Below are 56,251 nucleotides of genomic sequence, written 5' to 3'. Positions count from 1 at the left end.
ATCGCGCCGCCCAGCAGACGCAGTGCGGATCTCCGCGAGACAGTGTCGGTCATGGGCCGTCACTCCTTCGGTGTGCGGGCACGACGATGTGAACCGCAGGCACGCCCGGCGTCCCGGACTGCGTTCGGCATCTGAACGCAGTCTGCTTCAGGACCGACCTGACACCCCGTAGGGCATCGTGGGCGCGGCGGGAAAACTATGACCACTGGTGACTCGTGTCAATGAAGCGAACAAGAAACCCTCCGATGCCGACAAGAAACGAAGCTGGGGCCACCCCGGCGGGGCGACCCCAGATGAGTTGTACATCCCTATACGCGCGTTGATCAGTGCAGGGCGGCCTCGAGCTTTTCGGCCCTGCCCGCGACGGTGGTGACCGCGCCCACCACTTCGGCCGGGAGCGCGCGCACCCCGTCAAGGGGTGCCGGCGGCCCAACGGGCCCGGTTTCGCTGTCGACCTGGGCGAACCGCTCCTCGTACCGCCCGTCGTACGGCTCGCTTCCCGGCTTCCGCTCCGGAGTCCGGGAGTTGGGCGGCTTCGGTGCGCCGCTGGGAGAGTCCTGGCCTGCGGGACGACCGGTGTCCTGCGATCCGCCCTGCTCGTCCGTGCGGCCGGTGTCGTCGAGGCCGACTTCAAGCGTCCACCGCTGCCCGCCGGAACCGTCCCGTGCGGTGACGACGACGTCCGCGCGCCCGCCCGGTGCGACGAGCAGTCCCTTGCCGCCGCGCAGCAGAAGCTCCCCGCGGACCGTGAGGTCGTAGCGCACCTCGCCCGCGTGTGCCACGCAGTCGGCGAGGGTCACCGACTTCTTGCCGGCGTCGGAGTCGAGGCACAGGGTGGGGTCGGCGTCGCTGCGCAGCAGACCGTCGTCCTGGTACGACCACTGCTGCGACCCGGCGGCGGAGCAGGCCGCCAGTACGGCCGCGGCACCGGCCCTGGGCCTGCCGCCCTGGACGTCGAGGCAGCGTCCGGCCTTCGGGTTGCGGAGCCTGCCGCGTCCGACCTCGACGGGCCGGCCCACGGAGGCGGGCGAGGGGGAGCGGGCCGACGAGGTGTCACCCGCCGGGGGCGAGGGGCGCAGAGTGCTGCTGCTGGGGGCTCCCCAGGTGGCGCCGGAGTCGCGGACAGCGTTGTCGTCGGACCAGCCCTTGCTGACGAGAACCGTGGCGAGCAGGGCGAGCGTCGTCAGACCGACACCCACGACGACGGCCTTGGTGTGCTTTCGCGGCGTGTCGGGCCGGTGGCGCCCGCCGCCGGGTCGTGCGCTGCCGCGCCCGGGTGTGAACGCCTGGTCTCCGCCGCGGCGGGGGCGGGAGTCGAGATAGCGCCGGGCGCCCCAGCCGAGCACGGTCTCCGCGAGCAGCACCTCCAGGCCGCCCTCGAAATGACTGAGCTGTTCGGCGGCGTGCCGGCAGTACCGGCACTCCGTCAGATGCTGCTGGACATCCGGGAGCAGGGCACCGCCGCGGCGTATCGGGACGTCGAGGAGGCGGTTGTAGAAGCGGCATTCCTTGCCGGGTGCGAGTTCCCGGTGGGCGCGCACACAGCCCACCCGGAATTGCTCGCGTGCCTGCTCCAGTGCGGCCGACGCGGTGGACGCGTCCACCCCCAACAGACCGGCCGGTACGGTTATGGGTTCGGCTTCGACCTCCGAGTGCCACAGCAGGCATTGCGAGGCTCCCGGAAGGGCCTGGAATGCCCGCTCGGCGATGTGCCGCCTTTCGGGCGTCGCGGACCGTGCGGCACGCAGTCCGCGCCCGCCGGTCGGTTTGCGGAGTTCCGGCAGGAGAACGGAAATACCGTCGTCCGCGGCCCACTCCTTGATGGTGTCCCGTACGGCCATGAGAAGTTGCGGTCGCAGGGCGCCGCCGCCCGGTCGGCCCAGCACCCGGTGGAACGCGGCGGCCGCGGCCATGGATGCCGGACTCTCCCCGGAAGCAAGGCAGATGACTGCGTAGTCGTACGTCGCGCGCCAGTGCCGGGCCAGCAACAACGCGCCCGCGCGGGCACCCGAGGCGTCCGGACCAAGCTGCGCGACGAGGTTGCGGTCGGATTCGGCGGGCCCCGATCCGGGACGCGGTGGGTACGGCGGTCGTGGGGGGTAGGGGGATTGCACTGAACCATTTCCTTCCAAGCCGCAGGACGGTAGGCGGATTTCGCGTCCATCGGAAAGCAGGCGCCTCTTTGGTGCATACCTATGTCGGGTCAGGTTCTGGGACCGCTACAGGGCCGCTCACTTTCGCACAATTGACGCACAGGAAACAAGGAGTTCGAGTGACGAAAGTTCAAAACGCGGCAACTTCAAATAAGTTACCGGCGGTATCCGCACCCGCATTCGAAACAACCGTAGGGCGGCCGCCGAGTTGTGTGCACCCCCGGGCGCTTGGTACACGAAACCTCCACTGCCGGGCGGACCCACAGCGGGATCCCACGTTTCTCTCTGCGGACTCTCATCCGCGTGCGCCAGCATGAGCCGCATGATCGTCCCCCACGCCACTTCCCCCCGTGCGGTCACCAAGGCCGTGATCCCCGCCGCCGGCCTCGGCACCCGTTTCCTGCCCGCAACCAAGGCGACCCCGAAGGAGATGCTGCCGGTCGTCGACAAGCCGGCCATCCAGTACGTCGTCGAGGAGGCCGCCGCGGCCGGGCTCGACGACGTCCTCATGGTCACCGGACGCCACAAGCGCGCCATCGAGGACCACTTCGACAACGCCTTCGAACTGGAACAGGCGCTCGCCGCCAAGGGCGACGCGATACGTCTGGACGCCGTGCGCGATCCCGCCCGCCTGGCCAACATCCACCACATCCGCCAGGGCGAGCCTCTCGGCCTCGGCCACGCCGTCCTGTGCGCCCGCCGCCACGTCGGCGACCGGCCCTTCGCCGTCCTGCTGGGCGACGACCTGATCGACCCCCGCGAAACCCTCCTGAGCCGCATGCTCGACGTGCGAGACCGGCACACGGGCAGCGTCATCGCCCTGATGAAGGTCCCGCCGGAGCAGATCCACCTCTACGGCTGCGCCGCCGTCGAGGCGACGGGCGAGGACGGCGTGGTCCGCGTCACCGGCCTGGTCGAGAAGCCGTCCCGCCAGGACGCACCCAGCAGCTACGCGGTCATCGGCCGCTACGTCCTCGACCCGGCCGTCTTCGACACCCTGGAGCGCACTCCGCCCGGCCGCGGTGGCGAGATCCAGCTCACCGACGCCCTGCAGGAACTGGCCGCGGGCGGCACGGTGCACGGCGTCGTCTTCGACGGCCTGCGCTACGACACCGGCGACAAGGGCGACTACCTGCGCACCGTGGTCCGCCTGGCCTGCGACCGCGACGACCTCGGCCCCGAATTCACGGCCTGGCTCAAGGAGTTCGTCGCCGGGATGGAGGAAGGCAACGACACCGGACGCCGCCGACTGGTGGCCTGATCCTGCACTCTCCCGGGGCTGTGACCTCAGCGGCTCGGCCGCGGAGCCCCGGACCGAACGCAGGCTGGGCCCGGGGGCGACACACCCCCGGGCCCAGCCTGCAAGAGCTGCTCAGCCGTTGGGACGCAGCGTCCACACAACGGTCATCTCACCGGTGACAGCGCCGTCGGCGCGCCGGATCTCGATCGACACCGGGAACTCGGGCCGCCCCCCGGCGTCCAGCTCCGCGACGACGTCGGCCACCGGGCGGCCGAGGGTCGCGGTGGCGGTGACGGCTCCCATCGCCAGCTTCTTGTAGGCGATCTCGGCGCGCACGGCGAGCGGCACGGCCCGCGCCAGCTGCTCCCCGAAGGCGGCCAGCACGATCGACCCGCTGGCGGTCTCGCCGAGGGTGAACATCGCGCCGGCGTGCGGCCCGCCGACGTGGTTGTGGTACTCGCCCTGGTCCGGCAGGGACACCACGGCCTTCTCCGGCGTGGTCTCCAGGAACTGGAGGTTCATGGTCCGGGCCATCGGCACCGTCGCGGCGAGCATCTCGCCGATCGACATCTGGTCTGCGCTCATGACGAGCATGTTACCCACGAGTAGCCTTCGCTGGCCAGAGGGCCGTTTCGGCAGCGGTCGTATGCGTGCCGGACGTGCGCAACCCGCGGCGGAGCACCAGGCCCGTGGTGACGGGTCCGCCGAGTGCCCGTGGAGGGTTCAGCCGATGCCGAACGTCCCGTCGGGGGGCTCGGGTGAGGGCACGGCGTCCGCGTCCCGCACCGGGCGCGCGCCCGCGATGAAGTCGCGGACTCCGGTCCCGTACTCGACCCGTGCCGGAAAGGCGTCGGCTGCCATGAGCCGGGCCAGGGCGACTGTGTCGACGGGGTGGTGCGCGGCGACGAGCACGGCGTTGCCGAAGCGTCGCCCGCGCAGGACGGCCGGTTCGGCGATCAGCACCAGCTCCTCGAACTCCGTGGCGAAGGTGGCGAGTTGCGAGCGGAGGAAGGCGAAGGGCGCGGCGTCGGCGAGGTTGGCCAGGTAGACGCCCCGGTCGCGCAGCACCCGGGCGGCCTCGCGGGCGTAGGCGACGGAGGTGAGGTGGGCCGGGACGCGCGATCCACCGAAGACATCGGCGATGAGCACGTCCGCCGAGTCCGAGGGGGCCGCCTCCAGCCAGGTCCGGGCGTCGGCGGTGTGCAGGGCGACGGCCGAGCCCTCCGGGAGCGGCAGGTGCTCCAGGACCAGTTCCAGCAGGGCGCGGTCCGCCTCGACGACGTCCTGTCGCGAGCCGGGCCGGGTCGCTGCCAGGTACCGGGGCAGAGTGAGCGCGCCCCCGCCGAGGTGCAGCACGTCCAGCGGACTGCCAGGTTCCGCGAGGGTGTCCAGGACGTGCCCGAGCCGTCGTGCGTACTCGAACTCCAGGTGGGCCGGCTCGTCCAGGTCCACGTACGACTGCGGCGCCCCGTCGACCGTCAGCAGCCAGGCCCGCTTCCGGTCGACGTCGGGCATCAGCTTGGCGGTGCCGTGATCGACGTCTCGGGTCACGGGTATCGGCTCGTCCACGGGTTCATTGTGCCGGGAGCGGGAGGCGCGGGCGCGCGGCCCGGGGCCGTTGCTTCAGCCGCCCCGGACCCGCGCCACCTGTCTCGCGTGCTCCTTCGCCTGTTCACGTCCCGCCCGGGCCGACGGCGCCCGGACGGCAGGGTCCGGTGCGTCGCGGCCGATCGCGTCCTTCGCGGCCGCCGAGGGTGTCACGACCGCGCCCCCGGACGCCCTGTTCGGCAAGCCGTCTGCCCGCTGTGGTGTGCGCAGCGCCTGGAGTTGGGCCGCCACCGCCGACCCTGCCGACGTACCGAACACCGCGTCGGCGTCCCCGAGATCGACGCCCGCCTCGGACAGCCTGTACACCGTCCCGACCAGCCGTCCGATCCCGTCGGCACTCCCGCCGCCGAGCACCAAAGCCCTGCCCGTCATGGTCTCCCCCGTCTCTCCACGACCCACGACTGCGTGTGCGATCAAGTCTTGCGCACGGCACTGACAATCGGGTCCGGACAGCCGGATGCGCGGCGCCCGCCCCCGAGGGGGCGGGCGCCGTGCAGGCTCAGCCGACCGACGTCACCGTGCCCGCGCCGACCGTGCGGCCGCCCTCGCGGATCGCGAAGCCGAGCCCTGGCTCCAGCGGCACGTCACGGCCGAGCTCGACCGTCATGCTCACGGTGTCGCCGGGCCGGGCGAGGGCCGTCTCGCCGAGGTCGACGTCGCCGACCACGTCCGCGGTGCGGATGTAGAACTGCGGCCGGTAGCCGGTCGACACCGCAGTCGTCCGTCCGCCCTCGCGCGTCGACAGGACGTACACCCGCGCGGAGAAGCGGCGGCTCGGCGCCACGCTGCCGGGCGCCGCCACGACGTGTCCGCGCCGGACGGCGTCCCGCGGGACCCCGCGCAGCAACAGCGCCACGTTGTCGCCGGCCTGTGCCTCCTCCATGGGCTTGCCGAAGGTCTCCAGGCCGGTGACGACGGTCTCGACACCGGCGCCGAGGACTTCGACGCGGTCGCCCACCCGGACGACGCCCCGCTCGACCGCGCCCGTCACCACCGTCCCACGGCCGGTGATGGTGAGCACGTTCTCCACGGGCATCAGGAACGGCGCGTCCAAGTACCGCTCGGGCATCGGCACATACGTGTCCACGGCGTCGAGCAGCGCCTCGATGGACGCCGTCCACCGCGGGTCGCCCTCCAGGGCCTTCAGCCCCGAGACCCGCACGACGGGCACGGCGTCGCCGCCGTAGCCCTGCGCGGTGAGCAGCTCGCGGACCTCCAGCTCCACGAGGTCGGTGAGCTCCTCGTCGCCCGCGTCGGCCTTGTTGATGGCCACGACGATGTGGTTCACGCCCACCTGGCGGGCGAGCAGGACGTGTTCGGCGGTCTGCGGCATGATCCCGTCGAGCGCGGAGACGACGAGGATCGCCCCGTCGAGCTGCGCGGCGCCGGTGACCATGTTCTTGACGTAGTCGGCGTGGCCCGGCATGTCCACGTGCGCGTAGTGGCGGGTGTCGGTCTCGTACTCGACGTGCGCGATGTTGATGGTGATGCCGCGGGCAGCCTCCTCCGGGGCGCGGTCGATGCGGTCGAACGGCACGAAGGTGCCGGTCCCGCGCTCGGCCAGCACCTTGGTGATGGCGGCGGTCAGGGTGGTCTTGCCGTGGTCGACGTGGCCCATGGTGCCGATGTTCAGATGCGGTTTGGTGCGCACGTATGCCGTCTTGGGCATGGCGATACCTCGAAGCCTCTTCGTAGGAAGGATCAAGAGAGATGGGGACCCCGAGGACTCGCCGACCCTCCCCCTGCGGGGTCCGCCGGACGATCCGGAGAGGGTCAGCTTCGGGCGCCGTCGACTGCGGCGACGAGAGTGGGAACGGCAGCCTTCGGGGCATCCGCGACTGCGGATGCTGCGAGGTGGAAGGCGTACCGGAACATGACGTCGATCATTGCCGACGCTTTGCCCCGCGTCGAATGGTTTTTCAGGTCAGGGGAGTTCGGGCGCCTCTCCGGCTCAGGCCCCGATGTTCTTCAGTGCCTCCCGGACCGACAGCGGCGCGAACCGCCCGCGCTCCCGCGCCAGGAAGGCCCGTACGGCCTCCGGGTCGGTCTTGGCGTACTCGCGCAGGCACCAGCCGATGGCCTTGCGGATGAAGAAGTCGGGGTGTCCGGACTGGCGCAGGCAGTAGGCGAAGAGCCGCTCGGCGTCGGTGCGTTCCTTGTAGCGCAGCTGGTGGAGCAGGGCGGTACGGGCGACCCACAGGTCGTCGTCGGCGATCCAGGCGTCCATGTCCGCGGTGAGCCGGGGGTCGGCCGCGACCAGCCCGCCCACCACGTGGGCGGCGAGCGCGTCGACGGTGTCCCACCAGGGGACGGTGGCGACGAGGTGCCGGGCAACCGGCAGGAAGCCGGAGGTGCACACGCGCGCGTGGCGGCGCAGATAGTCGACGGCGAAGTAGTGGTACTCCCGCTCGGGCAACTGCCAGCAGCGCAGGGCGATCGCCGTGCAGTCACCCTCGTCGGGACGCGGCAGAGCTGCGACGACGGTGCGGGACAGGGCCCGGCGGACGGGCGTGGTGAGACCCAGGAAGGGGGCCACGTCCTTCATGTACGCGCGCATGGACTCGGCGCGCTCCGGGTCGGCCGCGGCCGCGTACGTGGCGGTGAGCCGCTCCAGCACGGTGTCGGCGAGTGTGCTGAACGGCACATGCGTGGTGACCTCACCTGTGACGCTCATGGGACGAACCATACGGCGATCACACACATTTGTCGGTTAGTGTCACCGGATGCTCGATGCCACCACCCGCTCTGGGGGCACCGCCACGGCCTCTCCCCCGGCCGCCGCCACGGAGCTCGCCGTCGCCGTACCCGCACCGTCGCAGAGCCTCGGCGCGCGCTGCACGCGCGTGCTGCTCTCGCCGTGGTCGCGGCTGTCCCTGCTCGTCGTCATGCTCGCGGCCGCCGCCGGTGCCGTGCTGCTCTTCCAGCCACAGCGGATGCTGGCGCACGGCTGGCCGCCGCAGCTCGGCGGGGCCGCGGCTGCCGTCGTGTTCGCGGTTGCGTACGGACTGTGCAGTGTGGCGTTCGTACCACGGCCGCTGCTGAACCTCGCAGCGGGCGCGCTCTTCGGCTCCCAGCTCGGCACCGGGACGGCCCTGGTGGGCACGGTGCTCGGCGCCGGGATCTCCTTCGGTCTGGGCCGGGTGCTCGGGCAGGACGCGCTGCGCCCGCTGCTGCGGGGCCGGCTGCTGAAGACGGTGGACGGGCAGTTCAGCAGGCACGGGTTCCGTTCGATGATGGCGGTCCGGCTGTTCCCGGGCGTGCCGTTCTGGGCTGCGAACTACTGTGCCGCCGTCTCCCGCATGGGCTGGGCGCCCTTCCTGCTCGCAACGGCGCTCGGCTCGATTCCGAACACCGCCGCGTACGTCGTCGCCGGAGCCCGAGCCTCGGCGCCGACGTCCCCCGCCTTCCTGATCGCCATGGCCTGTATCGCCGTACCGGCTCTGGTGGCCGCGGTGGTGGCCTGGCGCAAGCGGCACCAGCTGCGCGGACGCTGAGGGCCGGCTACACACCTTCCAGGATCATCGCGTTGGCCAGTCCGCCCGCCTCGCACATGGTCTGCAGGGCGTAGCGTGCGCCACGCGCGCGCATGGCGTGCACGAGGGTGGTCGTCAGACGGGTGCCGCTGGCCCCGAGCGGGTGGCCGATCGCGATCGCGCCGCCGTGCACGTTGACCTTGGCGAGGTCGGCGCCGGTCTCCTGCTGCCAGGCCAGGACGACGCTGGAGAACGCCTCGTTGACCTCGAACAGGTCGATGTCGTCGAGGGTCAGTCCGGCCCTGCGCAGCACCTTCTCGGTCGCCGGTATGACGCCCGTGAGCATCAGCAGCGGGTCGGAGCCGGTGACGGCGAAGCTGTGCAGCCGGGCGAGCGGGCGCAGGCCGAGGCGGGCCGCGGTCTCGCTGGAGGTGATCAGCACGGCGGAGGCGCCGTCGTTGACGGGGCTGGCGTTGCCCGCGGTGACGTTCCACTCGATCTGCGGGAAGCGCTCGGCGAAGGCCGGGTCGTGGTAGGCGGGCCGGAGACCGGCGAGGATCTCCGGGGTGCTGCCCGGCCGTACGCACTCGTCTCGCGTGACGCCCTCCAGGGGTGCGACCTCGGCGTCGAAGAGCCCCTGGCTCCAGGTCTCGGCGGCCTTGTGGTGCGAGGAGACCGCGAAGGCGTCCATCTGGTCGCGCGTGATCGACCACTTGGCGGCGATCAGTTCGGCGCTGATGCCCTGGGGGACCAGACCCTCCGCGTAGCGCTCGGCGACGCCGGGGCCGAAGGGGTCCTTGCCGGGCGGCACGTTCGACCACATCGGCACCCGGCTCATCGACTCGACGCCACAGGCGACCACTAGGTCGTAGGCGCCCGAGATGACGCCCTGCGCGGCGAAGTGCACGGCCTGCTGGGAGGAGCCGCACTGGCGGTCCACGGTGGTCGCCGGGACGGTCTCCGGGAAGCCCGCCGACAGGACGGCGTAGCGGGTGGTGTTCATGGCCTGCTCGCCGACCTGGTCGACGGTTCCGCCGATGACGTCGTCGATCAGTGCCGGGTCGACGCCGGAGCGGTCGACGAGGGTGCGCAGGGTGTGGGCGAGGAGCTCGACGGGGTGGACGTGCGCGAGGGAGCCGCCCGGCTTGCCCTTGCCGATCGGCGTGCGTACGGCTTCGACGATGACTGCGTCACGCATGTGCGTGCCTCCACGGCGAATTGACGGGAACTACTCGTGAGTAGGAAATCCAAACTCACCATAACTCTGAAGGTTGGAAAAACAAACCCTCCCCTAGACTGGGCGTCATGGCCGCGACCAAGGACCCACGCCCCTGCTCCATCGCCGACGCCCTGGCGCTGGTGGGCGAGAAGTACTCCCTGCTCGTCCTGCGGGAGGTGTGTCTGGGCAACGGGCGCTTCGACCAGCTGGTGCGCAACATCGGCGCCCCGCGCGACGTCCTGGCCACCCGGCTGCGCCGCCTCGTGGACGCCGGGATCCTGACGAAGCGCGTCTACAGCGAGCGGCCGCAGCGCTTCGAGTACCGGCCCACCCAGGCGGGGCTCGAACTGGAGCCCGTCCTGATGACCCTCAAGGAGTGGGGCGACCGCCACGTCCGCAACGGGGTCGACCTCCCCATGGCGGTCGAGCACATCTGCGGCAACGAACTGGTCCCGGTCGTCACCTGCCGCGCCTGCGGCAAGCCGGTGCACCACGAGGACCTGACCGCCCACCCGCAGGCCGAGGGCTGGACGGTGACGGGACCGACTGCGGCCTGACCGGAGAAACCAAGATCAGCAAGCGCCCTCGCCCCGCGTCTGTCGATGTCGCGGCAAATCCGGCCCGCTCGGGCGCGGGGCGATCTATGATCCGAGGCGCCCGATCCCTTTGCTGCGCCGCCACAGTGCGTGCCGCGCTGCTGGAAATAGGTATCCCACTGTGAACAGTCCGGTCGGCACAGCGAACAGCCCTGTCATGAACGCACCATGGCTCCTTGCCCGCTTCTCGCAGGCCGCGATAGCCGCGGCAGCCGCCGCGGACGTCTTCCGGGCACTGGCCCTCAGAGCTCATGATCTGCACCCCACGAACGCGTCGCTGAACAAGTCGGGCTTCAGATCGATGGTGTTCGTGTACCTCACGACCGCCGCGGCCGCTTTCTTCCTGGTGTGGTTCAGCCGCTGCCGGCGAAACGCACGGGTCCTTTCTCCGGGTGTCGCCTCGGAACCAGGCGTGTGGGCCGTCGTGGCCTGGCTGATACCGGTGGTCAACCTGTGGGTTCCGCGCGGACTCGTACTCGATGTACTCCGTGCGAGCAGCCTCGGGACGACGGAGAAAGGCCGCGACGAGGTCCTGGTGAACGTCTGGTGGGTGGCGTGGGCAGGGCACACCGTGATCGCCATGGCATCCCGGCTCGGGGACGGGACCTCGATGCCGCTCCTGCTGGTGACGGAGGCACTCAACCTGGCCGCGGCCGTCCTCGTGATGTTCGTGATCCAGCGCATCACGGGACTGCAGGGCACAGCGCTCCGCGCTGCATCAGCCACACCTGTTGCAACGCCGTGAGGCGCAACAGCCGCACGGGAGCGCGGCCTACTCGCCCCGGTACACGTCCAACCGCCCGCACATCCCGAACTTCCCATACGCCGAAGGCAGTTCGGCCCTGACGACGGCCTCCGCCAGATGGCCGGCGTCGCCCTTTTCCAGGCGGTCGAGCTGCTCCCCGGTGGCTGCAGCGGCCGCCTCCGCGCCCCGTCGCCAACGCTCGCGCCACTCGGCGAGCCGGGGGCGTACCAGTGCCGCGGCGGCGCGGTGGAAGGCGGCCAGCGCCTCGGGGCCGTCCGCCTCGCGCAGGGCCCGGTAGCCCTCCAGGGCCAGGTCCCGGCGGGTGCGGGCGAACCGCTCCTGCTCCACCTCCGGCACATCCGTCGGAATCCTGGTCGCGGCGGCGTACGTCTCCGCGTCGGTGAGGTACTGCGGCGGCAGCGTCAGGACCGCGTCGCCCGCCTCCGGCAGGCCGCTGTTCTGCATCAGCACCGTGATGCGCAGGTCGTCCTCGTTGACCAGGCGGTGGATGGTGCCCGGCGTGAACCAGGCGACCGTGCCGGGTACGAGGGGCGTGACCTCGTACCCGGACGTCGTGAGTGTCTGCACGGCCCCCCGGCCGCCGGTGACGACATACGCCTCCGAACAGGTCAGGTGCATATGGGGAGTTCCGCCGCAGACACCGTCGACGGCCGGCCAGTCGTAGACGGACAGGTGCGAGACGGCGACCGAGCCCGGCAGTCCCGTGAACTCCCCTGTGCTCACCACGAATGCGCCTCCAGGTACTTGGTGATTTCCTCCCGCTCCCACGAACCGTCGGCCACGACGATCCGGTAGCGGCGGGTGAGGGTGTCGCCGGGGGCGAGTTCCAGTTCGTCGTAGAAGGCCCAGGAGGGGGCGACGGCGGCGAACGGCTCGTTGCGTACGAACCAGTGGGCGGGGTGGGTGCCCCGCTCGCCCAGGTGGTCGTTCTCGGAGGCGTGGGCGAAGACGAGGGTCGCGTGGCCGTCGCTGCCGTCGTGTTCGCCACAGAAGGCGAGCCAGGGCGACTGCTCGCCCATCAGGCCGGGGCCCTCGGCGTCGGGGCCGATGATCCGGCCGTCGCGGAAGGCGCGCGGGCCGCGCCAGAACAGGCCGGTGTAACCGGCCAGTTCACGCCCTGCGGTGGTCGGGCTGCCGAAGCGGAGCGGCTCGTCGCGGCGGTTGGTGACGGCGCTGGTCCAGGTCAGCGCCCAGGAGCCGGACTCCGCGTCGACGTCGTGGATCTCGATACGACGCTCCTCGTCGGCCCACAGTTCCCCGCTGTACGGGTGCCAGGTCAGCCGTTCCGCGATCACTGCGCGGTCGTCGTGAACCGCCACCTCGTCGAAGGCGACGTGCGCCATCGAGCCGACGCGTTCGGGCAGTTCGAGGTAGCCCTCGCCGTGGACGTAGGAGTTGCCACCCCAGAGGTTGGCGCCCGACAGGTGCGAGGCCGTCAGCTGCAGACCCTTGTGCCAGCGGTGGTCGCTCGGCCGGTAGTCGGTGACGACCTCGCCCGCCAGGGTGCGCAGTGGGTGGATGTACGGCTTCGGGGACTCCCAGGCCGCTTCCGGAGCGTACACGTAGCTCAACAGCTCGACGCCGCCTGCCCGTTCGGCGATCGTGATGCGCTCACCGTGGGCGTGCACGACACGCAGACCGGTCACGCGGACACCTCCTCGGCCGCCACGGGAGCAACCGGTGCCCAGCCGGGCGCTCCACCGTGCATCGCCGTGTGGAAGGGGTCCCCGGGACCGATCTCGCCGGCCTTGACGGTGGTGTCCGTGAACGCCGCCTTGTAGATCGCGGCGATCAGCTCCAGGCTCGTGCGCCCGTCGGCCCCGCTGCTGCGCGGGCGCTCCCCCGCGCGCATGCTCGCCACCAGTTCCCGCAGCTGCTCCAGGTGCGAGCTGGGCACGTCCGCGCCGAAGTCCTGCCAGGCGGCGGCCTCGTCCCCGGGCACGCCGGGGGCCGGGGTGATGCGCCAGTTCGCGTTGGAGTGGCCGTAGAGGTGGGTGAGCTCGACCGTGGCGCGTTCGCAGTCGATACGGATGCGGCTGACCTCGTCGGGGCTCAGGACGCTGTTGACGACTGTTGCCATCGCGCCGCTCTCGAAGCGGATCAGGGCGGTCGAGACGTCCTCGGTCTCCACGTCGTGCACCAGGCGCCCGGCCATGGCGCGCACCTCGCGCCACGGGCCGAGCAGGTCCAGCAGGAGGTCCATCTGGTGGATGCCGTGGCCCATGGCGGGGCCGCCGCCTTCGGTCGCCCAGCGGCCGCGCCAGGGCACGGCGTAGTAGGCGGTGTCGCGGTACCAGGTGGTCTGGCAGTGCGCGACGAGCGGCCGGCCCATGGCCTGCTCGGCGAGCAACCGCCGTATGTGCCGCGAGCCCGAGCCGAAGCGGTGCTGGAAGACGATCGACGCGTAGGGGCCGCCGTCCTTGCCCTCCTCGGCCTCCACCGCGTCGTAGTCCGCGAGGGTCGGCACCGGCGGCTTCTCGCACCACACCCACGCCCCGGCGCGCAGAGCGGCGATCGTCTGCTCGCGGTGCAGGGTCGGCGGGGTGCAGATGCTCACCAGGTCGGGGCGCTGCTCGCGGAGCATCTGCTCCAGGTCGGTGTAGGCGTGCGGGATCCCGTTCGCCCGGCAGAACTCCTCGACGGCAGTGGCATCGATGTCGACTGCGGCGACGACCTCCGTCTCGCCCTCCTCGGCGAGCCTGGCCAGCGCGGGCAGGTGCGAACCCCGCCCGATGGCGCCGGTGCCGATGACGGCGGCCCGGATGCGCCGGCCGGCCGGCGGGGCGGAGAGCGCCTGGGACGTCCCGGGGTGGGTCTCGGACGTGGACATGGACCTGATCAGCACTCCTCCGGGAACGACGAGCTACGAGGAGGAGCAGCGTCAGCAAGCGCTTTCTCCTCCCAGAAACGTAAGCTCCGCCCCCGCACCTGGTCAACCACCCGAAACCCAAGGCCGCCGGTTGCCGCCGAAACCCCTGTGCCGGGCCTGTCGGCCCCGGAGGTTAGGCTGCCCTGCACACCCGTGATCACGACGCCCGCCGGCGTGACGTCCCGTCGCGCCTGCCACGATCAGCACTTGGACGCCGTACATCCATGTCTTGGTTTGAATCCCTCATCCTCGGACTCGTCCAGGGGCTGACCGAGTTCCTCCCCGTCTCCTCCAGCGCGCATCTGCGGCTGACCGCCGCCTTCTCGGGCTGGAAGGACCCCGGCGCGGCCTTCACGGCGATCACGCAGATCGGCACGGAGGCCGCTGTACTGATCTACTTCCGCAGGGACATCGGGCGGATCATCTCGGCCTGGGCGCGCTCGCTGGTGGACAAGGAGATGCGCCGCAACCACGATGCGCAGATGGGCTGGCTGGTGATCGTCGGCTCGATCCCGATCGGCGTGCTCGGGCTGCTGTTCAAGGACCAGATCGAGGGGCCGTTCCGCGATCTGCGGATCACCGCGACGATGCTGATCGTCATCGGTGTGGTCATCGGCATCGCCGACCGGCTCGCGGCGCGCGACGAGACGGGCGGCCGGCACCGGGCACCCAAGCAGCGCAAGACGCTCGAGAACCTGGGCGTGAAGGACGGTCTGGTCTACGGCCTGTGCCAGGCGGCAGCCCTCGTCCCGGGCGTCTCCCGCTCCGGTGCCACCATCAGCGGCGGCCTGTTCATGGGCTACAAGCGCGAGGCCGCGGCCCGCTACTCCTTCCTCCTCGCGATCCCTGCGGTGCTGGCGTCGGGCCTGTTCGAGACGAAGGACGCGCTGGAGAGCGATCATGTCTCCTGGGGCCCGACGCTGTTCGCGACGGTGATCGCCTTCGCGACCGGGTACGCCGTCATCGCCTGGTTCATGAGGTTCATCTCGACGAAGAGCTTCATGCCCTTCGTCTGGTACCGCATCGCGCTGGGCATCGTCATCATCGCCCTGGTCACGGCGGGCGCGCTGAGCCCGCACGCGGCAGAGTCGGCGGGCTGACCAGGGTCCGGCGCTCCGGCGGAACTGCGGACCTCAACGCTCCGCCACGATACGGAAGTTGCTGCTCCGGGCGACCCCGCGAAAATCCGTGACCAATGACATACGGCATGGGTAGCCGTCCGGTAGCGCACTGTCAGTGCTTGCCCCTAGGCTTGTGCGCATGTCCCCCCATTCCTCAACCCCTGGTTCCGTGCGTTCTGCCGCCGAGGTCAACGAGCAGATCCGTGCGCTGTGGATGCGCGCGGGCGGTTCTCTGTCGGCCCAGGAGCGCGCGGAGTACGAGCTGTTGGTGATCGAGTGGGCGGCGGCGATCCAGAGCGACGTCATCGAGGCGGCCTGACGGGGAGACCCCGCGGTGCCCCCCGCCTCACACGGCCGGGGCGACGTGCTGTCTGACGAGTTCGTACGACCGCAGGCGTGCGGCCAACGCGTAGACGGGCGTCACCAGCATGAGTTCGTCCGCGCGGGTCACCTCCACCAGGTCCGCCAACTGCTTCGCGACGATGTCGGGTGAGCCGTGGGCCTGTTGGGCGCGGAAGCCCGACAGTGCCCGCTCTTCCTCCGCGGTGAACGAGTGGGCGGCCGCCTCTTCGGGGGTGGGGAAGGGGATGTCGCCCCGTCCCTTGAGGAGGCCGGCCTTGACGACATCCATCGGGCCCGCCAGCCGGGCCGCCTCCTGCTGCGTCTCGGCGCACACCGTTTCCACGCAGATCAGCACCCGGGGATGCGCGCACCAGCGGGACGGGGAGAAATGGGCCCGGTAGTGATCGAGTGCGGCGAGGGTGTTGTCCGGGCGGATGTGATGGGCGAAGGCGATCGGCAGTCCGAGTTCCGCGGCCAGCGCCGCACCGGCCGTACTCGACGCAAGCAGCCACGGCTCCGGGAGCGGGCCGAGCGCGACCTCGTCCACCAGGAAACGCAGGGTCGCCGAAACGTCGTCCCGGTACTCGTCGTCCGTTGCCGGCCCGGCCCCGCGCCGCAGGGCCCGCGCGGTCGGCTCGTCGAACGTGCCCGGGCCGCGGCCGATGCCCAGGTCGATTCGGCCGGAGTGCAGCGCGGCCAGCGTGCCAAACTGCTCCGCCAGCATGATCGGCGCGTGGTTCGGGGCGAGCACGCCCCCGGAACCGAGGCGTAGGGACGACGTCAGCGCGGCCGCGTGCGCGGTCAGGACAACGGGCGGGAACGCTCCGATGGCCGGGGAGTGGTGGTGCTCGGCGTACCAGAGCCGCAGGTACCCGAGGTCTTCGATGCGCCGGGCGAACTCGGCGGTGTCCCGTAGCGTGTCCGCGGCCCTGGTCCCGGACTGGACCATGGCCACTTCGAGCGCGCCGATCGGAATGGTGATCATCCGGTCAGTATAGGAATCGCCGTTCGGCACCCGGACGCGACGGACGTCGAACGGCGGGCGCGGACAAGGAAGTTGGACGGCGCTGACAACGAAGTTGTGTCGTCGTCGCACGCCCCCTTGGCCCGGCACGTCCCATGCCCAACACTGAGCCGATGACGCAGCGCGTGGAGCTCGCGACCGTGATGGACCGGCTGGCCGTCGACGAAGTGGTCACCGACTACGCGGCGGCCGTGGACGACGGTGACTGGAAGGCGTACCGGGGGCTGTTCACCCCCGACGGACGCGCGGACTACCGCTCGGCCGGAGGCATCGAGGGAGGTGCCGGGCAGGTCGCCGCGTGGCTTGCCGAGAGCATGCTGCTGTTTCCGATGCGGCAGCATCTGATCGTCAACCGGCGGGTGCGGTTCGGGATGCTGGAGCAGGACATCGGCGACACCGCGCGCGTGCGCGCCGACTACGTGAACCCGATGCGGTTCACGGCGGACGGAGGAGGAACGGCCGCGCCCGACTTCGTGTGCGGCGGCCGGTACGCCTTCGGGCTGCTGCGAACGTACGACGGCTGGCGGCTGCGCGAGGTCGTCGTGGAGGAGAAGTGGCGGCGCCTTCCCGAGCCGCGTGTGGCCCCCGCGGCCGAGTGATCCGGGGCCCTCTGTCCACGATCAACGAAAGCACGCACACTGGAGCCACCGCCGGGTAGGGAGGAGGTGCCGTATGAAGACCATTGGTCCATGGCTCGCCTCCCCGTGGCGGCGCTCGGCGATCGCCGCGCTGGCGGGCGCCCTGCCCGTGTTCGCGTTCCCCGCCCCGTCGCTGTGGTGGTTCGCCTACGTCGCGCTGGTCCCCTGGATCGTGCTGGTCCGCTCCGCGCCCACCGGGAAGCGCGCGGCCTACGACGGCTGGTGCGGCGGGTTCGGCTACATGGTGGCCGTGCACCACTGGCTGCTGCCGAGCCTGCATGTGTTCATCTTCCTCATCGCCGCGCTGCTTGGGGCGCTGTGGGCGCCGTGGGGCTGGCTGGTGCGGCGTTTCCTGGGCGGGGTGCCCGGGCCGGGGCGCGGCCTGGCCGCGCTGGTCGTGCTGCCGTCGGCCTGGCTGATGGTGGAGTTCGTGCGTTCCTGGCAGGGGCTGGGCGGCCCGTGGGGCATGCTCGGCTCCAGTCAGTGGCAGGTGGAACCCGCGCTGCGGCTCGCGTCGGTCGGCGGGGTGTGGCTGCTCAGCTTCCTGGTGGTGGCCGTCAATGTGGCTGTCGCCGGGGTGGTGGTGCTGCGGGTCAGTGGGATGTCACATACCACTGCGGTCTGGGTTCCGGCCATGGCGGGCCTGGTCGCGACCGCCGCGGCGACCTCGGCGGCCTGGGCGTGGGCACCGCGTCCGGACGTCGACGGCCGGGTGCGGATCGCCGTCGTACAGCCGGGCGTCATCGACGGCGCCGACAAGCGCTTCGACCGCGAGGAACAGCTCACCCGACAGCTCGCCGGGCAGCACCCGAACCTGATCGTGTGGGGCGAGAGCAGCGTCGGTTTCGACCTCGGCCAACGCCCCGACCTCGCGAAACGCATCGCGGCCCTCTCCCGCGAGACGGGGTCCGACATCCTGGTCAACGTGGATGCACGGCGCTCCGACAAACCCGGCATCTACAAGAGTTCGGTGCTCGTCGGCCCGGACGGGCTGACCGGCGACCGCTACGACAAGATGCGGCTCGTGCCCTTCGGCGAGTACGTCCCCTTCCGTTCGGTGCTGGGCTGGGCGACCTCCGTCGGCAAGGCGGCCGGCGAGGACCGCAGGCGCGGTTCGGAGCAGGTCGTGATGAACGTGGGACACGGGCTGCGCATCGGCCCGATGGTCTGCTTCGAGTCGGCGTTCCCCGACATGAGCCGCCATCTCGCCCAGGACGGCGCCGAGGTGCTGATAGCGCAGTCGGCGACATCGACGTTCCAGCAGAGCTGGGCGCCCGAGCAGCACGCCTCGCTGGCCGCGCTGCGTGCCGCGGAGACCGGGCGGCCGATGGTGCACGCGACGCTGACGGGGGTGTCCGCCGTGTACGGGGCGAGCGGGCAGCGACTGGGGTCCTGGATGGGGACGGGCTCCAGCGCGGGAGTGATGTATGACATACCACTGGCCCGCGGCACCACCCCATACGTCCGCTACGGCGACTGGCCAGTGCACGCCGCGCTGCTGATCCTCGCCGTGTGGTGCGCGGCCGAGGGCGCCCGGGCGGTCCGGCTCAGGCGGCCCGGTCCTCAACCGCACGTACCACCCGCTCGCACAGTTCGTGAGTCGCCAGTGCGTCCCGGGCGCTGAGCACCTTCCCCGCCCGTACGGCGTCGAGGAAGGCAAGCATCGCCTGTTCGATGCCGCGCTGCCGGGCCACCGGCACCCAGTCCCCGCGCCGCCGCACGGTCGGCTGGCCCTTGTGGTCGATGACCTCGGCAAGGTTGAGGACCTGCCGCTTGGTGTCCTGTCCGGACACCTCGAGGATCTCCTCCGCCGAACCGCTGAGCCGGTTCATCACCCCCAGCGCGGTGAACCCGTCCCCGGCCAGCTGCAGCACGACATGGTGCAGCAGTCCGCCCTCCACGCGCGCGCGTACCGTCACGTCGTCGACGGGCCCCGGCACCAGGAAGCGCAGCGTGTCCACGACGTGGATGAAGTCGTCGAGGATCATCGAGCGCGGCTCCTCCGGCAGCCCGATGCGGTTCTTCTGCATGAGGATCAGCTCACGGGGGTGCTCGGCGCACTGCGTGTATCCGGGTGCGAAGCGCCGGTTGAAGCCGACCGCGAGCGACACGTCGCGCTCCTCTGCGAGCGCGACCAGCCTCTCGGAGTCGGCGAGTTCGTAGGCGAGGGGCTTGTCGACGTAGGTCGGCACGCCCGCTTCCAGCAGCCGGGTCACGATCTCCGGGTGCGTGATGGTGGGGGCGTGCACGAAGGCGGCGTCGAGGTCCTGGGCGAGCAGCGCGTCCAGGGTGGTGTGGCGGTGGTCCGCCGGCAGGTGGAGGCTGTCGCCGACCCGGTCGAGCGTCGCGGGCGTACGCGTGTGCAGGTGCAGCTCGATCCCGGGGAGTCCTGCGAGCACCGGAAGGTAGGCCTTCTGCGCGATGTCGCCGAGTCCGATGCAGCCGACCTTCACGGGGTGGTCTCCTCTAGCGGTTGCCTGCCGGGGTCCTGCCGGAAGCATACGGCGGCTGCGGCGGCCGCCGGCCGGCGAGGGAAACGAAGCTGCGCAGGAGCGCCGGTCGCGCCTTGGACAGTGCGGCGGCCGCGGTGTTGCGTACGGCCGACGCGGACCACGCGGATCGACCGCACCGCAGTACCACGGAGTGAATCCCGTCCGCGGCACGACCGGGCCGCTGAAAACTCGTGGCCGGTCCGGATCCGTTGGGAAAGGATGCGGTCATGACGACCGAGCGCCGTGAACCCGCAACCACCGCCGACGAACGCACCATGCTGGACGGCTGGCTGGACTATCACCGCCAGACCCTCGCCTGGAAGTGCGAGGGCCTGACCGACGAACAGCTCAGGACCGCCTCCGTGGAACCGTCCACACTGTCCCTGATGGGGCTGGTGCGGCACATGGCCGAGGTGGAGCGGTCCTGGTACCGCCGGGTCCTCGCGGACGAGGACGCGGGCCCGATCTACTACAGCGACGAGAACCCGGACGGCGAGTTCCGTCTCACCGACGCCGACACCTGGGCGGAGGCATACGCCACCTGGCAGGCCGAGATCGAGGCCGCACGGAGCAACGCGGCACGCTTCGCCCTGGACGACACCTCCAAGGGCAGGCACCGGCGCACCGGCGAGCGCTTCAACCTGCGCTGGATCCACACCCACATGATCGAGGAGTACGCCCGCCACAACGGCCACGCCGACCTGCTCCGCGAACGCATCGACGGTGCCACGGGCGACTGACGTCACCCCGAGCGCGCGCCCGGCCCCCGTACGGGGCGGGAGATCACCCGCGCGGGGCATCCTTCGCTCATACGCTGCCCCCGGGACCGCCCGACCCGACATCGTTGCGCGGGTGCATCGAACGACGACCACCGCAACGCTCCTGGTCACCGTGGCCGTCTCGGCCCTCGCCGGCTGTGTGACGATCCAGCGCCCGCCCGTGTCCGGCCCGCTGCCGGCACCGTCCCCGCCGTCGGCGCCGTCGGCGCCGTACCCGGACGACCAGGGGACCCCGCAGATCGTGCAGGCGCCGGTCCATGAGGCGCTGGAGGGGGTCGCCCCGACCGGGCGGCCGGAGCGCAAGCCACCCGAGCGGCAGGGTCCGTCGGCCGGGCACCCGGCGGCGCCTCACTCGTATTCGCGGCCCCGTCCCCGGCCGCCGCATCCGGAGCCCGGGCACCATGGGCAGCCGCACGTCGAGGTCCCGGACGTGTACGAGCCGGTCCCGAAGAACGCGAAGAACTCGGACGTGTGTGCCCTCGGCCGGAGATACGGGGGCTGGCGGGCGGACAGCCCAGAGGCGGTCATCTGCAAGCAGGCGTACGGGAGGTGAGGTGGCCGTAGCCGCTCAGGACAGGTTCTACGGCCGCTGTCGTGGCGGCCCCCACCGTCCGTCGCCGTCCGGGCTCCCCTCCCCCAGCCGCAGTTCCAGCCGCCCGATCGCCGCCCGCACCCCGTCCCCGTAGCTGTCGTCCGCCAGTGCCCCGGCCGCGCGACGGGCATGGCGCAGATGGGTACGGGCGGCGCCGCTGCGGCCGAGCTTCACATAGTCGGCCGCCAGGTTCAGGTGCAGCGAGGGGTAGAGGGCGCGGACCGCGAGGGTGCCCTGGTGTTCGCCGAGGCGGTCATCCGTGAGTTCCTCGGCTGCGGTCAACGCCCGCAGGTCCCACGCCAGTTCGTCCGCGGGGTCGTCCTGGGTGTCGGCCATGTAGTGGGCCAGGGTGCAGCGGTGCAGCGGGTCGCCGTCCCCGCCGATCTCCGCCCACAGCTGGAGGAAGCGGTGCCGGGCCTCCTCGCGGTCGCCCGCGTGATGCAGCATGACGACCTGCCCGATCCGCGTCATCACGGCGTCCGGCGCCGCCTGCTCCTGCCCGTTGGCCACCGCGTCCTCCGCACACACTCGCCGGCTGGTCGGCTGTCCCGACCGACGCTAACCGCCGTCCGCGGCAATCCCGGTCAGGCGGCACCGGGCCGATTCGGTGCGGAACCGGCCCGGCGGTGTGGTCAGCCCAGGTTCGGGATGGTCCAGTCGATCGGCTGGTGGCCCTGGAGGGCCACGGCCTGGTTGATCTGTGTGAACGGGCGGGAGCCGAAGAACTTCTTCGCGGACAGCGGGGAGGGGTGGGCGCCCTTGACCACCACGTGCCGGGTCTCGTCGATCAGCGGCAGCTTCTTCTGCGCGTAGTTGCCCCACAGCACGAAGACCGCCGGGTCGGGCCGGTCGGCCACCGCGCGGATCACCGCGTCGGTGAACTTCTCCCAGCCGCGGCCCTTGTGCGAGTTGGCCTCGCCGCCGCGCACCGTGAGCACGGCGTTGAGCAGCAGTACGCCCTGCTGGGCCCACGGCATCAGATAGCCGTTGTCCGGGACGGGCAGGCCGAGCTCCTCCTTCATCTCCTTGTAGATGTTGCGCAGCGACGGCGGGGTCCTGACGCCCGGACGGACCGAGAAGCACAGGCCGTGTCCCTGTCCCTCGCCGTGGTACGGGTCCTGGCCGAGGACCAGGACCTTCACCTGGTCGTACGGTGTGGCCTCCAGCGCGGCGAAGACCTCCTCGCGCGGCGGGTACACGGGACCCTTCGCCCGCTCCTCCTCGACGAACTCCGTGAGCTCCTTGAAGTAGGGCTGCTGCAGCTCGTCGCCCAGGACCCCGCGCCAGGACTCGGGCAGCATGGCGATGTCGGTCACGTCAACTTCCTTACGATGTGCGGTAAACCGGGTGCGGTCGCTTCCAGGTTCAGAACCTACAGGCGACCACTGACAACGGCACCGCACTGCCCGGAGCGCACCGTCTACCAGCTGGTCTTGCGGGACAGCTCCCCCATCAGCATGATCGTCGACGGGTCCAGCGCCTGCTCCGCGCCGGAGATGTCCTCGCTCGCGGCCACGTACTGCTTGCCCTGCCACAGCGGCAGCAGCCGTGCGTCGTTCACCAGGATCTGCTGGGCCTGCTCGAAGTCCGAGACCACGTTGGCGCGGTCGCTCTCGCTGCGGGAGCGGGGCAGCAGCTTCCCGGTGATCTCGGGCGCCGGATAGGGCGTACCGAGCGCGTTCTGGTTGCCGACGAACGGCGCGATGAAGTTGTCCGGGTCCGGGAAGTCGGGGAACCAGCCGCGCCCGAACACCGGGTACTCGCCGTTCTGGTAACCCTTCACGTACGTCTTCCAGGGGCGGCTCTTCAGGGTGATCGTGAACAGGCCGGAGTCCTCCAGCTGGCGCTTGATCTCCGCGAACTCCAGCTTGGTGGAGGAGCCGTAGCGGTCGGTGGTGTACCAGAGGGTGAGCGGGACGCGCTGGGTGATGCCGGCGTCCGCGAGGATCTTGTGGGCCTTGGAGGTGCTGGGGCTTCCGAAGTCGTCGAAGAAGTCGGTGGTGTGCCCGGTCAGGCCCTTGGGGACCATGGAGTACAGGGGCTCGACGGTGTCCTTGTAGACCTTGTGTGCGATCGCGCCGCGGTCGACGAGCTGGGCGATCGCCTTGCGGACGGCGGTCTTGCCGGCCCAGGAGTCCTTCGGGTTGAACACCAGGTAGTTGATCTCGATGCCGGAGCCCTCGATGAGCTGGAGGTTCCCGCTCGCGTCATGGCGCTGGAGGTCGACGATGTCGTTCGCGTTGAGGCCGCGGAAGGCGACGTCGACCTGCTTGTCCTTGAGCGCGGTGACCATCGTGGACGAGTCCTGGAAGTAGCGGATGGTCACCGCGTCGTTCTTGCGCTGGGCGTAGCCCTTGTAGCTGTCGTTCTTGACGAGCTCGGCCTTCTTGCCGTCCTCGTACGACTGGAGTGTGTACGGCCCGGACCCGTCGATGCTGTCGTCCTTGCGCAGGGATCTCGCGGGGTACTCCGCGGGGTCGACGATCGACATGGCGGGGGTGGCGAGCACGAAGGGGAAGGTGGCGTCGGGCTTGTTGAGGTGGAAGACGACCTCCCGGTCGCCCAGCGCCTGCACCCGGGCGAGGCTGCCGAGCAGGCCGGCGGGCCCTCCGTTGACGCCGATCTTCAGGATCCGGTCGATGGAGTACTTGACGGCCTTGGCGTCGAGCGGGTGCCCGTTGGAGAACTTCAGGCCCTCGCGCAGCTCACATCTGTACGTCGTGTTCGAGCTGTCGGAGAAGCGGCAGCTGTCCGCCGCGTCCGGCTGCGGTGTGGTCGCTCCGGAGGGGTAGCCGAGCAGCGTCTGGTAAATGTTGCGGAACAGTTCCCAGGACTGGTCCCAGGAGGCGGCGGGATCCAGTGTGCTGGGCGCGCTGGTCGTGCCGACGACGATGGGGCCCTTGCCGTCGGAGGAGTCCGACGAGAGGACGCCGCACCCCGCCATCAGCGACGATATGGACGCGATGGCCGCCGCTTGCCGCAGGCCTCGGTTCCGGTTGAACACGCGCTCGCTCCTCGATCTGCCGTACCAAGGGTCGGCAGACCATACCGCAGTGCAACGAGGGTTGAACCCGGTCGGTACAGGGGCCTTGATCAGCTTCTTTATGACGACGTTGTCATTGAGCTGTGCCCCTCCTGTACGACGACAAGGGCGCCGTTTCCGTCAAGGAAACGGCGCCCTTGTGCACCCGATCGTTACGGTCGCAACCGCTTGCGTCAGGCGACGCCGGCGTTGAGGAAGATGCCGCCGTCGACGACGAGCGTCTGGCCGGTGACCCAGGCGGACTGCTCGGAGGTGAGGAACGCGGCGGCGCCGCCGATGTCGGAGGGCACGCCGAGCCGGGCCAGCGGGTAGGCGGCGGCCGCCTCCGCCTCCCGGCCCTCGTACAGGGCCTGCGCGAACTTGGTCTTGACGACGGCCGGGGCGATCGCGTTGACCCGCACCTTGGGCGCGAACTCGTGCGCCAGCTGCTGGGTCAGGTTGATCAGCGCGGCCTTGCTGACGCCGTACGCGGCGATGAAGGGCGAGGGCGCGAGGCCCGCGACGGAGGCGATGTTGACGATCGCGCCGCCGTTGTCCTTCTGCCAGGCGTGCCAGGTCTTCTGCGCGAAGCCGAGCGCGGAGATCACGTTGGTCTCGAAGACCTTGCGGGCCACGTTCAGGTCGAGGTCGGCGATCGGGCCGAACACCGGGTTGGTACCGGCGTTGTTGACCAGGTAGTCGACGCGGCCGAAGGCCTCCATGGTGCGCTCGACGGCCTCGGCCTGGTGCTCCAGGTCGTGCGCCTTGCCGGCGATGCCGATGACGCGCTCGGCGCCGAGCTTGTCGACGGCCTCCTTGAGGGCGTCCTCGTTGCGTCCGGTGATGGCGACACGGTCGCCGCGGGCGACGAGCGCCTCGGCGACGCCGTAGCCGATGCCTCGGCTGGCGCCCGTGACGAGGGCGGCCTTGCCGGAGAGGGCGGGCAGTTCAGTCATGGTCCGTGTTCTCCTAGTCGAGCGGTCCGCCGGCGACGTACAGCACCTGGCCGGAGACGAACCCGGCCGCCTCGCCCGTGAAAAAGGCGATGGCGTTGGCGATGTCGTCCGGCTCGCCGACCCGTGCCACGGGGATCTGGGTGGCGGCCGCGGCCTTGAAGTCCTCGAAGCCCATGCCCACGCGCGCGGCGGTGGCGGCGGTCATGTCGGTGGCGATGAAGCCGGGGGCGACGGCGTTGGCGGTGATACCGAACTTGCCGAGCTCCTTGGCGAGGGTCTTGGTGAAGCCCTGCAGGCCGGCCTTGGCGGCCGAGTAGTTGACCTGGCCGCGGTTGCCGAGCGCCGAGGAGGAGGACAGGTTGACGATCCGGCCGAAGCCCGCGTCGACCATGTGCTTCTGGCAGGCCTTCGACATCAGGAAGGCGCCGCGCAGATGGACGTTCATGACGGTGTCCCAGTCGGAGACGCTCATCTTGAACAGCAGGTTGTCGCGCAGCACGCCCGCGTTGTTGACGAGGATCGTCGGGGCGCCCAGCTCCGCGGCGACGCGTGCGATCGCAGCCTCGACCTGCGCCTCGTCGGAGACGTCGGCACCGACCGCGAGGGCCTTGCCGCCCGCCGCGGTGATCTTCTCCACGGTGCCCTTGCAGGCGGCCTCGTCGAGGTCGATCACGGCGACCGCGCGGCCCTCGGCGGCCAGTCGTACGGCGGTGGCGGCGCCGATGCCGCGCGCTCCGCCGGTGACCACAGCGACCCGCTGCTCAGTGGTGGACATTGCTGCTTCTCCTCGCCCTCGAGAAAGTACGCCCGCTTGAAAGTACGTCCGTCGTCAGTACGCCCGCTCGGTGAGCGACCGCTTAGTACCTTCGGCAGACGTGACGCTAGAAGGCCTGGCACTCGGTGTCAACGGCACGCGGCGCGGGTGTGATCCATTACCTCACCAGCAGGTCGAGCAGGCGCTCCGTCTCGGCCGCCGGATCGGCGGTGAGCCCAGTGTGCACCGGACCGGGCTGGACGACCGTGGAACGCGGCGCAATCAGCCACCGGAAGCGCCGTCCGGCGTCGTCGCCCGCGGCCTGCCCCGCCGCGTCCCCGCCGCCGCACACGCGCTCGACGGCCCCGAGGGCGGCCCGGATGCCGGCCACGTCCGCGTCCGGGTCGAGGGCCAGCAGCCTCGCCTCGTCGAGGTGGGTGCGGGCGCCGACGTAGGCCTTCGCGCGGCAGTAGACGAGCACACCGGCGTTGATGCACTCGCCGCGCTCGACGCGGGGCACGACGCGCAGGAGCGCGTACTCGTAGACGTCCCGCTCGTTCGCCTCGCTGCCCCTGATGATGTGGCGTTCGACGACACTGCCCGCCATGTGGATGTGGCGCTCGCTCACTTGCCCTCCTCGATTCCGGTCACGCGCGCGTGGACGTCGGCGGCGCGGGCGAGCAGCACGCGCGCGTAGGCGTGCCGAAGGTCGTCGGGTGTGTCGAAGCCGGGTTCGCCGGCCAGCCAGGCGTCCGGGATCTCGGCGGTGACCTCGGCGAGGAGTTCCTCGGTGACGCGGGGCGCCAACTCGGCGGCGGCGCCCGCGAGATCGGGGGCGAAGCGGGCCAGGGCGTGATCCGAGGCGTCGTAGGAACGGCCCGCGGAGGCGTCGGCGCCGGGCCAGTTGTGGTGCCAGATCATGGTGGCGCCGTGGTCGATGAGCCACAGGTCGCCGTGCCACATCAGCAGGTTGGGGTTGCGCCAGGAGCGGTCGACGTTGTTGACCAGGGCGTCGAACCAGACGATCCGGCCGGCCTCCTCGGCGCTCACCGCGAAGGCGAGCGGGTCGAAGCCGAGGGCGCCGGAGAGGAAGTCCATGCCGAGGTTGGTGCCGCCACTGGAGCGCAGCAGATCCTGCACCTGCTGCTCCGGCTCGCCGAGCCCCAGCACCGGGTCGAGGCCGACCGTCACGAGCCGCGGCACCCGCAGGCCGAGCCGGCGGGCGAGTTCGCCGCAGACGACCTCGGCGACCAGTGTCTTGCGGCCCTGTCCCGCGCCGGTGAACTTCAGGACGTAGGTCCCGAAGTCGTCGGCCTCGACGAGTGCGGGCAGCGATCCACCCTCCCGCAGGGGCGTGATGTAGCGGGTCGCGATGACCTCTCTCAACACTTTCCCAGGTCACCCATCTATTCAGCCTTGCAATCCACGACCGGCTCTTGAGGAATGAAGCAGCGGGAATCTGCCCTCAACGGGCCTGGGGAGAATCTGGGGAGTTTCGACCGGCATGCCGATCTCCCCGTTCCCCAAGCAGTCCGTCGATGGCGCTGCGCCCCTTACTTCCGGCCTCCGGCATGAAGTGAGCATAGTAACCGAGGGTGATTGCGGGCGAGGAGTGCCCGAGCCACCGCGCCAAGGTCACGACAGACTCTCCGGCTTCCAGCATGGTCGAGGCATAGGTGTGCCGCAGCACGTGGAAGCCGTCCTTCGGGGCCGCCGCCCACTGCCAGGGTTTCGCTCCCTCGGCGCGCGGCGGGATGATGCCGACCTCAGCCAACGCGGGCTTCCAGGTGTAGGTGTTCCACGTGTTCACCGCGACGGCGTTGCCGAGTCGTGTGCTGAGCAGTAGGGAGAACCTTCTCTCCTGCCCCTCCGGCTTCCCCCACGGGAGCTCCACTTCCACCGGCGGAAACGCTTCGATGTGCTGCTTCAGCTCATCGGCTACCGAAGAGGGCATGTCGACGGTGCGCGTCTTCTTCCCCTTCGGCAGGGCGAAGTACAGCCTTCCACGGATCGCCTGGATTTGGCGCCGGACATGCAGGACGCCTCGCGCGTAGTCGATGTCCTCCGGGCTCAGCCCGAACACCTCGCCCTGACGGAGCCCGCATCCCAGGCCGACTACGACGGCTATACGGTTTCGTGGGCTGATGACGTCACGGACTCGCAGCGCCGTCTCCAACGGCCAGGCGTCGCGTCGCTCTTGCGGCGCCTTGGGCCATCGCACGGACTTCGCCTGCATGGGGTTCCTGGCGAGCCTCTTGTCGTCGACAGCCGCCTCCAGAATGGAGGACAGCTCGGAGAGGATGCCACGCTGGTAGTCAACCGAGGAGACGGTTGACTCCAACTTGGCTATATACACGCGCAGATCCGCCGCCGCGATGTTCCTGAGGGGGAGATCACCCAAGTGCGGAACGATGTGAAGGCGCACTCTCCGCTCTCGATTGTCCTGGGTCTTCGGAACTCCACCTCTGCCCGGCGCCCAGTGCATCGCAATGTAGTCGGCCAACGTGATGGATCCATCGCGCGGGTCCACGAACTCGCCCCGCTCCTCGTCCGTGGCGGCACGACGAAGCCACGCCTTGGCGTCCTCCAGAGTGTCGAAGGAACGGTCCCGGACCCCGGGTATGCCAGCAACCCGGTATCGCTTCCCCGTGCCATAGCGAGCAGTTTTTTCCCGCTTCCCGGTTACGGGATCCTTCTTCTTCTTGAGCCAGCGGTCTTCTATGTAGCCGGGCAGGTAAGCCTCCTTGTCACAGGGGGAACTGGGGCAGCGTTGCACCTGGCATGTCAGGTACCGGGCATGCGAACGGAGCGACGCTGTGGAACGACACTCAGTGGGCTCAGGGCTGTGTTGGAGCGGGAGTCGGCCTGCTCTTGTTCACGGATCCAGGCATCGAGGGCTTCCCGCCGGTACATGACGCGACCGCGAGGACCCATGCGGAAACTCGGCGGCCCCTGCCGGCGGTGCCGCCAGACGTACAGCGTGTGCGGTGAGAGACCGAGGTACTGAGCGGCGTCCTTCACAATAAGGAATGCGGCGCGGGCACCACCCTCGGGAACGAGAGCGGCTGAAGGAGCAAGCGACGGTTGTATAGGCATAGGGAGTCTCTGTGAGTTAAGGAAAGGAGCGGGCCGGGGTGGGCGGAACGATCGCCTGCCGACGATCCGTGCTGCCCACGGCAGGACTGCCGTGGCAGAACTACTCCGTGCCTCCTCTCAACTGCACGAAGCTGCCTGCGTTCGCCACAGCTCCACCGCCAAGCGCAGCCGAATGCGAACACCTCAATGGTCTTGACGATCGCCGGTTTGGCTAACCGGCGATCGTCGGCTATGTTGCGCGTTGCCTCAGATGACGCCCCGGGCCGACTGCCTTCAGGAAGCCAACTGATACGAGCGCAAATCTGGGGTCTCGTCGTCCGAGGCGACCGCCAGTAGGCCGTCATCCGTGAGCCAGTTGAGACTTCGCGCAGCGAGACCCTCGGGAATCCTGATGGCCTGTGCCACTTGCGGTGTTGTGGCACCGGGATGCGCCGCGACATACGCGAGGACAGCACGGTCGCCGCGATAGCCCCGTTGCAAGAGGTCCTCGCCGAACAGGCCGGCCGCGCAGACACAGACGCTGAGCCCGGTGGATACGGCAAGGTAGTCACCCGCCGCTTGGCCGACCCAGGTGTTCAATCCGCCGAGGGCAAAGAGTGCGGGTGAAGTGAAGCGGGCGGATCGGATAGCGGATTCAGGCAGATATGCCTCCCAAGTTCGGACCATGCCAGCGCGGGAACCTCACGCGGTTGGGTTGCAGAGTTTTCCGTCACCCTGCCGAGTAGCCCCGCCGTCTGACCTGGTGTTTTTCCGGGACGTTGTACGTTGACATAGTCCCGGCGGAGGTATCCAGTCCTGTCGTCCTATTTCTCGTCTGCCGTGAGCGAATGCGCCTCTGGCAATGAACCGGGCCGCCGCTTCGGCGTCCAATCAGTCCAAGCCCTATCAGGCCCACCTGATCGCCCGGGCCGGCTTCCAGGTCCCGGAGACGCTCGTCACCAACGACCCGGACCTCGTCCACGACTTCCGGGCCCGACACGGCCGGCTGATCTACAAGTCGATCAGCTCCGCGCGGTCCATCGTCCGTCTCCTCGACGACGCGGCGATCGACCGGCTGCCCCTTATCGCCGGTTGCCCTGTGCAGTTCCAACGCTACGTTCCCGGCGTCAACGTCCGTGTGCACGCCGTGGCCGGAGAGGTGTTCGCCGGCCGCATCGAAACCGACCGGGTGGACTACCGCTACGCCCACACCGATGGCGGGCGGGCGGAACTCACCGCATGGCAGCTGCCCGACGAACTCGCCGAACGCTGCCTGTCCCTGGTCTCCCGGCTGGGTCTGAACCTCGCTGGCATCGACCTGCTGCTGGCGGACGACGGCGGGACCTACTGCCTCGAGGTCAACACGAGCCCCGCGTTCAGCTACTTCGAATCCCACACCGGCCAGCCCATCGCCCGCGCCATCGCACAGGGCCTGGCCCGCGGTGCGGAATCCGACGCGTCCCCTGGAGGGGGTAGGAGGAGGCAGAGGGATGGTGCGGGTGCAGGGGCGCCTCCGTGGGCTCGGGGGTGGGGTCACTGCCCGCCGCTGGGGCGGGTGCCGCGCCGTCGGCGCGGCGGGGCCTCGGTCGGTTAGTGCCAGGTCAACGCGACCGCGACATGGGGCAGGAGGGGGCCGAACTGCTCGGCCTCGTCCGGCTCGGTGAGGAACAGCACGGGACGACCCTTTTCGTCGCGGGCAGCGACAACAGTGCCCGCACGGTGGGCCATCGGGAAGTCGGGGTTGATTGCGAGCTGCACGACGGCAGCGCGGTCACAGGCCGACAGCTCGTCGAGCAAGTCGCCGACGGTCGGCTCGGGCAGCGCTCCGAGCGTCTCGACGTCCTTGGCTTCGGCGATGAACACCACCGGCCGGTCGGCGTCGTCACGGGTGGGGACCACGCCGCCCAGGCGGCGCGCCGTGCGGGCGAAGGGATTGATCCACAGACGGACCACCACATCGCGGTCACTGGCGGACAGACGGTCCAGCAGCTCGCCGACGGTCAGCTCCGGGGCCAAGACGTTCTCCTTGCAGTAACGGGCGCCCCACCAGGGGCCGAGGGCAGGGTACGTGCCGCATGTGAGCAGCGACTCCGAGCCGCGCAGGGTCTGCGGTCGGTTCACACAGGCCGGGATGCGGCCAGCACGCACCGGACCGTGGCCGCGACGATCTCGGCCGGCGTCTCAGTGTCGAAGCGGATCCGGTAGCCGGGGACCTTGGCGGTGCCGGTGACGGCGAGCACCCAGCCGTCGCCATCGGTGCCGGGGCGCCCCAGGGGGAACCATCCAACGTAGAACCGGCCATCCTTGCTGCTGACGTGGACGTCGGCCCGGTCGTCCACGACAAGGTTGAAGAACTCCGCCTCGAACAGGTCGGTGACCATCGTCGGCTGACCGGGCCCCAGCTGCCACGAACGCAAGCGCAAGGCCTCGGTGGTGGTGGAGAATCCGGGTGCGGACGCGTCCACAGTCATAGGCATCACCTCTCTGACCTGGTGTTTCAGGGAAGGTCGTCTACGTTGACATGCCCCTGGCGGCTTCCATCAGTCATTTCGCGATCTTTCCCGTCTGCCCCCGGCGAACTGTCCTTTGTCATCCATTCGAGGCGTTTGACAGCGAACCCAGCCGTTTCGGCTTCTCTGACAGTGAATCTAGTCGTGGGAGGTGAGCACGCTGGGGGTGTCGTATGTCGGTACAGGCGGGAGTGGACAGCGCCGTTCCGTACGTTGAGTTGTCGTGTGTGGAAGGCGTACGCGAGCCTCGGCGGCGGCGTCCGTTGCTGAACTGTGCGACGGCCAGGTTCGAGGACGCGGTTCCGGTGCGGCCGTTTCGGTGGTCGTGGGGTGGGCGCCATTTCCCGGGGGGGGGTACTGGGCGACGACTGGGCAGCACGTCGGATTCGAGTCGTGGCTGGAGCGGGACCGCCTCGTGCTCATGGACTTCGATCCCGCCGTAATACGGATGGCCTCCCAGCCGTTCTGGCTGCCCTGGCACGACGAACAAAGGACTCCGCCGTGCAACCTGGCCTGCCTTCGGTCAGAGCGCGTGGCGCGAGCTCACCGGACGTGTGAGAGGAACCCTGTGTCCAAGGAGAAGTTCGAGCGCACCAAGCCGCACGTGAACGTCGGCACGGTCGGCCACGTCGACCACGGCAAGACGACCCTGACCGCTGCCATCACCACGGTGCTCGCGAAGACGTACGGCGGATCGGCGCGCGCCTTCGACCAGATCGACAACGCCCCGGAGGAGAAGACGCGCGGGATCACCATCAACACCAGCCACGTCGAGTACGACACCCCGCCCCGGCACTACGCGCACGTTGACTGCCCCGGCCACGCCGACTACGTCAAGAACATGATCACGGGCGCGGCGCAGATGGACGGAGCCATCCTCGTCGTCGCCGCAACCGATGGCCCAATGCCCCAGACCCGCGAGCACATCCTGCTCGCCCGCCAGGTCGGCGTGCCGTACATCGTCGTCTTCCTCAACAAGTGCGACATGGTCGACGACGAGGAGCTGCTCGAACTGGTTGAGATGGAGGTCCGTGAGCTGCTCACCCAGTACGACTTCCCCGGCGACAACACCCCCATCGTGCGCGGCTCCGCCCTCAAAGCGCTGGAGGGCGACGCCGAGTGGGAGACAAAGATCATCGAACTGGCGGACTACCTGGACACCTACATCCCCGAGCCCGAGCGCGCCATCGACAAACCGTTCCTACTGCCCATCGAGGGCGTCCTCAGCATCCCCGGGCGCGGCACCGTCGTCACCGGCCGAGTCGAGCGCGGCGTCATCAAGGTCGGCGAAGAGGTCGAGATCGTCGGCATCACGGAAACTGCGAAGAGCACCTGCACCGGCGTCGAGATGTTCCGCAAACTGCTCGACGAGGGTCGAGCTGGCGAGAACGTCGGCGTGCTCCTGCGTGGCATCAAACGTGAAGAGATCGAACGAGGACAGGTCCTCGCGAAGCCCGGCTCAATCAAGCCGCACACCCAGTTCGAGTCGGAGGTCTACATCCTGAGCAAGGACGAAGGAGGGCGGCACACCCCCTTCTTCAAGGGATACTGCCCCCAGTTCTACTTCCGTACCACCGACGTCACCGGGACCATCGAACTACCCGAAGGCGTCGAAATGGTCGCGCCCGGGGACAACATCAAAATGAAAGTGACACTGATCCACCCCATCGCCATGGAGGAGGGCCTGCGCTTCGCCGTCCGTGAGGGCGGCAGGACCGTCGGCGCCGGAGTCGTGGCCAAACTCATCGCCTGAGGCACGCAGAGCACGGGGCGGCAGGGCCTGCTGTACCAGGGCGGGTGCTCCGAGCACCCGCCCTTTCCGGTTCAGCGGGTCGCGAAAAGGCTGATCAGTGGGCACGATCGCGCGGCCGAGTGGGAGAAGCCGGATCGGGATCATCTTGAAGTTGGCGATGCCGAACGGCGTCAGCACGAGCAGACTCGTTGACATCCAACCCAGTCGGCTCAGGTCAGCGGGCTGCACACGACTAACTTCGCTGTCGAAGGACACGAACATCTACGACTCGCGCCGATGTGGGATCTCAGATTTCGTGTCGGAATCTCACGATCGTTGTCGGATCATTTTCGGATCCGACACGGAGCTGAGACTTGCGGGTCGCGGCCATCAACAAGGGCTGCCGGTGTTCTAAATCCCGTTGACACCTCCGCAGGACAGCGAACTGCGACCTGCCAACTCCGCCTCGACAGGACACACGGGTCGTCGGGTCACCTGGTCGCGTTGCGGGATTGGGCTAGCAGGGCTTGACCCTGGCGGTGTTATCGATCCGGGACAGACGGGCGGGCGAACAGGTCCTGCGTGTAGAGCGGGATGCCATTGTGGATCGCTTCCGGCGCCGTGTAGCGGCCGACTTCAAAGTGCCAGTCGTGGTTGCCGCGGGTCAGCGCTTTGTAGGCCGCCACACAGGCCCCGACCTGCTCCTGGGTCGGGTCATCGGCGCCGGCAGCGACGAGTTGGTCGGCCAACACCGCTTCGTGGTCAGCAATGTCGTTGATCTTCTGCGTCAATAGAGCGTTGAGATGGTCAAGGGCCGTGGCCTGGTCACAGTCTCGCTCGGCCATGACGATGTCGACCGCGTTGCTGTTGTTCAAGGCACGGTCCTTGGCTACGGAGAAGATGTCATTGAGCAGGCCGATGTGCTCACAGACCAGACGCCGGATCGCTCCCAGAGCAGGCAGGTGTCGGACAAAGTCAGGCAGGTCGATACCCAAGGCGGCCTCGGCGTGATCGGCGCCGTAGAAGAGAATCGCAACCGACTGACACCGGAACGGAATGTACTCCGCCAGGCTGGTGAACTGCGTCCCGGTCACTCTTCCGATGGTTTCGGTGTGGTAGGTCCACAGAACCGTGCAGAAATCATGGAGATGGATACGGTTCCATTCCCTAGACCGATCCCGCACCGTTGCCTGCCACAGGTCCACCAGTGCACGCGCGTAAGGTTCCCGCGCAGGTCCACCAGCGACCGCGTCGGACAGCTCCCTGATCACTGCCTGGCACTGCTGCGGGTCGCGGCCAGCGGAGCCGTCGTCGAATTCGTCGTCGACTACGAACCCCCATGCCAACCACCGCATATGGCGTACAAGAGCCTCACAATCAGCTTTTGGGTAGTACCGGGCAGCCATCAGATCGGGGCGGGTCCGTTCCACCTGAGCCCACGCTTCGTGCGTCGTCACCAGCTGGTGGTGGCGCAGCCATTCCTGCAGTGACTGCCTTGCTTCTTCCAGAAAGGGGTTCGGCGGCTCTGGCGGGTAAGGCATGTAAAAAACCGGGACATGGGGAACCGGCACGGGAGCCCCCTTTCCGAGAGGGATGAAGCCTGGGAAAGTGATCATTGAAATTCACCAGAAACGGACGGATTCCATCCGCACTTGGTCCGCAGGCGGGGCGCCAAGCGCCCCTGAAAGACTTACCCGCTCTGGCAGTGAGAAGAAACAAGAAGAGGCGCCCGGCGCCGTCGGTACGTGAGGGGCCGTTAGGCGGATCCGCCGGTGTGCAGGAGGTAGACGGGACCGAGCGAAGGCCGAGCACAGACCGCGACGCCGATCACGAAGGACGCCACTCAGCGCGTACGAACAGAGGACTGGGATGACGACCAGGATCGGGAGGATGCCCGACCGAGGCACAGCGCCCGGAGCGCGGACGGCCGCCCCCGTGTGGCCACTGAACATGGAAGCCCTGTTCGACGCCGGACATGCCAGGGGGTGGCCAGAGGATTCGGCCACGCCCGTGAGACCAAGACGTAGGACACGGCGTGAGACACCGATAGAACACGCAGGCCAAAGCGTCGGCGTACGACACGAAGATTGAGAACCTACAAATGGCGCCATATTCTCAGAGCTGACTGCATATCAGGGCCACTTATGGCGCCGCGCTGAGAATTGCAGCTCAGGACACTCACTCATTCGGGTGCTAGCCTCGAAGTTTCGTGACGGTCCGCCGGCGGAGTTGGTGGACCGTTTTCGTGCCGTGGGCTGAGGTTGTGCAGGCTGAGAGCCCGAGTGTCGCCTCGGGGTGGCGGCGGATTCCACTGCTCCGGGTGTTGGGGTGCTGTCGAAGGGACGGGGAATCCGCTGATCAGCCAGGGTTGGGCAGTTGGATGAGCCGCTCGAGGGCTGCGGTGATGTGACCGGTCCAGTGCCAGTGCCGGGCCAGGCGGAGGATTCGCCGACGGCCGGTGGTCACGAGCTGTCCGGCCGTGGTGAACAGGCGGAGCCGCAGACGGCGGGGCTCCCAGAGCCTGGCCTTGCCGGTCAGGGCAAGCATCGGCATCCAGGCCAGCAGGTCGAGAGCGATCTGCACGATCTCCAGCCAGATCCGGTTCTGGGCCGTGCGGTGCAGGGGCAAGTTGCGCAGACCGGTGGCCCGGGCGGCGCGGATGCGGTCCTCGGCCCGGGCCCGCAGCCGGTGACGGAGCTCGAGTTCGGCGATCGGCCGGCCCAAGGTGTTGGTGGCGAAGCAGGTCAGCCGCATGCCGTCCGCATCCGTGAGCCGCAACTGGGCCCCGGGGTGCGGCCGTTCCTTCCTGACGATCAGCCGCAGACCCTTGGGCCAGCCGGTCAGGACGTCACCGGTGAGTTCGGCGACCCAGGCACCGTCGCGGATCTCACCGTCCGCCTCGACGGCCGCCGTCCAGGCCGATGCCGGAACCTTCAGCACATGTTGATGGATCGCCTCGGTGATCACCATGCCGACCGAGTAGGACAGCCACCGCCCCCGCCGGGCGAGCCAGGCGACGAAATCGTGGGTGCCGCCCGCGGAGTCGGTGCGGATCAAGGTCCGGCGCCCGCGTCGGTATTTCTTCGGCAGTTGGGCCAAGGCCAGTAGGGTGGCGGTGATGTGGTCGGCCGCCGTGTTCGATCCCGCGTTGCCTGGTCTGAGCAGGGCCGCGACCGGTTCACCCGTGCCGCCCGGGCCGTGGTCGACGAATCCCATCAGCGGGTGGTGGCCGTAGGTTCGCTTCCACGTGGGTGCGGCGTCCTCCTTGTCCGAGTGCGCGGTCACCAGCACCCCATCAAGGTCCACGGTCACCGTTCCGACCGCATCAGGCGCTTCCAGGCCGGCCAATCGCCAGAGATGTTGGCGGGCTTCAGCCCGCGCGGCCCGGATCCTTCGGGCCGGCCGCGGCGAGGGTGTCGATGAGGCGGGAGACCGTCGGGTCGGAGGCCACCGGCCCGAACACGGCCGACTCGGCCCCCAGCATGGCGACATCGGCGAGGCAGTCCCCGCCCAGCGCGACTGCCAGAGCCACGTCCAGCAGGATCTTGCCCGGATCGTGCACCGCCCGAGCCTTCCGCCACGGCGTCAGCGCCGCTGATATCGCGGTGTCCAAGCCGGCCTTGCGGACGGTCTCGACCAGCAGCACACCCCCGGCCTGCGAGACCACCGCCCGGCCGCCACCCTCGATGCGGACACGCGGGTACGACCCGATACGCTTCTTCACCTGGAGAGTGCTTCTTTCCGTGCAGCCAACAGGACCCTCGACAAGTCCCATCGTTGCAGGTCAGAAGCACTCTCCGCTTATTTGATCAAGCATCGGACACCCCACCGTGTGAAAGCGCGAGGTTAATCGGCGCCACCGGACCCAGGATGCAAGTGAACACCTCTCGGCAGGTCGAAGACGACGACCGTGGCGCAGCCAGTCGGCCAGCGCAGCGCCGACGTCGGACGGCAGCGGCATGTGAGCGCTCCAGGATCGCCTTCTCCCAGTCGGCAGACCGGTGCGCGCTATCTGCGCCGCCAAGGGAGCTCAGCCTGATAGTCGTCCTCGTGGGTGAGACCCTTGATGATGGCCTCGCCGATCTCTGTGAACTGGCGGACCTGGTCAGGCGTGAGGTGGTCGAACATCGCCCGGCGCGCCGCCGCGACGTGACCGGGTGCTGCGGCGGCGAGGACGGCGAAGCCTTCGTCGGTGAGCACTGCGAGTTGGCCGCGCTGGTCCGTCGGGTCGTCGGTGCGTCTCGCCCAGCCGCGTTTTTCCAGCGCCGACAGCGCGTGCGAGAGCCGGCTGCGGGTGACCTTCAGGTGCTCGGCGAGCTCGCTCATCCGCAGCGACCGGTCGGGGGCCACGGACAACCGGCTGAGCAGGTTGTACGTCGCGTGTGACAGGCCGGCGGCCCGTTGCAGCTGCCGCTCCAGGTAGTCGCCCAGCAGCGTTGAGAGGTCGATGTATGCCAGCCAGGCGCGCATCTCCTCTTCGGAGAGCCAGGGGGTGTCGCTCATCACACCAGCATATCCGAAGGTTTGTACTCTCAAACAGATTGGGCTATCGTCGACCCGGACGTTTGAGAGCTCAAACTCTTGGGAGATGTCATGAGGTTCACCAGGAAGGCCGGGACCGCGCTGGCGGCGGCCGTCGTGGCGATGGGGGCAGGCGCGAGCTACGCCGCCGCCGATGCGAGCACGAAGGCAACGGCCGGCGCGTCGGGCGAGCAGGCAAAGTTGCAGGCGCTCTACCGCCAGGCTGAGGCCGATGGCGGCGAAGTGACCGTCTACATGGGCGGCGACAAGCCGGGACAGTGGGATTTCATCGCCAAGGCGTTCGCCGCGCAGTTCCCCGGCGTCAAAATCCATCTGGTCACCGATCTGAGCAAGGTCCACGACGCTCGGATCGACAACCAGATCGCCACCCACGACCAAGTGGCTGACGTGGCCGTGCTGCAGACCGTGCAGGACTTCGACCGCTGGAAGAGCGCCGGCCAGTTGCTGAAGTACCGGCCCATCGGCTCCGACGAGGTCTTCGACAACGCCAAGGACTCGCAGGGCTACTGGACCGGCGTGTTCTACGGCGCTTTCGCCGACATGGTGAACACCAAGGCGGCCGGGTCGGATCCGTCGGCGTTCACCGCGGCCGATCTACTGAAGCCGGAGTTCAAGAAGAAGCTGATCTTCACGTACCCGAACGATGACGACGCCGTCCTTTACGACTTCAAGCTGACCGTCGACAAGTACGGTTGGACCTGGCTGCGTTCCCTGGTCGCACAGAAGCCCGCGTTCGTGCGCGGCACGCCGTTCTCGGCCGCACCCGTGGCGGCCGGGGACTACCTGGCGACGCTCGGCACGGCGGGCGATCCGACGCCGAACGCGACCATGATCTTCCCGGCGAACGACCCGTTCAACAGCTGGGTGCAGCACGGTGCGATCTTCAAGAACGCTCCGCACAAGGCCGCCGCGAAGCTGTTCCTGAGCTGGCTGACGTCGCGGACGGCCCAGCAACAGCTGATCGCTCCGTGGACCTGGTCGGTGCGCAAGGACGTCGCCCCACCGGCCGGGCTGCGGCCGCTGGCCACGTATCACCAGACCCATGTGGCCGGGTTTCAGGCGTTCATGAGCGACCGGAACGCGGTGGAGCGGTTCCGCTCGCAGGTGCAGCTCTACGTCGGCCAGGTCGTCGGTCCGGACCCGGCCGACCCGACCAACACCCTCGGATTGACTCCCGGCAAGTTCTGACCGGACCCGGTTCCGGGTGGGCGCCGACCACAGGGCTGGCGCCCATCGCCGTAGCGGGCCCACGCAGAGTGAACTCTTCAGCCGCCGGGGTAGCAGGTCGGCGCCGATCTCGCTCGGGACGGGTGAGTTCACCATGGACTATGCCGAGCCGCCGCACGATCGCGAGCCTGTGACTACGATCGCGTGGCGGCTTGCGCACCTGATCGATGTGTTCGGGATCCCGAGGAGTCCGACGCCATCGTCGTCCCCTGAATGCGGTTGGCGCATCCACGCTGCCACCGCAAGAGGAAGACCGCTGTCAAAACTCGCGAACACAGTCACCCCGATGCAGCGGGGGCTGCCGATCCTGATCGACAAACGCTGCCAGAACTCACCTACAAAGCCAACCGCCGCCTCTTATGAAGCGGCGGTCACCCTCGCGTAGTTCCCGCTCTGGGCAAGATCCGCTTGAAGCTCTAGTCCGCCGGCAACGGCTCTCGCGTCAGACCCTCACCGCTGGTCCCGATCTGCAGGGGCTGAGACGGCTGTGACTGCACGGCTTCTTCCTTGCGATCGAGCCCCAGCAGGGAGTCGAGCGACAGGGCGCCCGGTCCAAGCACCAGTACCGCAAGAAGCGCGGCGAGCATGAGGATGTCCACCTCCGCTCCGCCCGAGCCCTTCGGACCGAGAACACCCAGGTGGAGGGCGTCGAGCTTGACCAGGACCGCGGTGCCCAGCATTTCCAGGCTGAGGAGCGCCGCGGCGACACGGGTCAGCAGTCCGAGCACGAGCAGGCCACCGCAGGCGAGTTCCATGGACGGCACCAGCCAGCGCAGCACCGAGGTGAAGGGCAGACCGGTCGGTCGCAGGAGGAAGTTCTCGAAGTTGTCGAGACCGAGAACGTTGATCTTGAAGAGGCTGTGCAGGATCATCAGCCAGCCGATCGTCGTCCGCACGACGACCATCAGCGGATCGTTGAGCCTGCTGAGCCGGTTCGCGGCTGAGGTGTAGAGACGCATCATTGAGTCCTTCGAACAGGTGGGTGTGGAGAGGAGGGTCTGCGTCGGGCAAGTGGTGTGAGGAGGTCCTGCGCTTGCCTCGATCACGGGGTGCCGCGTGACCGGCACACATACGTCTGGCGGCCGGAGACATGACGTGCCATCTCCGGCTAGGCCGGTGCGATCATCCCTGCCGACAGGTCGATGTCGGCTCCGCACAGCCCCGGCATGGCCAGCATGGCTATCAGGGCCTGGGCGACCTCGTCCTCCTCGACCAGCCGGCCCAGCGCTGCCCGTGAGGCGAAGTCCCGCTCGGCTTCCTCGACGGTGCCGCCCGTCAATTCGGCCGTCAGCCGGAAGTTGCGGTCCATTCGGGGGCCCCGGACCGGCCCGGGCGAGAGGGAGTTGACGGCGACGCCCTGCGGCCCGACCTCTCCCGCCAGCGTCCGGGTCAGACCCAGCAGCGCCATCTTGGAGGCTGTGTACGGGGTGCGGTTCAGCAGAGGGCGTTTGCCGCTCACGGAGGCCACGTTGACGATGTCACCGCGACCCGCTGCCAGCATGGGCGGCAGGAAGGCCCGGCACATCAGATAGACGCCGCGGACGTTGGCGGCGAACACGTCGTCCCACTCGTCCGGTTCGATGTCGACGAGGGGACGCACCGGGCCGGCCACACCCGCGTTGTTGACGAGCAACGACACGTCCTCGTCGGCGAGCTCGGCCGCGAGCGCACGCACCGAATCAGGGTCGGAGATGTCGCACACGGCCGTACGAGCCTGACCGCCTTCCTTCTCCGCCCGAGCCGCTGCCTCCGCGAGTGCCTGCTCGGTGCGGCCGACGAGGACCACCCGGGCCCCGGCCGCCGCCAGGGCGAGTGCGAAGGCCCGCCCCAGCGGCCCTCCGCCACCTGTGACCAGCGCCGTACGGCCGTCGAGACTCATGCCGTGTTCCAGGCAAGCTCGTCGCCCGCCGCCTTCGCGGCCCGGACGTCACCGGAGCGCGCGTGCCCCTCGAACAGCTCCACCCGCGCGGCCCGCCCGCACAGCCGGCCGAGCAGGGTCTGCGCGTCGGTGTTGGTGACCTCCTGGTACGTGACGGTCTTCAGGTACTTACCGACCCACAGTCCGCCGGTGTAGCGGGCCGCGCCACGCGTCGGCAGGACGTGGTTGGTACCGATCACCTTGTCGCCGAAAGACACGCATGTGCCCTCGCCGAGGAACAGAGCACCGTACTGCGTCATGCGCTCCAGCGCGAGCCTCGGCTCGGCGGTGAGTACCTCCACGTGCTCGAACGCGAACTCGTCGGCGAGCGCGTACAGTTCGTCGACCGAGTCGACGACGTGCACCTGGCCGTGATCCCGCCAGGCGGGCTCGGCGAAGTCCCGGGTGGGCATGGTCGGCAGCAGCCGCTCCACCTCGGCGATGGTCCGTTCGGCGACCTCGCGGGATGTCGTGATGAGCACGGCGGGCGAGTCCGGGCCGTGTTCGGCCTGGGAGAGCAGGTCAACGGCGCATACGAAGGGGTCGGCGTGCTCGTCTGCCAGCACCAGGATCTCGGTGGGACCGGCGAACAGGTCGATGCCGATCTCGCCGAACAGCTGCCGCTTGGCTTCGGCGACATACGCGTTGCCGGGGCCGGCGATCAGGTTGACCGGCTCCATGGTGTCCGTGCCGACGGCCATCGCGGCCACCGCTTGGACGCCGCCCAGCAGCCAGATCTCGTCCGCGCCGGCCAGGTGCATGGCGGCGACGGTGGCGGCCGGGATCTCGCCGCGGATCGGGGGCGTACAGGCGACGACCCGGGGCACGCCGGCCACCTTGGCGGTGACGATGGTCATGTGGGCGGAGGCGGTGAGCGGGTAGCGGCCACCGGGGACGTAGGCGCCCGCGGCCTGCACGGGGATGTGCTTCTGGCCGAGCCAGACGCCGGGCAGGGTCTCCACCTCGAACTCCCGCAGCGAGTCCAGCTGGTGGCGGGCGAAGGTGCGAACCTGCTCCTGGACGAAGCTGATGTCGTCGATGACCTGCTGCGGCACCGACGCGACGATCTTCTCGACCTCCTCCTCGCTCAGCCGGAAGGAGCCGGGGCTCCACTTGTCGAACTTCTCGGAGTACTCACGCACGGCCTTGTCGCCGCGCTCGCGGATGTCCGCGATGACGCCGGCAACGGTCTCGCGGACCTGCCCGAGGGAGGCGGTCACCTCGGCCTTGGGGACGGCGTGCTTCAGGATCTCTGCCACAACTGCGGCCTTTCTGAGAAGAGTCGGATCACACGGGCGGTGCTTCGAAGAGCACGTCGGGGTCGTTGAACTGCTCCTTGGCGACCGACTCGCTCATCGGGTCGGCGGTGCCCCACTGGTCCTGGGTGACCGGGTCGTCGACGTCGTGCCGGCCCGGGTGCCACAGGTCCTCTTCGAGGACGGCGAGCTCGGTGGTGTACTCCACGGTGTTGCCGTGCGGGTCGTGGAAGTAGGAGAAGGTGTTGTCGCCCGCGAGGTGCCGGCCCGGCCCCCAGGTCAGGCGCGTCCCGGCGCGCAGGGCCCGCCCGGTGCCGCGCATGTACTCCTCCACCCCTCGCATCTCGAACGACGCGTGGTGCAGGGAGACATGAGGCCCACGGGCGATGGCGAAGGAGTGGTGCAGGGGGCTGCACCGCAGGAAGTACATGAGGTCGCCCATGTGCGTGGAGTACAGGGTGTCGGTGAGCCGGAAACCGAGGTGCTCGATGTAGAAGTCCCGCAGCCCCTCGGGATCCTGGGAGTTGACGACGCAGTGCGAGAGGCGGACCGGAATCGCTTCACGTTCCTCGATCTTCCGGTGATCGCGGACGGCGACATCCGCGGAGACCTCGACGACGCGGCCGTCCGGGTCGAAGAAGCGGATGCCGTAGCCGCCGCCCGGTGTGTCCAAGGCTCGCGGCTCATGCACGAGCTGGACGCCCGCACGCCCGAGCCGTACCGCCAGTTCGTCCACGGCCTCCGGCGAGACAGCCCCGAAGGCCACCAGATCCATCCGCTTCCGCTCGTCCTTGCGGATGCGGACGACGTACTGCTCGGGGCTGCCCTCGGCGGCGAAGAACGCGAGACCGCTGTCGCCGGCGACCTCGGTCAGGCCCCAGGTGGTGCCGTAGAAGGCGCGCTGGGTCTCGAAGTCCGGTACGGCCAGGTCGACATGGCGCAGATGGGTGATGGGTTGGAAGGTCACTGTCCGCTCCTGACGGTGTTGCGCTGCACGCCCAGGCCCGTGATCTCGGACTCCACGACGTCGCCGGGCTTGAGGAAGACGCCCCAGTGCGCGCCGTTGCCGGCCGGTGAGCCGGTGAGCAGGAGGTCACCGGGGCGCAGGGTGGTGGTCGTGGAGACGTACGCGATGAGCTGCGGGATGTCGAAGATCATGTCCTTGGTGGACTCGTCCTGACGGACGACGCCGTTGTGCCGCAGGGTGATCCGCAGGTCGTTCGGGTCACCGACGAAGGCGGCCGGGACGAGGAAGGGCCCGGTCGGCAGGAAGGTGTCGGCGTTCTTGGCGGTGAACCAGTCGGTGCCGATGGCCTTCAGGTCGGGCCGGTAGAGGCGGTCACGGGTGGTGAGGTCGTTGCAGATGGTGTAGGCGGCGACGTACGACATCGCGTCCTCGACGGCGATGTTCCTGCCCGGCCTGCCGATGACCAGGGCGAGCTCCAGCTCCCAGTCGTGCTGCTCGCCGTGCGCCGGCAGCACGATGTCGTCGTACGGCCCGCACATGGCACGCGGCGAACCGAGGAAGACGTAGGGCACACCGCTGCGGATCCGCTCGTCCATCATGCTTTCGGCATCCGCGCGGGCCTCCTTGGGCGTGGCGCCGTGCACGCTCTCCTTCTCCGCGGCGACCAGGTCCACCACGTGCTTGCGGTAGTTGGCGCCGCTCTGCAGGATCTGGCCCGGCTCGATCGGGGGCAGCACGTGCAGGGCGGTCAGGGGGTGCCAGGGACCGTCGGCGGACCGGGCGAGTTCGTCCAGGCGGGGCAGCCAGTTGTCCCAGTCCTCGACGAGGGCGCGTACGGACGGCACCAGGTCGGACAGGTCGCGAACGCGCGCCCCGCTGACAAGGCCGGGGAAGGCGCCCGCACTGTTGCGGAACGTGCCGAGCGCGAAGGGTCCGGTGTGGGTGAGTGGATCGGGCACAGGCGGCTCTCCTCGTACGGGTGGGGTCGCCTTCGACGCTAGGCACCACGCAGGGACGGCGGAAATGGCCGTTCGCGATGCCTGCCATCATCGGGCCGCCCCCGCTGCCTGCAACGATGTGCGGCCCCACCGCGCGGCGGCTCCATCGGCGTACGGGATGGATGACGTCCTCCCTGCCGATGCCTCGATCCGTTGACCCCCGTACCCACCGCCGATCAGGCTCGGAGCTCCCCAACCACCCCGAGGAGCACACGTGGTAGTCGAGCATGCCGAGCTGACCGTGGAGGCCGGCCGGGAAGAGGAGTTCCAGGAGGTCTTCGGCAAGGCCCGCGAGCTGCTCGCCGAGGCAGCCGGGTTCCGCTGGGCCGAGCTGCTGCACTGCGAGGAGCGGCCGCGGACGTTTCTCCTGCTGGTCGGCTGGGAGTCGGTCGAGGCGCACACGGCCGGCTTCCGGGAGTCGGAGCGCTTCGCGCGCTGGCGCGCCCTTGTCGGGCCGTTCTTCACCGAGCCGCCGGCCGTCGAGCACTACCACCAACTCGGCCCGCGCTTCAGCGGCTGACCGCTGCCCCCTTCTTCTACGTTCGCAAGGATCGCTCATGCCCGTACACAAGGTGCTCGTCGTCGGCGGCGGCATCACTGGAAGCGTGCTCGCCCTCGCGCTCGCCCAGCGCGGTGCCGACGTCGAGCTCGTCGAGATCTCCCCCCAATGGTTCGGTGTGGGCCACGGCATCACCCTCCAGGGCAACGCTCTCAAGGCGCTGCGCTCGGTGGGCGTGCTGGACCGGGTGCTGGCGCGGGCGGTGCCGTTCGACGTCCTTCGGCTCCTGCGTGCGGACGGCGAGCTCATCACGGAGCTGTCCACCCCCCACACCGGTGGGCCGGACCTGCCCGCGACGGCGGGGGCCCTGCGCCGCGACCTGCAGGACGCGTTGTGTGACGCCGTGTACGCCCACGGCGTCACCGTCCGTCTCGGTCTGAGCGTCGAGCGCCTCGACCAGTCGCCCCGACACGTCGAAGTGGCCTTCACGGACGGCTCCACCGGCCGCTACGACCTGGTGGTGGGCGCCGACGGCATCAACTCGGCCATGCGCTCTCTGATCGGGATCGTGGAGAAACCGCGCCCGGTCGGCATGTCGATCTTCCGTGTCGTCGCCGACCGCCCCGCCGAGATGGACTGCCACGAGGTGTACTACGGCGGCCCCCGCTACAAGGCCGGCTACAGCCCGATCTCCCCCGGTCAGTGCTACGCCTACCTGCTCGACGAGAACCTGGACGCATCCCTGGTCGGGCCGCGCGCCTCCCTCTCCCTCCTGCGCGAGCGCGGCGCCGGCTACGGCGGCACCTGGGGCAAGATCATCGCGTCCCTGCCCGACGACACCGCCGTCGACTACCGCTGGATCGAGGCGATTCTGGTCGACGGGCCGTGGCACCGGGGCCGCACGCTCGTCGTCGGCGACGCCGCGCACGCCTGCCCGCCGCTGATCGCGCAGGGCGCGGCCATGTGCATGGAGGACGCCGTGCTCCTGGCCGAGCTGGTCACCGGGGAGGAGCCGTTGGAGAAGGCCCTCGACCACTTCATGTCCCGTCGGCTGCCACGTGTGCGGACGGTGCTGGAGAACTCGCTGCAGCTGGCCGAGTGGGAGATCAACCCCGACACGCCGGGTGCCGATCCCGCGCGGATCATGTCGGAGACGCTCGACTCGCTGACGGCGGCGGCATGACCACGGCGAGCACTCCTGTCGTCGACGTCCACGGCCACCTGGCCGTGCCCGCCGCCGACGCCCTGTGCGCGGGGCAGTCCGGCCTGGCCGCCGAACTGGCTGCCGAGCAACGCGCCCACAGCCCTCAGTCGCTGGCCGCCAACAGGGCTCAGCTCCAGTCGCTCGGGCCAAGGCTCACGGACGTGGGCTTGCGCCTCGCCGATCTCGACGCGATGGGCGTCGACATCCAGGTGGTCGGCCCGATGCCGATGCACCACTACTGGGCGGACGCGGACCTCGCCGTCCGGCTGGCCCGCACGGTCAACCAGACGGTCGCGGAGCACTGCGCCGAGGCGCCCGAGCGGCTGTACGGCCTTGGTACGGTGCCGCTCCAGCATCCGGACCTGGCGGTGGCGCTGCTGGACGAGGCGGTCACCGAGTACGGGTTGTACGGCATCAGCGTCTCCACGACGGTGAACGGCCGGGAGCTGGCCGACCCGGCCCACGACGAGGTGTGGCGGAAGGCCGAGGAAGTCGGCGCGGTGGTCTTCGTGCACCCATGGGGGTGCTCACTCGGCGAGCGGCTCGCCACGCAGTACCTCGGGAACACGGTCGGACAGCCGGTCGAGACCACCGTGGCCCTCTCCCGTCTGATCTTCACAGGCGTCCTGGACCGCTTCCCTGGGCTGAAGCTCGTCGCCGCGCACGGCGGCGGCTATCTGCCGACGTACATCGGGCGCTCCGACCACGCCTGGCACGTACGGCCGGACGCCCGCGGGTGCGCCGAGCCGCCGAGCGCCTATCTGCGGCGGATGTGGTTCGACGCGCTCGTCTACACCCCGCGCGCTCTGCGCCACCTGGTCGAGGAGGTGGGCGCCGACCGGGTCGTCCTCGGCACGGACCACCCTTTCGACATGGGCGTCGACGATCCGGTGGCCCGGCTGGACGCCGCCGGGCTGCCGGAGGCCGAACGTGCCGCGATCGCCGGGGGCAACGCTCTCGATCTGCTGCTGAAAGGACGCACCCGATGAGCCTCGGTCCCATAGAGGAAGAGCTCGCCAAGGCCCGTTCCGCCTACCGCAACTGGGGCCGCTGGGGCGAGGACGACGTACTGGGCACCCTCAACTTCATCGACGACGCGATCCGCGCCCACGCGGCGGGACTGGTCCGCCGGGGCCGGTCGCTCTCACTCGCCCTGGAGTTCAACGAGAACGGCCCGCAGCGTGGATTCCGCGGCCGGATCAACCCGGTCCACTACATGAAGGACACCGGCTCCGACGCGGCCGCCGGCACGCAGGGCTTCCCGCACGGGTTCGGCGGAGCCGACGACCACGTGGTCATGCCTCTCCAGGCCTCCACCCAGTGGGACGGGCTCGGCCACATCTACGACAACAAGCAGGCCTGGAACGGCCGTCCGTGCACCATCGTGAGCGGCGACGGCGACTCGGTCACCGGCATCGAGCACATGAGGGAAGCCTTCACAGGGCGCGGTGTCCTGCTGGACGTGGGCCGCGCGGTCGGCGACGAGCACGGGGAACTCCCCGACGGATTCCCCATCCTGGAGGAGCATCTGCGCGCCACCATCGAGGCGCAGGGCGCGACCTCCACCGTCCGCCGCGGCGACCTCGTCCTCGTGCGCACGGGCCAGCTGGGCCGCGTGAGGCGGCTGGGCGAGTGGGGCGGCTACGCGGCCGGTGACGCCCCTGGCCTCTCCTTCACCACCCTCGGCTGGCTGCACCGCACCGAGATAGCGGCGATCGCCTCCGACACCTGGGGGCTGGAGGTGCGTCCCTACGAATTCGCCGAGCCCGCCATGTCCCCGCTGCACCAGATCGCGATCCCGAACATGGGCCTTCCGCTGGGCGAGATGTGGGACCTGGAGGCACTGGCCGAGGACTGCGCGGCCGACGGCGTCTACGAGTTCCTGCTGGTCGCCGCTCCGCTGCCGGTCACCGGCGCGGTCGGCGCGCCCGTCAACCCGATCGCGATCAAGTGAGCAGCCCAGTGAACACCAACGGATTCTCCGGAACTCTCCACCTCCCCGGCGACGAGGACTTCGATGAGGCGTGCTTCGGCAGGGTCTTCAACGCCCGCCGCCCGTACGACCGGACGCCCGCCGCCGTACTGAAGGCCGCCACCGAACAGGACGTCGTCGAGGGCGTACGAATGGCCCTGCGGCGTGGCTGGCAGGTCGCCGTCCGCTCCGGCGGACACAGCTGGGCGGCCTGGTCGGTACGGCAGGACGCGCTGCTGATCGATCTCGGGAACTTCCGCGAGATGGCCTACGACCCGCAGACCGGCATCGTGACAGCGACGCCCAGCGTGAAGGGCGGCGACGAACTCAACCCGTACCTCGCCGAGGCCGGGCGCTTCTTCAACGGCGGGCACTGCCCCTCCGTCGGCATCGGCGGCTTCCTGCTCCAGGGCGGTCAGGGCTGGAACGCGCGCGGCTGGGGCTGGGCGGCGGAGAACATCGTGGCGATCGACGTCGTCACGGCCGAGGGCGAACTCGTGCGTGCCGACGAGACGCAGAACAGTGACCTGCTCTGGGCGGCGCGCGGCGCCGGGCCCGGGTTCTTCGGTGTCGTCACGCGCTTCCATCTGCGCACCCGCCCCCTGCCGAGGCACCTGGCGCACACCGTCCACGCCTACCCGCTGGACCTCTTCGACGAGGTCATGACCTGGCTGCAGGGCATGCACCACACGGTGTCGGACCTGGTGGAGATCGTCGCCGTCACGCAGACGCCACCGGGCGCGGAGGAACCGGTGCTCCTGGTCACGGGGGTGTCGATGACCGACACCCCCGAGCAGGCCGCCGATGCCCTGGCCCCGCTGCACGCCAACCCGTACGCCGACCGGGCCCTGCTGCGCGTCGAAGCGCAGCCCACCACACTGGCCGAGCAACTCGCGGGACAGCGCACCGCCAACCCCGAGGGCCACCGCTACCTCGTCGACAACGCCTGGTTGACCGGGCCCGCCGAGGAGGTCGTCCCGGCGATGCGCAGGGCGTTCACCGAGCAACCCACCCGGCAGACCTTCACCATCTGGTTCTCCATGGCGCCGATGCGTGAACTGCCCGACATGGCTTTCTCGTTGCAGTCGGAGATCTACTGCGCGACGTACGTGATCCACGACGAGCCGGAGCGGGACGCGGAGCTGCAGGCCTGGCTGGACGAGGCGATGAGGGCACTGCAGCCGGTGACCGTGGGCCAGTACCTCGGGGACTCCGACCTGACCGTCCGGCAGTTGAAGTTCATGGGTGACGAGCAGTGGCGCAGGCTCCAGGAGATCCGCGACGTACGCGATCCCAAGGGTCTGTTCGTGGGCTACCTGAGCGCAGGGTCTGTCACCAACACCAACCACTGGGAGCAGTGAGGCATGCGTTTCGCGACATACGAGTACGGGGGCGTGGAGCGCGCCGGTGTGGTCCGGGACGGGGTGGTGCACCCGCTTCCCGAGCACGTCACCGTCCTGGCGCTGGTCGAGCAGGGGGTCTTGTACGCCGCGGGGGCCGAAGCGCTCAGCGCCGCCAGCGAGCTGACGGTGGATCAGGTGCGGCTTCTGCCGCCGCTGAAGCCGCCGTCCATCCGGGACTTCGTCGGTTTCGAGGCACACATCGAGGGGGTGTCCAAATCGCTGGACGGCCTGGAGCACGTTCCGCAGGAGTGGTACCGGGCGCCGAACTTCTACTTCACCAACCCTCACGCGGCATACGGCGCGCACGACGACGTGCCCGTTCCCGCGGGCTGTTCGGTTCTCGACTTCGAGCTGGAGGTCGGGGCGGTCATCGGTCGCAGCGGACGCGACCTCACGCCCGAGCAGGCGCGCGAGCACATCGTCGGCTACCTCGTCTTCAACGACTGGTCGGCGCGCGACCTGCAGAAACCGGAGAAGAACCTGGGCCTCGGCTTCTCCAAGGGCAAGGACTTCGCGAACACGCTCGGCCCGTACCTGGTCACCGCCGACGAGGTGGAGGACAGGCGCGACCCGGACGGCTTCCTGGACCTGGAGATGACCGTCACCCTCAACGGCGAGCTGATCGGCCGGGACACCCTCGCCAACGTCTCCTGGACTTTCGAGGAGATGACCGCCTACGCCAGCCGGGACGCCTGGGTGCGCCCCGGGGACGTCCTCGGCTCGGGCACGTGCGGCTGGGGCGCGCTCGCGGAGCACTGGGGACGCCTGGGGGAGCGCACCCCGCCGCCGCTCACGCCCGGCGATGAGGTGGAGCTGACCGTGGAGCGGCTGGGGACGCTGCGCAACCAGGTCGTTCCGGGGCGCGCGGACGTCTACCTCCCGCGGGCGAGGAAGCGGGGGCGGACGCCCCGGCCCTAGGACGTCGAGCTGTGTGGGGCCAGTGCCCAGCTGTTTCGGGCACTGGCCCCTTGACGTGCGGGTATGGCTTCGCCGAATGGCTCTCATCGCATCTTGGTGAAGGTTCGACCCCACTCTTTTCCGGACCGCAATATGGTGGTTACGCTCCCGATTCACCGATGCTTCAAAGACGTGGCCGGAAGGGGACATCCGTGAGCCTGGGAGCGATCGATCTCAATCTTCTGCTTGCGCTGGAAGCGCTCCTGGAGGAGAAGAACGTCACCCACGCCGGTGTGCGCCTGTGCACCAGCCAGTCGGGGATGAGCGGCTCGCTGGCCCGGCTGCGCCGGCACTTCAACGACGAGCTGCTGGTGCGGGTAGGCCGCGAGTACGAGCTGACGCCGCTCGCCGAACGGCTGCTGCCGCTCGTCCAGGCGTCCCTGCACAAGGCGGAGGAGGCGCTGTCACTGACCCGGCACTTCGATCCGGAGCACAGTCGGCAGCGCTTCTCGGTGGTGATGTCGGACTACGTGATGACGGTGTTCGTGGAGCCGCTGCTGCGGGTGATCGCGCAGGAGGCGCCAGGCGTCCGCATCGACTTCCATCCCATCGTGGACGGGCAGCTGGAGACGGAGACGCACCTGCGGTGCCACGACCTGATGATCGTGCCGCTCGGTTACCAGATCCCAGGGGTGAGCGAGGCCGTGATGCACGACCGGTTCGTCTGTCTGGTCGACCCGGACAACCCGCGACTCGTGGAGGGGCGGCTCGGCCTGCGGGACCTTGCGGAGATGCCGCACGCCGCGTGCTCGATCGGCAGGGGCAACACGCCCGTCGGCCGTCAGCTGGAGACCCTCGGCATCACCCCGAAGGTGCAGGTCAGCACACCTGGCTTCAGCGTCCTGCCGTTCCTGGTCAGCGGCACCGATCTGGTCGCTCTGGTGCCGGAACGGCTCGCCCGCCGCTATGAAGGCTTCGCGCGCTGTGTCGCCGTCCCCACGCCGTTCCCCGACGTACCGCTGGTCGAGGCGATGCACTGGCACAACAACCGGCACGCGGACCCCGCGCACCGCTGGCTGCGCGAGACCGTACGCAAGGTCGGCGCCTCGCTGGACGAGCCGCCGGCCCAGGAGATCACCGCCGTTGATACCACCCATGCCGAACATCCGTTTCCGGAGCTCAGCTCGGCTTTCTAGCGTGGTACGGGAGACATCCCGCATCCGCTGGAGGAGCCGTGAGCCCCATGCGCCTGGCAGGCCGTACCGTCGTCATCACCGGAGCCGCACAGGGGCAGGGAGCCGCCGAGGTGACGGCCGCGGCCCAGGAGGGCGCGCGTGTGGTGGCCACCGATGTGCTGGACGAGGCGGGCGAGAAGCTGGCCGCGTCCCTACGCGCCGACGATCTCGACGTGCGCTTCCGGCACCTGGACGTGACGTCGCCCGAGGACTGGTCGACGCTGGCGTCGTCGTTGGAGACCGTGCACGGGCTGGTGAACAACGCGGGCATCCCCATGCGAGCCCGCCTGGGCGAGGTCGACCTCACCGACTGGAACCGGGCCTTCACGGTGAACACCACCGGCGCGCTGCTGGGCATCCAGGCACTCGCCCCGCTCATGCCCGTCGGCGCGTCGATCGTCAACGTGGGCTCGGTCGCCGGCCTGACCGCCCACCACGCGGTCGCCTACACGACCAGCAAGTGGGCCCTGCGGGGCCTGTCGAAGGTGGCCGCGCTGGAACTCGGCCCGCGGGGGATCCGTACGAACGTGATCCACCCCGGCTACATCGAGACCCCGCTGATGGCGACGGCGAACCCGGTGTTCGTCGAGGCGCATCTGTCGATGACACCGCTGGGCCGCGCCGGCCACACGGACGAGGTGGCCCCCTTGGTGGTGTACCTGCTGTCCGACGAGTCGGCGTACGTCAACGGCGCGGAGATCACCGTCGACGGCGGGTATGCGGCCCACGGCGGAGTGAAGGCGATCACGAACGCGCTGGACATCCGCTGAACTCTGACGAGTTGGCAGGACCACGCTGCCGTTCCCTCGGCTCGATCAGCCGGTCATGGCGCAGCCGGACGACGACACTGGTCTTCCCCGGCTCCGCGTACGCCTCGCCGCACGCCCCGCCGACCGTGAGCGTCTGATCGGCCTGCCCGCACGCCGACGGCGGGCTTGCCGCTGTCGGGCCGTGGACGGACGGCAGCGGGGCCGTGCTTGCCTTCCGACAATGACCGTCCCACTGACGCGATCACCCCTCCGTGCCGTAGCACGGAGGGGTGATCGCGTGTGGAGTGAACGAAAACGGACGCCAGACGTGGGTCGGGCGCGCACGAGTGAGCGTGCGCGCCGCGGACATGGCGTCACCGCACAAGTGAGGAGGCCAGGGCTTCGGCCCTGGCCTCCCCTTCGCTACGTTGCCCGCTACACGGACGCGGTCATCTGGATCGCCGGCTCGCCCGCGCCGACCGTGGAGCGGGCGGTGCTCTTGCGGACCAGCAGCAGGGTGACCAGCACGCCGAGCAGGGAGGCGCAGCCGCAGACGATCACACCGAGGGCCATGCCGTGGGCGAGGGCGGTCTGGGCGGCGGCCTTGGCGCTGTCGCTGCCGACGTTGACCACGGCGAGCGGTCCCGCCGCCTGCTGTATGCCGGCGTCCTTGCCGCTGAGGTTGCCCACCAGCGCCGACGAGGCGGCGCCCATCGCGATCGTGCTGATCACGGCGGGGCCGAGTCCCTGTCCGAACTCGCGCACCAGGCTGGTGGCGCCGCTGGCCATGCCGGTCATGTGGATGGGCACAGCGTTCACGGCGGCGGACGTCAATGAGGACACGACGCAGATGAAGCCGACGCCGAGCAGCAGCACCGGGCCGAGGAAGGCCGTGAGGGAGGTCGTGGTGATGGGCAGCGCGGCGATCCAGAACTGTCCCGCGGCCATCGGCAGGAGACCGCCCATCAGCAGCCAGCGCGGCTCGACGCGGGTGAGCATCTTGCTGAGCACCGGCGCCAGCAGCAGCGGGATCAGCTGGAGGATCATCAGCGGCAAGCCGGCGCGCAGCGCGCTCAGGTGCATCACGACGCCGAGCCGGATGGAGACGACGTACGCGGTGCCGACGAAGCCGAACATCCCGGCCAGCGCGACGACGGCCGCCGCCGAGAACGACGGGATGCGCAGCAGGTCCAGGTTGAACATGGGCGAGGCGGCACGCTTCTCGGCAGCGATGAAGGCGACGAGCGTCGCCGTGGCCACGGCGAGCGCGCCGACGATCGCCGGGCTGCTCCAGCCTCGCTCGCCGCCCTCGATGATGCCCCAGAGCAGGGCGGTGAGGCCGACCGCGATGCTGATCTGGCCCGGCCAGTCGAGCGTGCGACCCTCGGGAGCCTTGGAGTCGGTGACGAGGAACCAACACGTGACGGCCACGGCCAGTCCGAGAACGACCGGCGGCACGAACGCCCAGCGGAAGTCGGCGATCGTGGCGAGCACACCGGAGGACAGCGGGCCCGCGGCGGAGGCGATGGAGATGCTCAGCGCCCAGGTGGAGACGGCCTTGGCCCGGTCTTTCTGATCAGGCGTGGCAGCCGCGATCACCGCCAGGGAGCTGGGGAAGAGCGCGGCAGCGCCGATGCCGGCCAGCGCCTGCCCGACCCACAGCATGGTGATGTTCTGGGCGGTGGCGTTGAGGAGTTCCCCGAGTGCCAGGACGATTCCGCCGAGCACCAGAAGGCGCTTACGGCCGAACAGGTCGCCGACCACACCGAAGTTCAGTTCCAGAATGGCGGTGGGGAGAATGAAGGCCGAGGTCACCCATGCCACCTGGGACCCCGACGCCCCGAAAGCGGCCTGAATATTTCCGTTGATCGGCGCGGGCACGGTAATGCACAACTGTGCCACCGCCACGGCGAGACAACACGCGACAAGTGTTCCGCGGTCCAGTCTTCTCAGGGAGATCGAATCTTTCATTTTCCGTGCCCTCGCTCTGCGTTCTTGAGGTGGGTTCCGACTTGCTTTTCCATGAGTTCGATGAGATTTGCCTCGGGGTCGCTGACCCAGGCCATGCGCACGCCGGGCTCGGGGGACGGCCCGGGTTTCACGATCTCGCCCGCCCCGTGGGCCAGGAGGGCCGTGTAAACGGGGTCCAGTTCGGGAGTGGTGAGCGCGACGTGGCCGTATCCCTCGGTGAGGGCGGCGGTCATCGGGTCCGGTGCCCGCAGGCCCGGCGCCGAGCCGGGGCGGGCGAGGAGTTCGACACGCCAGCCATGGGGATGTTCCAGTACGACACCGCGCAGCCCCGGGATTTCAAGGTGGAAGTCGAAGACGCGTTTCAGCCCGAAGGCGTCCTGGTTCCAGGCGGTCTGGGCTGCGAGATCGCGCACGTTGACGCCCACGTGGTCGAGTCGGGTGGTCACGGCCGCTCAGCCCGCCATCGCGCTGTCGCCGCCGTCGGCCATGAGGTTGGCGCCGTTGACGAAGGCCGCCTCGTCGGAGCAGAGGAAGGCGGCCGCGCGGGCGATGTCCTCCGGTTCGCCGACCCGGCCGACCGGGATGCGCGCCTCCAGCCGGGCCCGGGGCCCGTCGGGGTCGTCGAGGAAGGGCGCGGTGGCGGAGGTGCGGATCATGCCGGGGGCGATGGTGTTGACGCGGATGCGGTGCGGGGCGCCGGCCGCGCACAGGTGCTTACTCATCGCCAGCACCCCGCCCTTGGCGGCGCCGTGCGGCACCATCGGCAGGAATGGCGCGCCGCGCACGGCGGCCACGGAGGCGACGTTGAGGACGGCCCCGCCACCGCGCGCGATCAGGTGCGGCCAGGCCGCCCGCGTGCAGAAGTAGGGAATGTCCAACTCGTTGCGGAGGGTGAAGTACCAGTCCTCGACGGGCTGGGTGTCGAACGGACCGTTCCGCAGCGCGGAGGCGTTGTTGTAGAGGATGTCGATCCCGCCGAAGGCCGCGATGCCGGCCTCGATCCACTCCCGGGAGCCCTCCTCGGTGGAGAGATCGACGGGTGCCAGGGACCGCATGACTCCCCCGGCCTTCTCCACGATGTCGACGGTCTCGGCCGCACTCTCCTTGTCGATGTCACAGCCGAATACAGTGGCGCCTTCGGAGGCGAATATCCGGGCCGCGGCACGGCCTATTCCGGCTCCTGTTCCACTGATGAAGGCGATTTTCCCAACCAGTCGACCCATGTGACTTCCTGTGTCCCTTGTCCCATTCCGCCCAGGCGCGGTGGTGGCAGCGTAGGGAGGGGACTGGGCTGTAACAAGAAGAAGGTCAGCGATAGGGCATCGGACGTTCGTATGGCAGGTATGGGCGGTGGCTCACAGCCGCACGGAAAGCGTCCGTACGCCGTTTTGCCCACGAGGCCGGTTGACGGAGCAAGTCGCCTCGGAGCAAGGCGAGTTGCCACCTGGGAAGCGCGCGAACAGCCGCTCTGGCGCCGTGACCGCACAGATGCCTGACCTGGGGGGACAGAGCTGAGGGCGGTACGCGGTTCGGCGACGACAGTCGTCGTTGGCGAGCGCGTCGAGGTCGCAGGTTGTCTGCGTAGGGTTGGACCGCACGCCGGATCCGCCGCCGGCCGAGGGCGGGGAGCGGGTGTGGGGTTGACGCGCCCCCCGCCGTGCCCAGCACAGCACCCACGTCGATTGAGGAGCGGCGCACAGGGTGGCCGTGTCGGACGTGGTCCGGCCAACGGACATCACACTCAGGCGGAGGGCAGCCGGGTCGGTGAGGCGACCAGGACCTGGTCTCCGGAACGCTTGATGAAGACCCGGATGTACCTCCGGGCAAGGTCGGCGGCGTCAAGCACCGCCGCTGACCTTGGTGTCGGAGGCGTCGTTGCCGGCGCCGACTTGGTGCCGGACAGCGGTCTGCCGCCAGGGCCGGTGTGATCGGGCAGCGCCGGGTGCGTCGTCGGTGGTGGGCGGGTGGACCGCTCCGCGTCCGACGGACCACGCGTCCTCACCGGCCGTGTCGGTACCGTGAGCGCCACATCCAGGGGGGCCTTGCCCGGATCATGCACCGCCCGCGGCTTGCGCCACGATGCCGGCGCCGCCGATATCGCCTGATCCAGACCCGTCTTGCGGATCGTCTCCACAAGCAGCACAGCGCCGGCCTGGGACCACTCCGCGCCCACCGCTTTCGGTACAGGCACGCGGGTAGGACCCGATACGCTTCTTCACCTGGAGAGTGCTTCTTCCATGCGACGACCTGGACCCTAGACAAGTCCTATCGTTGCAGGTCAGGAGCACTCTCCGCGTTTTTGATCACCCACCGGACGCCCTGCCACGTGAAAGCGCGAGGCTAGCCCCGATCGCTGTGCCACTGACGATCTTCGATTACGCCTGGGTCGTGGTCTTCTGTTTGAGGCGTTCGTAGGGGGTCTGGCCGCCAAGGCCGCCATGGGGGCGATGGT

Annotated in this window: 56 protein-coding genes and 2 pseudogenes (1 of these 58 cut by a window edge); 21 read left to right on the top strand and 37 right to left on the bottom strand. The window is 69.4% G+C overall.

The genetic code is table 11. The features are described from left to right. Both IH68_RS0102830 and IH68_RS49505 read right to left on the bottom strand, forming a co-directional pair. Window positions 1-53: the 5' end (the start) of a beta-glucosidase family protein gene (locus tag IH68_RS0102830; protein WP_030927758.1), read on the bottom strand. Its footprint begins 2,413 nt before the window's first position; the window shows 53 of its 2,466 coding nt (coding positions 1-53); the start codon lies at window positions 51-53; its stop codon lies off the left edge, out of view. Between the two features lie 270 nt (window positions 54-323). Next, complete coding sequence (locus IH68_RS49505) at window positions 324-2,114, bottom strand: ricin-type beta-trefoil lectin domain protein (protein WP_051833112.1); 1,791 nt, start codon at window positions 2,112-2,114, stop codon at window positions 324-326. Between the two features lie 352 nt (window positions 2,115-2,466). Here IH68_RS49505 and galU point away from each other — a divergent pair, with 352 nt between their 5' ends. Continuing rightward, window positions 2,467-3,414: a UTP--glucose-1-phosphate uridylyltransferase GalU gene (gene galU / locus IH68_RS0102820; RefSeq protein WP_107057393.1), complete on the top strand. Its 948-nt coding sequence runs from the start codon at window positions 2,467-2,469 to the stop codon at window positions 3,412-3,414. A 111-nt stretch (window positions 3,415-3,525) separates the two neighbouring features. Here the strand turns inward: galU and IH68_RS0102815 are convergent, their stop codons facing one another. The 5 genes from IH68_RS0102815 to IH68_RS0102790 all read right to left on the bottom strand — a co-directional run bounded on the left by IH68_RS0102815 (window position 3,526) and on the right by IH68_RS0102790 (window position 7,675). Next, window positions 3,526-3,978 carry a DUF4442 domain-containing protein gene (locus tag IH68_RS0102815; RefSeq protein WP_180292016.1) on the bottom strand — a complete coding sequence of 151 codons (453 nt, stop codon included), beginning with the start codon at window positions 3,976-3,978 and terminating at the stop codon, window positions 3,526-3,528. A 138-nt stretch (window positions 3,979-4,116) separates the two neighbouring features. Further along, entirely contained in the window at window positions 4,117-4,962 is an 846-nt protein-coding gene (locus tag IH68_RS0102810; RefSeq protein WP_030927746.1) for a spermidine synthase, read from the bottom strand. A gap of 54 nt (window positions 4,963-5,016) precedes the next feature. Further along, window positions 5,017-5,373 carry a hypothetical protein gene (locus tag IH68_RS0102805; protein WP_078912286.1) on the bottom strand — a complete coding sequence of 119 codons (357 nt, stop codon included), beginning with the start codon at window positions 5,371-5,373 and terminating at the stop codon, window positions 5,017-5,019. Between the two features lie 127 nt (window positions 5,374-5,500). Continuing rightward, entirely contained in the window at window positions 5,501-6,670 is a 1,170-nt protein-coding gene (gene tuf / locus IH68_RS0102800; protein WP_030927740.1) for an elongation factor Tu, read from the bottom strand. 282 nt (window positions 6,671-6,952) lie between these two features. Then, window positions 6,953-7,675 (bottom strand): DNA alkylation repair protein, encoded by a 723-nt coding sequence (locus IH68_RS0102790; protein WP_030927737.1) that lies wholly within the window; start codon window positions 7,673-7,675, stop codon window positions 6,953-6,955. A gap of 49 nt (window positions 7,676-7,724) precedes the next feature. Here IH68_RS0102790 and IH68_RS0102785 point away from each other — a divergent pair, with 49 nt between their 5' ends. Further along, entirely contained in the window at window positions 7,725-8,495 is a 771-nt protein-coding gene (locus IH68_RS0102785) for a TVP38/TMEM64 family protein (RefSeq protein WP_030927734.1), read from the top strand. A 7-nt stretch (window positions 8,496-8,502) separates the two neighbouring features. Here the strand turns inward: IH68_RS0102785 and IH68_RS0102780 are convergent, their stop codons facing one another. Beyond that, window positions 8,503-9,672: a thiolase family protein gene (locus IH68_RS0102780; protein ID WP_030927731.1), complete on the bottom strand. Its 1,170-nt coding sequence runs from the start codon at window positions 9,670-9,672 to the stop codon at window positions 8,503-8,505. Between the two features lie 107 nt (window positions 9,673-9,779). Between IH68_RS0102780 and IH68_RS0102775 the strand changes: the two genes are divergently transcribed. Both IH68_RS0102775 and IH68_RS0102770 read left to right on the top strand, forming a co-directional pair. Continuing rightward, window positions 9,780-10,250 (top strand): winged helix-turn-helix transcriptional regulator, encoded by a 471-nt coding sequence (locus IH68_RS0102775; protein WP_030927728.1) that lies wholly within the window; start codon window positions 9,780-9,782, stop codon window positions 10,248-10,250. A gap of 196 nt (window positions 10,251-10,446) precedes the next feature. Beyond that, a complete protein-coding gene (locus IH68_RS0102770; protein ID WP_030927726.1) occupies window positions 10,447-11,034 on the top strand; it encodes a DUF4328 domain-containing protein in 588 nt (195 codons plus the stop codon). Window positions 11,035-11,061: 27 nt separating this feature from the next. Here the strand turns inward: IH68_RS0102770 and IH68_RS0102765 are convergent, their stop codons facing one another. Genes IH68_RS0102765 through IH68_RS0102755 form a run of 3 tightly spaced genes read right to left on the bottom strand, consistent with a single transcriptional unit; the run spans window position 11,062 to window position 13,885 of the window. Next, window positions 11,062-11,781 carry a cupin domain-containing protein gene (locus IH68_RS0102765; RefSeq protein WP_030927723.1) on the bottom strand — a complete coding sequence of 240 codons (720 nt, stop codon included), beginning with the start codon at window positions 11,779-11,781 and terminating at the stop codon, window positions 11,062-11,064. Beyond that, window positions 11,775-12,701 carry a PmoA family protein gene (locus IH68_RS0102760; RefSeq protein WP_030927720.1) on the bottom strand — a complete coding sequence of 309 codons (927 nt, stop codon included), beginning with the start codon at window positions 12,699-12,701 and terminating at the stop codon, window positions 11,775-11,777. Before IH68_RS0102760 ends, IH68_RS0102765 begins: the two co-directional genes overlap by 7 nt. Beyond that, window positions 12,698-13,885: a Gfo/Idh/MocA family protein gene (locus IH68_RS0102755; RefSeq protein ID WP_037884502.1), complete on the bottom strand. Its 1,188-nt coding sequence runs from the start codon at window positions 13,883-13,885 to the stop codon at window positions 12,698-12,700. Before IH68_RS0102755 ends, IH68_RS0102760 begins: the two co-directional genes overlap by 4 nt. 263 nt (window positions 13,886-14,148) lie before the next feature. Between IH68_RS0102755 and IH68_RS0102750 the strand changes: the two genes are divergently transcribed. Then, a complete protein-coding gene (locus tag IH68_RS0102750; RefSeq protein WP_030927714.1) occupies window positions 14,149-15,024 on the top strand; it encodes an undecaprenyl-diphosphate phosphatase in 876 nt (291 codons plus the stop codon). A 160-nt stretch (window positions 15,025-15,184) separates the two neighbouring features. Beyond that, window positions 15,185-15,364 (top strand): hypothetical protein, encoded by a 180-nt coding sequence (locus IH68_RS0102745; protein ID WP_030927711.1) that lies wholly within the window; start codon window positions 15,185-15,187, stop codon window positions 15,362-15,364. A 27-nt stretch (window positions 15,365-15,391) separates the two neighbouring features. On the opposite strand, the gene IH68_RS0102740 is transcribed toward IH68_RS0102745, so the two are convergent. Then, entirely contained in the window at window positions 15,392-16,372 is a 981-nt protein-coding gene (locus IH68_RS0102740) for an LLM class flavin-dependent oxidoreductase (protein WP_030927708.1), read from the bottom strand. A 152-nt stretch (window positions 16,373-16,524) separates the two neighbouring features. Between IH68_RS0102740 and IH68_RS0102735 the strand changes: the two genes are divergently transcribed. Both IH68_RS0102735 and lnt read left to right on the top strand, forming a co-directional pair. After that, entirely contained in the window at window positions 16,525-17,010 is a 486-nt protein-coding gene (locus IH68_RS0102735; protein ID WP_030927705.1) for a nuclear transport factor 2 family protein, read from the top strand. A gap of 73 nt (window positions 17,011-17,083) precedes the next feature. Then, complete coding sequence (lnt, locus tag IH68_RS0102730; RefSeq protein ID WP_030927702.1) at window positions 17,084-18,673, top strand: apolipoprotein N-acyltransferase; 1,590 nt, start codon at window positions 17,084-17,086, stop codon at window positions 18,671-18,673. On the opposite strand, the gene IH68_RS0102725 is transcribed toward lnt, so the two are convergent. After that, complete coding sequence (locus tag IH68_RS0102725) at window positions 18,597-19,502, bottom strand: Gfo/Idh/MocA family protein (protein WP_030927700.1); 906 nt, start codon at window positions 19,500-19,502, stop codon at window positions 18,597-18,599. The genes lnt and IH68_RS0102725 overlap by 77 nt on opposite strands. A 266-nt stretch (window positions 19,503-19,768) precedes the next feature. Between IH68_RS0102725 and IH68_RS0102720 the strand changes: the two genes are divergently transcribed. Continuing rightward, complete coding sequence (locus IH68_RS0102720) at window positions 19,769-20,281, top strand: DinB family protein (RefSeq protein ID WP_030927696.1); 513 nt, start codon at window positions 19,769-19,771, stop codon at window positions 20,279-20,281. Between the two features lie 112 nt (window positions 20,282-20,393). Beyond that, window positions 20,394-20,873 (top strand): hypothetical protein, encoded by a 480-nt coding sequence (locus tag IH68_RS0102715; protein WP_030927693.1) that lies wholly within the window; start codon window positions 20,394-20,396, stop codon window positions 20,871-20,873. Window positions 20,874-20,900: 27 nt separating this feature from the next. On the opposite strand, the gene IH68_RS0102710 is transcribed toward IH68_RS0102715, so the two are convergent. The 10 genes from IH68_RS0102710 to IH68_RS52620 form a co-directional block, all read right to left on the bottom strand. Further along, on the bottom strand, window positions 20,901-21,422 hold the full coding sequence (locus tag IH68_RS0102710) for a hypothetical protein (RefSeq protein WP_030927690.1): 522 nt from the start codon (window positions 21,420-21,422) through the stop codon (window positions 20,901-20,903). Between the two features lie 122 nt (window positions 21,423-21,544). After that, window positions 21,545-22,228, bottom strand: coding sequence for a uracil-DNA glycosylase (gene ung / locus IH68_RS0102705; RefSeq protein ID WP_030927687.1), 684 nt, complete (start codon window positions 22,226-22,228; stop codon window positions 21,545-21,547). Between the two features lie 104 nt (window positions 22,229-22,332). Beyond that, window positions 22,333-23,916, bottom strand: a complete 1,584-nt coding sequence (locus IH68_RS0102700) for an ABC transporter substrate-binding protein (protein ID WP_030927684.1) — start codon at window positions 23,914-23,916, stop codon at window positions 22,333-22,335. Window positions 23,917-24,128: 212 nt separating this feature from the next. Continuing rightward, on the bottom strand, window positions 24,129-24,890 hold the full coding sequence (locus IH68_RS0102695) for an SDR family oxidoreductase (protein WP_030927681.1): 762 nt from the start codon (window positions 24,888-24,890) through the stop codon (window positions 24,129-24,131). Between the two features lie 13 nt (window positions 24,891-24,903). Further along, window positions 24,904-25,665 carry a 3-oxoacyl-ACP reductase FabG gene (fabG, locus tag IH68_RS0102690; protein ID WP_030927677.1) on the bottom strand — a complete coding sequence of 254 codons (762 nt, stop codon included), beginning with the start codon at window positions 25,663-25,665 and terminating at the stop codon, window positions 24,904-24,906. Window positions 25,666-25,822: 157 nt separating this feature from the next. After that, window positions 25,823-26,272, bottom strand: a complete 450-nt coding sequence (locus IH68_RS0102685; RefSeq protein ID WP_037884501.1) for a DUF3037 domain-containing protein — start codon at window positions 26,270-26,272, stop codon at window positions 25,823-25,825. After that, a complete protein-coding gene (locus tag IH68_RS0102680; protein WP_030927670.1) occupies window positions 26,269-27,033 on the bottom strand; it encodes a HipA family kinase in 765 nt (254 codons plus the stop codon). The genes IH68_RS0102685 and IH68_RS0102680 overlap by 4 nt, the downstream gene beginning before the upstream one ends. A 76-nt stretch (window positions 27,034-27,109) precedes the next feature. Continuing rightward, window positions 27,110-28,267 (bottom strand): tyrosine-type recombinase/integrase, encoded by a 1,158-nt coding sequence (locus IH68_RS0102675; protein WP_420718972.1) that lies wholly within the window; start codon window positions 28,265-28,267, stop codon window positions 27,110-27,112. 161 nt (window positions 28,268-28,428) lie between these two features. After that, window positions 28,429-28,740: a helix-turn-helix transcriptional regulator gene (locus IH68_RS52625; protein WP_078912285.1), complete on the bottom strand. Its 312-nt coding sequence runs from the start codon at window positions 28,738-28,740 to the stop codon at window positions 28,429-28,431. A 273-nt stretch (window positions 28,741-29,013) separates the two neighbouring features. Continuing rightward, entirely contained in the window at window positions 29,014-29,319 is a 306-nt protein-coding gene (locus tag IH68_RS52620; protein WP_234341166.1) for a MarR family transcriptional regulator, read from the bottom strand. Between the two features lie 262 nt (window positions 29,320-29,581). Between IH68_RS52620 and IH68_RS0102670 the strand changes: the two genes are divergently transcribed. Then, complete coding sequence (locus IH68_RS0102670) at window positions 29,582-30,313, top strand: ATP-grasp domain-containing protein (RefSeq protein WP_078912283.1); 732 nt, start codon at window positions 29,582-29,584, stop codon at window positions 30,311-30,313. Here IH68_RS0102670 and IH68_RS59665 read toward each other — a convergent pair. Together IH68_RS59665 and IH68_RS0102655 are read right to left on the bottom strand one after the other, a co-directional pair. Then, the gene (locus IH68_RS59665) at window positions 30,310-30,840 is read right to left on the bottom strand and encodes a hypothetical protein (RefSeq protein ID WP_420718967.1); all 531 of its coding nucleotides are present in this window, start codon (window positions 30,838-30,840) and stop codon (window positions 30,310-30,312) included. The genes IH68_RS0102670 and IH68_RS59665 overlap by 4 nt on opposite strands. Further along, window positions 30,837-31,190, bottom strand: a complete 354-nt coding sequence (locus tag IH68_RS0102655; RefSeq protein WP_030927660.1) for a DUF317 domain-containing protein — start codon at window positions 31,188-31,190, stop codon at window positions 30,837-30,839. Before IH68_RS0102655 ends, IH68_RS59665 begins: the two co-directional genes overlap by 4 nt. A gap of 607 nt (window positions 31,191-31,797) precedes the next feature. On the opposite strand from IH68_RS0102655, the gene tuf (IH68_RS0102650) reads away from it, so the two are divergent. After that, window positions 31,798-32,982 carry an elongation factor Tu gene (gene tuf, locus IH68_RS0102650; RefSeq protein ID WP_030927655.1) on the top strand — a complete coding sequence of 395 codons (1,185 nt, stop codon included), beginning with the start codon at window positions 31,798-31,800 and terminating at the stop codon, window positions 32,980-32,982. A 521-nt stretch (window positions 32,983-33,503) separates the two neighbouring features. Here tuf (IH68_RS0102650) and IH68_RS0102645 read toward each other — a convergent pair. From IH68_RS0102645 to IH68_RS0102635, 3 genes and pseudogenes are all read right to left on the bottom strand, one after another. Further along, a complete protein-coding gene (locus IH68_RS0102645) occupies window positions 33,504-34,532 on the bottom strand; it encodes a terpene synthase family protein (protein ID WP_159403632.1) in 1,029 nt (342 codons plus the stop codon). A 787-nt stretch (window positions 34,533-35,319) separates the two neighbouring features. Next, window positions 35,320-36,685, bottom strand: a pseudogene (locus tag IH68_RS49495) (IS1380 family transposase). 284 nt (window positions 36,686-36,969) lie between these two features. Next, the gene (locus IH68_RS0102635; protein ID WP_030927649.1) at window positions 36,970-37,464 is read right to left on the bottom strand and encodes a MarR family winged helix-turn-helix transcriptional regulator; all 495 of its coding nucleotides are present in this window, start codon (window positions 37,462-37,464) and stop codon (window positions 36,970-36,972) included. A gap of 90 nt (window positions 37,465-37,554) precedes the next feature. On the opposite strand from IH68_RS0102635, the gene IH68_RS0102630 reads away from it, so the two are divergent. Beyond that, the gene (locus IH68_RS0102630; protein WP_030927646.1) at window positions 37,555-38,691 is read left to right on the top strand and encodes an ABC transporter substrate-binding protein; all 1,137 of its coding nucleotides are present in this window, start codon (window positions 37,555-37,557) and stop codon (window positions 38,689-38,691) included. 455 nt (window positions 38,692-39,146) lie between these two features. Here the strand turns inward: IH68_RS0102630 and IH68_RS51625 are convergent, their stop codons facing one another. The 5 genes from IH68_RS51625 to IH68_RS0102605 form a co-directional block, all read right to left on the bottom strand. Next, window positions 39,147-39,692 carry a DoxX family protein gene (locus IH68_RS51625; RefSeq protein ID WP_078912282.1) on the bottom strand — a complete coding sequence of 182 codons (546 nt, stop codon included), beginning with the start codon at window positions 39,690-39,692 and terminating at the stop codon, window positions 39,147-39,149. Between the two features lie 146 nt (window positions 39,693-39,838). After that, entirely contained in the window at window positions 39,839-40,609 is a 771-nt protein-coding gene (locus tag IH68_RS0102620) for an SDR family NAD(P)-dependent oxidoreductase (protein ID WP_030927640.1), read from the bottom strand. Further along, window positions 40,606-41,907 (bottom strand): histidinol dehydrogenase, encoded by a 1,302-nt coding sequence (gene hisD / locus IH68_RS0102615; protein WP_030927637.1) that lies wholly within the window; start codon window positions 41,905-41,907, stop codon window positions 40,606-40,608. The genes IH68_RS0102620 and hisD overlap by 4 nt, the downstream gene beginning before the upstream one ends. Before the next feature lie 28 nt (window positions 41,908-41,935). Beyond that, window positions 41,936-42,871: a VOC family protein gene (locus IH68_RS0102610; protein ID WP_007385609.1), complete on the bottom strand. Its 936-nt coding sequence runs from the start codon at window positions 42,869-42,871 to the stop codon at window positions 41,936-41,938. Further along, window positions 42,868-43,830, bottom strand: a complete 963-nt coding sequence (locus tag IH68_RS0102605; RefSeq protein ID WP_030927631.1) for a fumarylacetoacetate hydrolase family protein — start codon at window positions 43,828-43,830, stop codon at window positions 42,868-42,870. The genes IH68_RS0102610 and IH68_RS0102605 overlap by 4 nt, the downstream gene beginning before the upstream one ends. Before the next feature lie 253 nt (window positions 43,831-44,083). Between IH68_RS0102605 and IH68_RS0102600 the strand changes: the two genes are divergently transcribed. The 8 genes from IH68_RS0102600 (at window position 44,084) to IH68_RS0102565 (ending at window position 51,849) form a co-directional block, all read left to right on the top strand. Next, on the top strand, window positions 44,084-44,389 hold the full coding sequence (locus IH68_RS0102600; protein WP_030927627.1) for an antibiotic biosynthesis monooxygenase family protein: 306 nt from the start codon (window positions 44,084-44,086) through the stop codon (window positions 44,387-44,389). A gap of 37 nt (window positions 44,390-44,426) precedes the next feature. Next, window positions 44,427-45,551 carry an FAD-dependent monooxygenase gene (locus IH68_RS0102595; RefSeq protein WP_030927624.1) on the top strand — a complete coding sequence of 375 codons (1,125 nt, stop codon included), beginning with the start codon at window positions 44,427-44,429 and terminating at the stop codon, window positions 45,549-45,551. Continuing rightward, complete coding sequence (locus IH68_RS0102590; RefSeq protein WP_030927621.1) at window positions 45,548-46,561, top strand: amidohydrolase family protein; 1,014 nt, start codon at window positions 45,548-45,550, stop codon at window positions 46,559-46,561. The genes IH68_RS0102595 and IH68_RS0102590 overlap by 4 nt, the downstream gene beginning before the upstream one ends. Beyond that, entirely contained in the window at window positions 46,558-47,526 is a 969-nt protein-coding gene (locus IH68_RS0102585; protein ID WP_030927618.1) for a cyclase family protein, read from the top strand. Before IH68_RS0102590 ends, IH68_RS0102585 begins: the two co-directional genes overlap by 4 nt. A gap of 8 nt (window positions 47,527-47,534) precedes the next feature. After that, on the top strand, window positions 47,535-48,905 hold the full coding sequence (locus IH68_RS0102580; RefSeq protein WP_037884499.1) for an FAD-binding oxidoreductase: 1,371 nt from the start codon (window positions 47,535-47,537) through the stop codon (window positions 48,903-48,905). A 3-nt stretch (window positions 48,906-48,908) separates the two neighbouring features. Then, window positions 48,909-49,865, top strand: coding sequence for a fumarylacetoacetate hydrolase family protein (locus tag IH68_RS0102575; protein ID WP_030927613.1), 957 nt, complete (start codon window positions 48,909-48,911; stop codon window positions 49,863-49,865). A gap of 191 nt (window positions 49,866-50,056) precedes the next feature. After that, the gene (locus IH68_RS0102570; RefSeq protein WP_037884498.1) at window positions 50,057-51,040 is read left to right on the top strand and encodes a LysR family transcriptional regulator; all 984 of its coding nucleotides are present in this window, start codon (window positions 50,057-50,059) and stop codon (window positions 51,038-51,040) included. A 38-nt stretch (window positions 51,041-51,078) separates the two neighbouring features. Beyond that, window positions 51,079-51,849, top strand: a complete 771-nt coding sequence (locus tag IH68_RS0102565; protein WP_030927607.1) for an SDR family NAD(P)-dependent oxidoreductase — start codon at window positions 51,079-51,081, stop codon at window positions 51,847-51,849. A 414-nt stretch (window positions 51,850-52,263) separates the two neighbouring features. Here IH68_RS0102565 and IH68_RS0102560 read toward each other — a convergent pair whose 3' ends face one another. From IH68_RS0102560 to IH68_RS54985, 4 genes and pseudogenes are all read right to left on the bottom strand, one after another. Beyond that, a complete protein-coding gene (locus IH68_RS0102560) occupies window positions 52,264-53,799 on the bottom strand; it encodes an MFS transporter (RefSeq protein ID WP_030927603.1) in 1,536 nt (511 codons plus the stop codon). Then, entirely contained in the window at window positions 53,796-54,245 is a 450-nt protein-coding gene (locus IH68_RS0102555) for a VOC family protein (RefSeq protein ID WP_030927600.1), read from the bottom strand. Before IH68_RS0102555 ends, IH68_RS0102560 begins: the two co-directional genes overlap by 4 nt. A 6-nt stretch (window positions 54,246-54,251) precedes the next feature. Next, a complete protein-coding gene (locus IH68_RS0102550; protein ID WP_030927596.1) occupies window positions 54,252-55,022 on the bottom strand; it encodes an SDR family NAD(P)-dependent oxidoreductase in 771 nt (256 codons plus the stop codon). A gap of 791 nt (window positions 55,023-55,813) precedes the next feature. Continuing rightward, window positions 55,814-56,018, bottom strand: a pseudogene (locus IH68_RS54985) (IS1380 family transposase); the annotation flags it as partial. Window positions 56,019-56,251 lie beyond the last annotated feature (233 nt).

It is taken from the genome of Streptomyces sp. NRRL S-646, assembly GCF_000720765.1.
Taxonomy (GTDB): domain Bacteria; phylum Actinomycetota; class Actinomycetes; order Streptomycetales; family Streptomycetaceae; genus Streptomyces.
This window is presented reverse-complemented; position numbering and strand designations above follow the sequence as displayed.

Excerpts from the sequence above, each read along its gene's own strand:
- IH68_RS0102590 (WP_030927621.1), top strand. The coding sequence starts at position 45,548 with ATGACCACGGCGAGCACTCCTGTCGTCGACGTCCACGGCCACCTGGCC.
- IH68_RS0102790 (WP_030927737.1), bottom strand. The coding sequence starts at position 7,675 with ATGAGCGTCACAGGTGAGGTCACCACGCATGTGCCGTTCAGCACACTC.
- IH68_RS0102550 (WP_030927596.1), bottom strand. The coding sequence starts at position 55,022 with ATGGGTCGACTGGTTGGGAAAATCGCCTTCATCAGTGGAACAGGAGCC.
- fabG (WP_030927677.1), bottom strand. The coding sequence starts at position 25,665 with ATGTCCACCACTGAGCAGCGGGTCGCTGTGGTCACCGGCGGAGCGCGC.
- IH68_RS0102670 (WP_078912283.1), top strand. The coding sequence starts at position 29,582 with ATGAACCGGGCCGCCGCTTCGGCGTCCAATCAGTCCAAGCCCTATCAG.
- IH68_RS0102655 (WP_030927660.1), bottom strand. The coding sequence starts at position 31,190 with ATGACTGTGGACGCGTCCGCACCCGGATTCTCCACCACCACCGAGGCC.
- IH68_RS0102595 (WP_030927624.1), top strand. The coding sequence starts at position 44,427 with ATGCCCGTACACAAGGTGCTCGTCGTCGGCGGCGGCATCACTGGAAGC.
- IH68_RS0102620 (WP_030927640.1), bottom strand. The coding sequence starts at position 40,609 with ATGAGTCTCGACGGCCGTACGGCGCTGGTCACAGGTGGCGGAGGGCCG.
- IH68_RS0102770 (WP_030927726.1), top strand. The coding sequence starts at position 10,447 with ATGAACGCACCATGGCTCCTTGCCCGCTTCTCGCAGGCCGCGATAGCC.
- IH68_RS0102755 (WP_037884502.1), bottom strand. The coding sequence starts at position 13,885 with ATGTCCACGTCCGAGACCCACCCCGGGACGTCCCAGGCGCTCTCCGCC.
- IH68_RS0102560 (WP_030927603.1), bottom strand. The coding sequence starts at position 53,799 with ATGAAAGATTCGATCTCCCTGAGAAGACTGGACCGCGGAACACTTGTC.
- tuf (WP_030927740.1), bottom strand. The coding sequence starts at position 6,670 with ATGCCCAAGACGGCATACGTGCGCACCAAACCGCATCTGAACATCGGC.
- IH68_RS0102785 (WP_030927734.1), top strand. The coding sequence starts at position 7,725 with ATGCTCGATGCCACCACCCGCTCTGGGGGCACCGCCACGGCCTCTCCC.
- IH68_RS0102735 (WP_030927705.1), top strand. The coding sequence starts at position 16,525 with ATGACGCAGCGCGTGGAGCTCGCGACCGTGATGGACCGGCTGGCCGTC.
- IH68_RS0102630 (WP_030927646.1), top strand. The coding sequence starts at position 37,555 with ATGAGGTTCACCAGGAAGGCCGGGACCGCGCTGGCGGCGGCCGTCGTG.
- IH68_RS0102775 (WP_030927728.1), top strand. The coding sequence starts at position 9,780 with ATGGCCGCGACCAAGGACCCACGCCCCTGCTCCATCGCCGACGCCCTG.
- IH68_RS0102585 (WP_030927618.1), top strand. The coding sequence starts at position 46,558 with ATGAGCCTCGGTCCCATAGAGGAAGAGCTCGCCAAGGCCCGTTCCGCC.
- IH68_RS0102805 (WP_078912286.1), bottom strand. The coding sequence starts at position 5,373 with ATGACGGGCAGGGCTTTGGTGCTCGGCGGCGGGAGTGCCGACGGGATC.
- IH68_RS0102780 (WP_030927731.1), bottom strand. The coding sequence starts at position 9,672 with ATGCGTGACGCAGTCATCGTCGAAGCCGTACGCACGCCGATCGGCAAG.
- IH68_RS0102745 (WP_030927711.1), top strand. The coding sequence starts at position 15,185 with ATGTCCCCCCATTCCTCAACCCCTGGTTCCGTGCGTTCTGCCGCCGAG.
- IH68_RS0102815 (WP_180292016.1), bottom strand. The coding sequence starts at position 3,978 with ATGAGCGCAGACCAGATGTCGATCGGCGAGATGCTCGCCGCGACGGTG.
- lnt (WP_030927702.1), top strand. The coding sequence starts at position 17,084 with ATGAAGACCATTGGTCCATGGCTCGCCTCCCCGTGGCGGCGCTCGGCG.
- IH68_RS0102695 (WP_030927681.1), bottom strand. The coding sequence starts at position 24,890 with ATGACTGAACTGCCCGCCCTCTCCGGCAAGGCCGCCCTCGTCACGGGC.
- IH68_RS0102635 (WP_030927649.1), bottom strand. The coding sequence starts at position 37,464 with ATGAGCGACACCCCCTGGCTCTCCGAAGAGGAGATGCGCGCCTGGCTG.
- galU (WP_107057393.1), top strand. The coding sequence starts at position 2,467 with ATGAGCCGCATGATCGTCCCCCACGCCACTTCCCCCCGTGCGGTCACC.
- IH68_RS0102575 (WP_030927613.1), top strand. The coding sequence starts at position 48,909 with ATGCGTTTCGCGACATACGAGTACGGGGGCGTGGAGCGCGCCGGTGTG.
- IH68_RS0102720 (WP_030927696.1), top strand. The coding sequence starts at position 19,769 with ATGACGACCGAGCGCCGTGAACCCGCAACCACCGCCGACGAACGCACC.
- IH68_RS0102750 (WP_030927714.1), top strand. The coding sequence starts at position 14,149 with ATGTCTTGGTTTGAATCCCTCATCCTCGGACTCGTCCAGGGGCTGACC.
- IH68_RS0102740 (WP_030927708.1), bottom strand. The coding sequence starts at position 16,372 with ATGATCACCATTCCGATCGGCGCGCTCGAAGTGGCCATGGTCCAGTCC.
- IH68_RS51625 (WP_078912282.1), bottom strand. The coding sequence starts at position 39,692 with ATGATGCGTCTCTACACCTCAGCCGCGAACCGGCTCAGCAGGCTCAAC.
- IH68_RS52625 (WP_078912285.1), bottom strand. The coding sequence starts at position 28,740 with ATGCCTATACAACCGTCGCTTGCTCCTTCAGCCGCTCTCGTTCCCGAG.